Annotated in this window: 26 protein-coding genes and 1 CRISPR repeat array; of the genes, 18 read left to right on the top strand and 8 right to left on the bottom strand. The window is 64.5% G+C overall.

The features are described 5' to 3' along the window. The first annotated feature begins 433 nt into the window (after positions 1 to 433). The 10 genes from G473_RS0123465 to G473_RS0123405 all read left to right on the top strand — a co-directional run bounded on the left by G473_RS0123465 (position 434) and on the right by G473_RS0123405 (position 14,380). On the top strand, positions 434 to 2,248 hold the full coding sequence (locus G473_RS0123465) for a CRISPR-associated endonuclease Cas4/Cas1 (RefSeq protein ID WP_084438597.1): 1,815 nt from the start codon (positions 434 to 436) through the stop codon (positions 2,246 to 2,248). A gap of 27 nt (positions 2,249 to 2,275) precedes the next feature. Further along, a complete protein-coding gene (gene cas2, locus G473_RS0123460) occupies positions 2,276 to 2,575 on the top strand; it encodes a CRISPR-associated endonuclease Cas2 (protein ID WP_029015107.1) in 300 nt (99 codons plus the stop codon). Positions 2,576 to 2,784: 209 nt separating this feature from the next. Next, positions 2,785 to 3,343: direct repeats of the CRISPR family, unit length 37 nt; unit sequence CCTTTCCCCGGCAGAAATGCCGGGGCCTCATTGAAGC. 353 nt (positions 3,344 to 3,696) lie between these two features. After that, complete coding sequence (locus G473_RS28585) at positions 3,697 to 4,665, top strand: AAA family ATPase (RefSeq protein ID WP_035709226.1); 969 nt, start codon at positions 3,697 to 3,699, stop codon at positions 4,663 to 4,665. Beyond that, positions 4,646 to 5,500 carry a ParB/RepB/Spo0J family partition protein gene (locus G473_RS28580; RefSeq protein WP_051330654.1) on the top strand — a complete coding sequence of 285 codons (855 nt, stop codon included), beginning with the start codon at positions 4,646 to 4,648 and terminating at the stop codon, positions 5,498 to 5,500. Before G473_RS28585 ends, G473_RS28580 begins: the two co-directional genes overlap by 20 nt. Positions 5,501 to 6,396: 896 nt before the next feature. Continuing rightward, positions 6,397 to 6,486: a K(+)-transporting ATPase subunit F gene (gene kdpF / locus G473_RS30080; RefSeq protein WP_084438593.1), complete on the top strand. Its 90-nt coding sequence runs from the start codon at positions 6,397 to 6,399 to the stop codon at positions 6,484 to 6,486. Positions 6,487 to 6,490: 4 nt separating this feature from the next. Then, complete coding sequence (kdpA, locus tag G473_RS0123425; RefSeq protein ID WP_029015105.1) at positions 6,491 to 8,230, top strand: potassium-transporting ATPase subunit KdpA; 1,740 nt, start codon at positions 6,491 to 6,493, stop codon at positions 8,228 to 8,230. Then, complete coding sequence (gene kdpB, locus G473_RS0123420; RefSeq protein ID WP_245580335.1) at positions 8,230 to 10,275, top strand: potassium-transporting ATPase subunit KdpB; 2,046 nt, start codon at positions 8,230 to 8,232, stop codon at positions 10,273 to 10,275. Before kdpA ends, kdpB begins: the two co-directional genes overlap by 1 nt. A 112-nt stretch (positions 10,276 to 10,387) precedes the next feature. Then, positions 10,388 to 10,972 carry a potassium-transporting ATPase subunit KdpC gene (kdpC, locus tag G473_RS0123415; protein ID WP_029015103.1) on the top strand — a complete coding sequence of 195 codons (585 nt, stop codon included), beginning with the start codon at positions 10,388 to 10,390 and terminating at the stop codon, positions 10,970 to 10,972. 12 nt (positions 10,973 to 10,984) lie between these two features. Continuing rightward, entirely contained in the window at positions 10,985 to 13,690 is a 2,706-nt protein-coding gene (locus G473_RS0123410) for a DUF4118 domain-containing protein (protein ID WP_029015102.1), read from the top strand. A 6-nt stretch (positions 13,691 to 13,696) separates the two neighbouring features. After that, positions 13,697 to 14,380, top strand: coding sequence for a response regulator (locus G473_RS0123405; protein ID WP_029015101.1), 684 nt, complete (start codon positions 13,697 to 13,699; stop codon positions 14,378 to 14,380). A gap of 109 nt (positions 14,381 to 14,489) precedes the next feature. On the opposite strand, the gene G473_RS0123400 is transcribed toward G473_RS0123405, so the two are convergent. The 3 genes from G473_RS0123400 to G473_RS0123390 form a co-directional block, all read right to left on the bottom strand. Continuing rightward, positions 14,490 to 16,853, bottom strand: coding sequence for a TonB-dependent receptor (locus tag G473_RS0123400; RefSeq protein WP_154667554.1), 2,364 nt, complete (start codon positions 16,851 to 16,853; stop codon positions 14,490 to 14,492). A 12-nt stretch (positions 16,854 to 16,865) separates the two neighbouring features. Then, entirely contained in the window at positions 16,866 to 17,852 is a 987-nt protein-coding gene (locus tag G473_RS0123395; RefSeq protein ID WP_051330653.1) for a FecR family protein, read from the bottom strand. A 79-nt stretch (positions 17,853 to 17,931) separates the two neighbouring features. After that, positions 17,932 to 18,525 carry an RNA polymerase sigma factor gene (locus G473_RS0123390; RefSeq protein ID WP_051330652.1) on the bottom strand — a complete coding sequence of 198 codons (594 nt, stop codon included), beginning with the start codon at positions 18,523 to 18,525 and terminating at the stop codon, positions 17,932 to 17,934. A gap of 142 nt (positions 18,526 to 18,667) precedes the next feature. Between G473_RS0123390 and G473_RS28575 the strand changes: the two genes are divergently transcribed. From G473_RS28575 to G473_RS0123345, 8 genes are all read left to right on the top strand, one after another. Further along, positions 18,668 to 19,393: a thermostable hemolysin gene (locus G473_RS28575; protein ID WP_051330651.1), complete on the top strand. Its 726-nt coding sequence runs from the start codon at positions 18,668 to 18,670 to the stop codon at positions 19,391 to 19,393. After that, on the top strand, positions 19,390 to 21,519 hold the full coding sequence (locus G473_RS28570) for an AMP-binding protein (RefSeq protein ID WP_051330650.1): 2,130 nt from the start codon (positions 19,390 to 19,392) through the stop codon (positions 21,517 to 21,519). The genes G473_RS28575 and G473_RS28570 overlap by 4 nt, the downstream gene beginning before the upstream one ends. Beyond that, complete coding sequence (locus tag G473_RS28565; RefSeq protein WP_084438589.1) at positions 21,509 to 22,333, top strand: SDR family NAD(P)-dependent oxidoreductase; 825 nt, start codon at positions 21,509 to 21,511, stop codon at positions 22,331 to 22,333. The genes G473_RS28570 and G473_RS28565 overlap by 11 nt, the downstream gene beginning before the upstream one ends. Beyond that, on the top strand, positions 22,323 to 22,988 hold the full coding sequence (locus G473_RS0123370; RefSeq protein WP_035709222.1) for a tetratricopeptide repeat protein: 666 nt from the start codon (positions 22,323 to 22,325) through the stop codon (positions 22,986 to 22,988). The genes G473_RS28565 and G473_RS0123370 overlap by 11 nt, the downstream gene beginning before the upstream one ends. A gap of 509 nt (positions 22,989 to 23,497) precedes the next feature. Next, positions 23,498 to 24,676, top strand: a complete 1,179-nt coding sequence (locus G473_RS0123365) for a glycosyltransferase family 4 protein (protein ID WP_154667552.1) — start codon at positions 23,498 to 23,500, stop codon at positions 24,674 to 24,676. Positions 24,677 to 24,745: 69 nt separating this feature from the next. After that, positions 24,746 to 27,217: a hypothetical protein gene (locus tag G473_RS0123360; protein ID WP_154667551.1), complete on the top strand. Its 2,472-nt coding sequence runs from the start codon at positions 24,746 to 24,748 to the stop codon at positions 27,215 to 27,217. An 869-nt stretch (positions 27,218 to 28,086) separates the two neighbouring features. Further along, positions 28,087 to 29,145 carry a replication initiation protein gene (locus tag G473_RS30685; RefSeq protein WP_029015094.1) on the top strand — a complete coding sequence of 353 codons (1,059 nt, stop codon included), beginning with the start codon at positions 28,087 to 28,089 and terminating at the stop codon, positions 29,143 to 29,145. A gap of 173 nt (positions 29,146 to 29,318) precedes the next feature. Next, positions 29,319 to 30,047: a hypothetical protein gene (locus G473_RS0123345; RefSeq protein ID WP_084438583.1), complete on the top strand. Its 729-nt coding sequence runs from the start codon at positions 29,319 to 29,321 to the stop codon at positions 30,045 to 30,047. A gap of 82 nt (positions 30,048 to 30,129) precedes the next feature. On the opposite strand, the gene G473_RS0123340 is transcribed toward G473_RS0123345, so the two are convergent. The 5 genes from G473_RS0123340 to G473_RS0123320 all read right to left on the bottom strand — a co-directional run. Continuing rightward, positions 30,130 to 32,310 (bottom strand): site-2 protease family protein, encoded by a 2,181-nt coding sequence (locus G473_RS0123340; RefSeq protein ID WP_051330649.1) that lies wholly within the window; start codon positions 32,308 to 32,310, stop codon positions 30,130 to 30,132. A gap of 4 nt (positions 32,311 to 32,314) precedes the next feature. Beyond that, positions 32,315 to 33,676, bottom strand: a complete 1,362-nt coding sequence (locus G473_RS0123335; RefSeq protein WP_051330648.1) for an efflux RND transporter periplasmic adaptor subunit — start codon at positions 33,674 to 33,676, stop codon at positions 32,315 to 32,317. Next, complete coding sequence (locus tag G473_RS28560; RefSeq protein ID WP_245580314.1) at positions 33,666 to 34,463, bottom strand: efflux RND transporter periplasmic adaptor subunit; 798 nt, start codon at positions 34,461 to 34,463, stop codon at positions 33,666 to 33,668. The genes G473_RS0123335 and G473_RS28560 overlap by 11 nt, the downstream gene beginning before the upstream one ends. A 132-nt stretch (positions 34,464 to 34,595) precedes the next feature. Next, positions 34,596 to 36,170, bottom strand: a complete 1,575-nt coding sequence (locus G473_RS28555) for a TolC family protein (RefSeq protein ID WP_084438581.1) — start codon at positions 36,168 to 36,170, stop codon at positions 34,596 to 34,598. A gap of 56 nt (positions 36,171 to 36,226) precedes the next feature. Beyond that, positions 36,227 to 41,156 (bottom strand): beta strand repeat-containing protein (locus G473_RS0123320; RefSeq protein WP_029015090.1); only part of this gene is annotated, 4,930 nt, incomplete at its 5' end.

Below are 41,156 nucleotides of genomic sequence, written 5' to 3'. Positions count from 1 at the left end.
GTCCCCGACTCTGGCTTTCCCCGGCTGAAATGCCGGGGCCTCATTGAAGCTGGCCTGGGGAGAGGATGGGTGGGTGCCCGCCTACAAGAGGCGCTTTCCCCGGCTGAAATGCCGGGGCCTCATTGAAGCGTACGGCCCTCCTATTGCCGGACAAGGCTGGATTTTCATCTTTCCCCGGCTGAAATGCCGGGGCCTCATTGAAGCATATGCATCGAATTTGTTTAATTTTGTCAGATATACCCCTTTCCCCGGCTGAAATGCCGGGACCTCATTGAAGCCGGTTGATCTGGCGGCGCATCGCTACCCTAACCAGCCGGGTTTCCGGTTCTACCGACACGCCAACCCCGCCTCGCCCTCTCCACATCTGATTAAGCGTGAATTCCGCCAGGGCTGTGCTACCATAACCCTGCACAACCATTGCGTGGTGATGCCCATGGTGGATGATCCTGCACCGGATGAAACCGGACCAGAACCAGCCCCCTCCCCCGCATATCCGCGCGCGGTGCAATTGTCGCTGGCCCTGCCGGCCCCGGCGGTGGGGATTGATGATGTGCTGGTACCGGCGCGGATGATCAATGAATGGGTTTATTGTCCGCGTCTGGCCTATCTGGAATGGGTGGAAGGGGAATGGGCCGATAGTGGCGATACAGAGGAAGGACGGCGGGTGCATGCCCGTGTGGATGCCGCCCGCCCTGCCCTGCCCCCACCGGAGGACGTGACGGAGGAGAGCCACCCTTTCACCACGCGGTCGGTGGAGCTTTCGTCCGACCGGCTGGGGCTGGTGGCCAAGCTGGACCTGCTGGAAGGGGATGACGGCATCGTCTCCCCCATCGACTACAAAAAGGGCAAACGCCCGCATGTGGAAGCCGGGGCGTATGATCCCGAACGCGTGCAGCTTTGCGCCCAGGCCCTGATCCTGGAGGATAATGGCTATCGCGTTGGTGACGGGTTCCTGTGGTTTGCCGGTAGCCGGGAACGGGTGCCGGTGCGGTTTGATGATGAATTGCGGGCACAGACGGCAGCGGCGGCGGCATCACTGCGGCTGGCGGCCTCTACCCGGCGCATCCCGCCACCGCTGGAAAATTCCAAAAAATGCAACCGCTGTTCCCTGCTGCCCATCTGTCTGCCGGACGAGGTGAACCTGTTCCGCACCGGTTCGGTGCCGCGCACGCCGCCGCCCTCGGTTGATGGTGCATTACCGCTTTATGTGCAGCAGCCGGGGGCCCGCATCGGCAAGGAAGGTGAGGTGCTGGTGATCAAGGCCCCTGTGGCCCGCCCCACCGACAAGGAGCGCGATGAGGGGTTTCGCGACAAGGAAGAAGAGGTGCGGGTGGCGATTGGCGAAGTATCGGAACTGGTGCTGGCCGGCCCCGTCAACCTGACCACCCCGGCCCTGCATGCGCTGATGAAGGCAGAGGTGCCGGTGGCGTGGATGAGCAGCGGTTTCTGGTACATGGGCACCACGGGCGGGCACGGGCCGCGCAGCGCCGGGGCCCGCATGGCGCAATACCGGCTGCATGATGACGATGCCCGCCGTCTGGCCTTTGCCCGCACCCTGGTGGATGCCAAGCTGAAAAACCAGCGCACCCTGTTGCGCCGCAACTGGCGCGGCGGGGAGGCGGAGCGGGAACCCGTGCTGGAACGGCTGCGCCATCTGTCGACCAAGCTGCCGCAGGTGCGCGACATGGCCGAATTGCTGGGGACGGAGGGTGAAGGGGCGGCAATCTATTTCCGCGCCTGGCCGAAACTCTTGAACGAGAAAGCGGCAGCCCTGCCGGAATTCGGGTTTGACCGGCGGTCACGCCGCCCGCCGGCGGACCCGGTGAATGCCTGCCTGTCGCTCTGCTATGCCCTGTTGACGCGCGCGGTTTCTACGGCGTTGGAGGTGGCGGGGCTGGACCCCTGGGTGGGGTTTTACCATACTGAACGACCGGGCCGCCCCTCCCTGGCGCTGGACATGATGGAACCGCTGCGCCCCATCCTGGCCGACAGTGCGGTTTTGAGCGTGCTGAACCAGGGGGAACTGGGGGGCCGTGATTTCATCACCATCGGCCCCGGTTGCAACCTGACGCCCGACGGTCGCCGCACCCTGATCCGCGCGTTTGAACGGCGCTTGGACCAGGAGGCAACCCACCCCGCCTTTGGCTATCAGGTTTCCATGCGCCGTATGCTGCATGTGCAGGCCCGCTTGCTGGCCCGGCATCTGCGCGGCGAGGTGCCGGCCTATCCGCATTACGTGCCCCGCTGATCCCCGGCCAGAGGGAGGGTTGCCACGATGGCCCGCCATAATGAACGGCTCTACATCGTCACCTATGACATTGCCGATCAAAAGCGCTGGCGGCAGGTGTTCAAAGTGATGGAGGCCTATGGCGACTGGCTGCAACTATCCGTCTTTCAATGCCGCCTGACCGCCCGCCGCCGCGCGGCGCTGGCCATGCGGCTTGACCGGGAGATCAAGCCATCGGAAGATCACGTCCTGATCCTCGATATCGGCCCCGCCGACAATGTGGATCTGGCTGTCGAAAGCCTGGGCAAAAGCTTCAAGGCAATCGAACGGCAAGCCAGGGTGATTTAACGGGTTCTGCCGGTCGCTGGCGCGAGCGGCTCAGTACCCGCCAAAACCCGGGACCCGCTCGCAAGCGCCCAAGTGATTGGGATTGCTATGGCTCTTGGACATGGTACATGTTTTTGACACCCCGTTGGGCACGCCAAAACCCCTGCCCTCAGGACCGGCTCGCAAATCCGGCAATTTCTTGTTATCCTGCAAGCGGTTCCAAGGGGGGCCCTTTCCCCGGCAGAAATGCCGGGGCCTCATTGAAGCGAACACAAAAGTGCCCCTCCGATAGTGTACGGATTTGCTTTCCCCGGCAGAAATGCCGGGGCCTCATTGAAGCGTAGTTGCCGTTCGGGTTGACAATCTCGAACATATACCTTTCCCCGGCAGAAATGCCGGGGCCTCATTGAAGCACGCAGTAACGATCTCGTATCTGACTGACGAGTGAGCCCTTTCCCCGGCAGAAATGCCGGGGCCTCATTGAAGCCGCAGGCGATAGATGGCCGATGATGCTGCCGCCAGCCCGGCCTTTCCCCGGCAGAAATGCCGGGGCCTCATTGAAGCGACGTCGAATTCTGGCTGAAGGCGAAATAGGCCAGCGCCCTTTCCCCGGCAGAAATGCCGGGGCCTCATTGAAGCCAGCCCTCTGGTTATACCAGCAAGGGTTTTCCCCGCCGTCTTTCCCCGGCTGAAATGCCGGGGCCTCATTGAAGCTTCGGCGGCGGCGACGTATTTTGCGATTACGTCGTTGTCCTTTCCCCGGCTGAAACGCCGGGGCCTCATTGAAGCCAGCCCTCCCCGCTGGCTTCCCCACATGATCAGGCCATTTTTCCACCGGGCGCACGAACGGGCCATTTCATCTGCGCCGGCCACCAGCCCCCAAAGCAGGCTGCAGTGCGATGCCGGTCTCCAGCAGGCTGGCGAGTTCGTGCATCAACGACAACCGACCCACCGCCATCCGCACAGGCGGGCGGAACAGGCCGCGCCGCCTTTCCGCCGTTGATGCACCGCTGTGCAACGTTGCACACCCCGCCCCCGGCCCTTCCCATCCTGAAAAGTTGACATTCCGCCGTCAACCTGATTGACAACCCCCTGCCCCTGCCCCCACTTTGCATCCGGTTGCTCCGGTTAAGGGTTGGGTGATGGCGGGAGATACATTGAAAGCGTTCCGCAAACGCAAAGGGCTGACGCAGGAAGGCTGCGCCCGTCACCTGAACGAGGCGTTGGGCCGGTCCTATGACAAGGCGCGGATCAGCCGGTGGGAAAGCGGCAAGGAGGCGGTCCCCGATGCCGTGCTGCGCCTGATTGGTGGCGGCGGGCAGCCGGGGCGGGCCCGGATCATCGCCTGTTCCAACCAGAAAGGCGGCGTGGGTAAATCCGCAACCGCCGTCAATCTGGCCGCCAGCTTCGCCCGGCTGGGCTTTCGGGTATTGCTGGTTGACGCCGACCCCCAGGCCAGTGCCACGGCCATGGTGGGCTGTGACATCATCGAACTGGAAGAACGCAGCGCCACGCTGCATGCTGTCCTGGTTGATGACCGGCCCGTGCGCGATACGGTCATCCGGCTGCGCACATTTGATATATTGCCTTCCGGGCTGGCGCTGGCGGAATTTGACAGTGCGGCGGGGCTGGTCGGGCGGGAAACCCGGCTGAAGGCAGCCCTGGCGGAACTGCTGGGCGATTATGATTTCATCCTGATCGACACGCCGCCCAATCTCGGCTCCATGACCATCAACGCGCTGAATGCGGCTGACCATGTGCTGATCCCGGTGGCAACCCGGCCGGTGGATTTGCTGGGCATCCCCCTGCTGCTGAAAACCATTGGCCGTGTGCGCCGCTTCACCAATCATGAATTGACGGTGCTGGGTGTGCTGCCAACCATGTTTGCCGAACGGCAGACCGTTGACCGCGAGGTCCTTTCCGACCTGCGCACCCGCTTTACTGGCGATAGCGACCTTGGCCGCGTGTTCGAGCCCATCCGCATGAGTACGGGCATCAATCAGGCCGCTTACAATAATGTCATCGCTGTTGAGGCCCTGCCTGCGGATCACCCGGTACAGGCCTATTTCCATCTGGCTAAGGAGATTGCCGGTGAAGCTGCAGAAGGGTAAGTCGGCCTTCGGCCGGGCCATGGATGATGTCGCCGCGCGCGGCGACGGCTCCCTCATCTCCCGCGATTTCCCCCGTTTGATCGAGGTGGAGCGGGCGCGGGTCCATCCCCGCGCCGATCAGCCGCGCCGGCATTTTGACGAGGACGGGCTGCGCCAGTTGGCCGACAGTATCGAGCGCCAGGGGCTGTTGCAGCCCATCCTGGTTCGCCCGATGGCGGATGCCCGCGGGGAGTATGAGATTGTCGCCGGCGAGCGGCGATGGCGCGCGCTTGGCCTGCTGGAGCGGCCGACGCTGCATGCCATCCTGACCAGCGGCAATGCCGAAGAAATTGCCCTGGTGGAAAACCTGCAGCGTGTTGATCTGTCACCGCTGGAGGAGGCGAGGGGCATCCAGGCCCTGATGGAAAGCCACGCCTACACACAGGAAGCCGCCGCCGGGGCGCTGGGGTGGAGCCGGACGCAGGTCAACCGTGTATTGAAGCTGCTGTCCCTGCCAGAAGCCGTTCTGGCCGAATGTGCAACGTTGCACCTTTCCCGCAACGCGATGGTTGAGCTGGCCCTGGCCGATGACGGGGCGGAACGCGCACGGCTGTTGGACATGCTGCGCCAGGGCGCCTCGGTCAAGGCCCTGCGCGAAGCGCGGGCGCAGAAGGGTGAAGGGCAGGGGAAGGATAATCCCGCCCCCCAGCAGAAGGCCCCCCCGCTGCATCGCGCAATGACCCAGCTTGAGGGCGGGCTGAAGCTTCTGGCCAAAAGCGCCGCCCCCCTGAATGACAGCCAGCGCCGCACCTTGGCTGATCTTCGCGACAGGATCGACCACCTGCTGCGCGGTTAGGGAAGGGAAGGGAAGGGGGGGCAGCGTCGAGGTGGACCGGGATGCCCCCCTTTGGAATGTCACTCTGCCGACCTGAAGAGGCGGCACAGTGCCCATTTTACGGCATCGCTACCCATTGTTGGCGCGACGCTTCCTGACAATCACGGCCCCCGAGATCGACGCCAGGACGAAGCCCAGCGCTTGTGGAAGCAACATGAACGGGCCGATCTCAAAGAGCGTGTATCTGGACCTGAGGAGCGCAAACGTAATCGCAACCGCCACAAGGGCGAATATAAATGCTGCCACGGTTTTATGCCTGATATATCTCGCAAAAAGGAAAGACAGGACGCAGGTCACTGCGATCGGCATCAGGATTACGAAAACAACCATATAAGCACCTGATTCTAGCACCATCGACCCGAAATGGCAGCCAGGATATTTCCTGAATTTATAATATAAGCTCTTAAAATGAGCAAACAAGTGAATATTAACGACAAAAACGAAAATAAAAGAAGATTTTTCTCCTCATATTTCGATAAATTCCCCCACCTCACCGCTGTTACGGTTTCCAATTTATTCAGTTTTCCTACCGCTTTCCGTAAAGGATGGCGTGAGTGTTTCATCAACACTCAACACCGACCGGTATTTCTTTCAGTATATTGCATGATGCGATCCTGGACATTCTCGCTGTCCATGGTCGCCGTATGGGGGAAGGGGGGTCTTTATGGCTTCTTTATACCGCCCCGTTGAAACCCGTCTCGATCCCTTAGGCCAAGTCGGCGCACGCTGATCCCTGGAACATCCGCATTCAGGGGGAACCCATGCTCGACCTCGTCTTCCTGGCCGCCATCCTGGCGGCCTTCGCCCTTTTCACCGGCCTGACCCATGGCTGTGAGCGGCTTTGAAGGGGACACATCATGGCTTTCGATCTGATCGCCGGCGGCCTGGTGGCTGCCGGCCTGCTGGCCTATCTGGTCTATGCGCTGCTGCGCCCGGAGGCGTTCTGACATCATGACCGCCGATGGCATCTTACAAATCCTGTTCACGCTCGCCCTGCTGGCCCTGCTGACGCCGCTGTTCGGCGGCTATATGGCCCGCGTGTTTGCGGGGGAACGCACCTGGCTCAGCCCGCTGGTCGGCCCTGTCGAACGCGGGCTTTACCGTCTGGCCGGCATCGATCCGGCCAAGGAACAGCACTGGACAAGCTATACGCTGGCCCTGTTGGCCTTCAACCTGCTGGGACTGCTGCTGCTTTATGCCGTGCTGCGGTTGCAGGGCTGGCTGCCGCTGAATCCGGCCGGGCTGGGGGCGGTCAGCCCCGATCTGGCCTTCAACACGGCCATCAGCTTTACCAGCAACACCAACTGGCAGGCCTATGGCGGGGAGAGCACGCTCTCCTATTTCTCCCAGATGGTGGGGCTGACGGTACAGAATTTCGTTTCCGCCGCCACCGGCTTTGCCGTGGCGGTGGCGCTGATCCGCGGCTTTGCCCGCCGGTCGGGCCGCACTGTGGGTAATTTCTGGGCCGATCTGGTGCGGGCAACGCTGTATGTGCTGCTGCCGCTGGCCTTTGTCTCTGCCATCTTCCTGGTCTGGCAGGGGGTGCCGCAGAATTTCGGGGCCTATGTCAGCGCCAATACGCTGGAAGGCGCCCAGCAGATATTGGCACAGGGGCCGGTGGCCAGCCAGATTGCCATCAAGCAGCTGGGCTCCAATGGCGGCGGCTTCTTCAACGTCAATTCCGCCCATCCGTATGAGAATACGACGGCCCTGTCGAACCTGATACAGACGCTCTATCTGCTGCTGCTGGCCTCCGCCCTGGTCTACAGCTTCGGGCGCATGGTCAAGGATACGCGCCAGGGCTGGGCGCTGTGGGCCGCCATGTCCATCATGCTGGTCACCGGTATCGGCGTCACCTATTGGGCCGAGGCGCAGGGCAACCCCGCCATCGCCGCCCTGGGCGTCAATGATACGGCCAGCGAGAGCAACAGCGGCGGCAATATGGAAGGCAAGGAGGTGCGTTTCGGCACCGCCCTGTCATCGCTGTGGGCTGTCAGCACCACGGCTGCCTCCAACGGCTCCGTCAATGCCATGCATGACAGTTTCACCCCCATCGGCGGTCTGGTGCCGATGGCCAATATCATGCTGGGCGAGGTGATCTTCGGCGGGGTGGGGGCCGGGCTTTACGGGATGCTGGTCTTTGTCATCCTGGCCGTCTTCATCGCCGGGCTGATGGTGGGCCGCACGCCGGAATATCTGGGCAAGAAGATCGAGGCCAAGGAGATCAAGCTGGCCCTGCTGGCCGTGCTGGTCTACCCCGTCTGTATCCTGGGCGGGGCGGCGCTGACGGCCGTGATCCCGTCGGCGCTCGCCAGCGTCGCCAATGCCGGGCCGCACGGGCTGTCGGAAATCCTCTATGCCTATGCGTCGGGCACCGGCAATAACGGCTCGGCCTTTGCCGGTTTCAACGCCAACACGCTTTATCACAACAGTATGATCGGGCTAGCCATGCTGCTGGGCCGCTTTGCCGTGATCGTGCCGACGCTGGCCATTGCCGGGTCGCTGGTCACCAAGAAGACCCTGCCGGCCAGCGCCGGCACCTTCCCCACCCATGGCGGCCTGTTCATCGGCCTGCTGATCGCCACCATCGTCATTGTCGGCGGTCTCACCTTCTTCCCGGCGCTGGCGCTCGGGCCCATTGCCGAGCATCTCAGCCTGCAAGCCGGCACCCTGTTTGGAGCCATCCCATGATGAATTCCAGCAATGCCACCTTGCTGGACGGCCGCATCGCCGCCCAGGCCGTGGGCGTGGCTTTCCGCAAACTGGACCCGCGCCTGCTGTTCCGCAACCCGGTGATGTTCGTCACCGCCATTGTCGCCCTGCTGACCAGCCTGATCTTCGTCCGCGATCTGGTCCAGGGGGCAGACGTGCTGCTGACCGGGCAGATTGCCGCCTGGCTGTGGTTCACCGTGCTGTTCGCCAATTTCGCCGAAGCGGTGGCGGAGGGGCGCGGCAAGGCCCAGGCAGCCAGCCTGCGCCGCACCCGCACGGAAACCATGGCCCGCAAGCTGGCCAGCATCGAGGCCACCGCTTGCGAGAGCGTGGCCGCCGCCAGCCTTCGGGCCGGCGATCTGGTGCTGGTGGAAGCCGGCGACACCATCCCCGGCGACGGGGAGGTGGTGGACGGCATCGCCACCGTCAATGAAAGTGCCATTACCGGTGAATCCGCCCCGGTGATCCGGGAAAGCGGCGGCGACCGTTCCGCCGTCACCGGCGGCACCCTGGTGGTGTCTGACCGCATCGTGGTGCGCATCACCGCCAATCCGGGTGAAAGCTTCCTGGACCGCATGATTGCCCTGGTGGAAGGGGCCAAGCGCCAGAAGACGCCCAACGAGATTGCCCTGACCATCCTGCTGGTCGGCATGACCATCATCTTCCTGCTGGTCACGGTCACCTTGCAGGGTTTTGCCCTCTATACCGGCTTTCTGATCCCGGTGGTGTTTCTGGTCGCCCTGCTGGTCACCCTGATCCCCACCACCATTGGCGGGTTGCTGTCCGCCATTGGCATTGCCGGCATGGACCGGCTGGTGAAATTCAATGTCATCGCCAAATCCGGCCGCGCGGTGGAGGCAGCGGGCGATATTGATGTGCTGCTGCTGGACAAGACCGGCACCATCACGCTGGGCAACCGGCAGGCGGCGGAATTCCTGCCCCTGACCGGGGTGCAGGAACATGAGCTGGCGGAAGCAGCCTTGCTCTCCTCCCTGGCGGATGAAACGCCGGAGGGCCGTTCCATCGTGGCGCTGGCACGTCAGCGGGCGGGCATCGCCCTGCCGGCCGACCGGTCGGGCATGGTGTTTGTTGCCTTCACCGCACAAACCAGGATGAGCGGGGTTGATCTGGGCGACCGGCGCATCCGCAAGGGGGCCGTCGACCGGATGCGCGCCTGGATGGAGGAACAGGCCAGCATCGGCCCGGCGCAAGGCCGCGAGCTGACCGGGCTGGTGGAGCGGGTGGCCCGGTCCGGCGGCACACCGCTGGTGGTGGCCGATGGCCGCCGGCTGCTGGGGGTGATCTACCTGAAGGATATCGTCAAGCCCGGCATCCGGGAGCGGTTCGCCACCCTGCGCCAGATGGGCATCCGCACGGTGATGATCACCGGCGACAATCCGCTGACCGCCGCCGCCATTGCCGCCGAAGCCGGGGTTGATGATTTCCTGGCAGAAGCAACGCCGGAACTGAAGCTGGAACGCATCCGCCAGTATCAGGCGGAAGGGCGGCTGGTCGCCATGTGCGGCGATGGGTCCAACGATGCCCCGGCCTTGGCCCAAGCCGATGTGGGCGTGGCGATGAATACCGGCACCCAGGCGGCGCGTGAGGCCGGCAATATGGTCGATCTGGACAGCGACCCGACCAAGCTGATCGAAATCGTCATGATCGGCAAACAATTGCTGATGAGCCGGGGGGCGCTGACCACCTTCTCCATCGCCAATGATGTGGCGAAATATTTCGCCATCATCCCGGCCTTGTTCGTCGCAGCCTATCCGCCCTTGCAGGCGCTCAACATCATGGCGCTGCACAGCCCGGCCAGCGCCATCCTGTCGGCCATCATCTTCAATGCCCTGGTCATCATCTTCCTGATCCCGCTGGCATTGAAAGGGGTGCGCTATCGCCCGGCCCCTGCCGCCAGCCTGCTGGCCCGCAATCTGCTGCTCTATGGGCTGGGCGGTCTGGTGGTGCCCTTCCTGGGCATCAAGCTGATCGATCTGGCCGTGACAGCACTGGGGCTGGTGTAGGGGGCGGTCGCGTCTTCCGTCTTTCGCACCCTTTTACCGTCACCCCGGCGAAGGCCGGGGTGACGGTAAACCACGAAGAAGAACAAAGAGCCCTCTCAGGAGAAACCCAATCATGCTTTCCCATTTCCGCCCCGCCGCCACCTTGTTGCTGGGCCTGACCGTTCTGACCGGGATTGCCTATCCGCTTTCCGTCACCGGCATCGCCCAGCTGGCCTTCCCCGATCAGGCGGAAGGCAGCCTGATCCGCCGGCCCGATGGCAGCGTGCTGGGCTCCAGCCTGGTCGGCCAAAGCTTCACCCGGCCGGATTATTTCTGGTCGCGCCCGTCGGCCGCCGGCAAGGGCTATGATGCGGCCAGTTCCGGCGGCACCAATCTCGGCCCCTCCAGTGCAGCCCTGGTCGATCAGGTATCCAAGCGGGTGGCAGCCCTGAAGGCGGCCAACCCGGACGCGGTGGGCCCGGTGCCGGTCGATCTGGTGACCAGCAGCGCCAGCGGGCTGGACCCGCATATTTCCCCCGCCGCCGCCCTGTGGCAGGCGCCGCGCGTGGCGGCGGCGCGCGGCCTGTCGCTGGCGCAGGTGCAGGCGCTGATCACCGGCGCCACGCAGGGCCGCACCCTGGGCTTTCTGGGCGAACCGGCGGTCAATGTGCTAAAGCTCAACCTTGCGCTTGATGCCGTGAAGATGGCAGGCGGCTGATTTTCTCCCGTGATGACCATGGCCCCTGTCGACGCTGACCGCCCCAATCCCGACGCCCTGCTGGAGCAGGCCAACCGCGAGAAGCGGGGACGCCTGAAAATATTCCTCGGTGCCGCCCCCGGCGTGGGCAAGACCTATGCCATGCTGGAGGCGGCGCAGGCGGTGCGGCGCGATGGCGGCGATGTGGTGATCGGCATTGTCGAGACCCATGGAAGGGCCGAAACCGAAAAGCTGGTGGCCGGGCTGGAGCTGCTGCCCCGGGCCCGGCTGGATTATCGCGGTCGAAGCTTCAATGAGATGGACCTGGATGCCATCCTGATCCGCCGGCCGGCCCTGGTGCTGGTGGATGAGCTGGCCCACACCAACATTCCCGGCAGCCGGCATCTGCGCCGCTGGCAGGATGTGGAAGAGCTGCTGGCGGCCGGCATCGATGTCTGGTCGACCCTGAATATCCAGCATCTGGAAAGCCTGAACGATATTGTCGAGCGCATCGCCGGCATCAAGGTGCGCGAGACCCTGCCGGACAGCGTGCTGCGCGCGGCGGACGAGATCGAAATGGTCGATCTGCCGCCGCCGGAGCTGCGCCAGCGGCTGGCCGAGGGCAAGGTTTATGTGCCGGCCCAGGCGCAACGGGCGGCGGAGAAATTCTTCTCCATCGGCAATCTGACGGCCCTGCGCGAAATGGCCCTGCGTCAGGCGGCGGAACGGGTGGATGCCCAGATGCTGTCTTACATGCGCAGCCATGGCATTGCCGGGCCCTGGCCGACGCGGGACCGGATTTTGGTGGCCATCCCCGCCGCCCCGCTGGCCCTGCGGCTGGTGCGGGCGGCCAAGCGCATGGCCGAACGCCGCCAGATGCCCTGGACGGTGGCCCATGTCGAAACCCATCGCCATGCCAACCTGTCCGATGCCGACAAGGCCCATGTCACCCAGGCGTTCCGGCTGGCGCAGCAATTGGGCGGGGAGGTGGCGGCCCTGACCGGGGACGATATTACCGGCGAACTGCTGGGCTGGGCGCGCGCCCATAATGTCAGCCAGATCGTGCTGGGCCGCACCGGCCGCACCCGCCGGCTGTTCGGCCGCTCCCTGACGGCGGACCTGCTGAAGCGGGCGGCCGATCATGACATCCTGCTGGTGGGCGGGGTGGAGGAGGAGGTGCGGCCCGGCGGGCAGCCCCAGCGCCCGCCGCCCTCCCCGCCACTCTGGTCCGGGTGGAAAGCCTATCTCTGGTCGGCCCTGGCGGTGGGGGTGGCCAGCCTGATTTCATGGGGGGTTTATACGGTTCTGCCCGTGGCCAATGTCAGCCTGGTCTATCTGCTGGCCGTGCTGCTGATCGCCACCCGCTTTGGGCTGGTTCCGTCCGTCGTTACCGCACTGGTCGCCTTCTTTGCCTTCAATTACCTGTTCACTGAGCCGCGCTATACATTCTCGGTCAGTGATTCCGACGATCTGCTGACCATCGGCTTTTTTCTGGTCGCCGCCATCTTCACCGGTCAGCTGGCCTCCCGCCTGCGCCGGCAAATCGAAGTGACCCGCACCAGCCAGCGCCGCACTGCCAACCTGTATGATTTCTCCCGTAAGGTCTCCTCTGCTGCCAGCGAGGATGATGTGCTGTGGGCCGTGGTTCACCATGTTGCCGCCACCTTGAAGGCCAAGGTGCTGATCCTGCTGCCCGACGGGGCGGAGCTGACGATCCGCGCTGGCTATCCGCCGGAAGATACGCTGGACCAGCGGGCCGCCGCCGCTGCCCAATGGGCCTGGGGCAATGGCCAGCGGGCCGGGCGCGGATCGCAGACCCTGCCGGCATCGGACTGGCTGTTCCTGCCGCTGCGCACCCAGCGCGGCACCGTGGGCGTGATGGGCGTGCAGATGGAGGGGGCCGAGGGCTATCTGTCTGCCGAACAGGAACGGCTGCTGGACACGCTCAGCGATCAGGCGGCCCTGGCGCTGGAGCGCACCCAGCTGGTGCAGGATATCGAGGCGGCCCAGGTGGCACAGGAGAAGGAACAGTTGCGCGCCGCCCTGCTCTCCTCCCTCTCCCATGATCTGCGCACGCCGCTGGTGTCCATCCTGGGCGCTGCCACCAGCCTGATCAGCTATGAAGATGCGCTGGACCGGGCGGCCCGGCGCGAACTGGCCCAGACCATTCAGGAGGAGGCCGAGCGCCTGAACCGCTTCGTGCAGAACCTGCTGGACATGACGCGGCTGGGCAGCGGCGGGCTGAAACCCAAGACCGACTGGGCCGATCTGGCTGATATTATCGGCCGTGCCCTGGCCCGGGCACGGCCTTTGCTGAAGGGGCATCGGGTCAAGGTGGACCTTGCCTCCGACCTGCCCTTGCTGCAGCTGGACCCGGTGCTGATGGAACAGGTGTTCTTCAACCTGCTGGACAATGCCGCCAAATATAGTCCCGCCGGCACCGCCATCACCGTCTGGGCCCGGCGCCAGGGGGTGCAGGTGACGGCGGAAATCTGCGACCAGGGGCCGGGCATCCCGCCGGCGGATCAGGAACGGGTGTTCGACATGTTCTATCGCGTGCAGCAGGGCGACAAGCAGACGGCCGGCACCGGCCTGGGCCTGGCCATCGCCAAGGGGCTGGTGGAGGCGCATGGCGGCAGCATCGGCGTGATGTCCGGCATCCATGGCGTTGGCGCCTCGCTGGTGGTACGGCTACCGATCCCGGAGGGGCCGCCCGCGGCCGCCCCGGAAACGGAGTGATGCCGGATGAGCCGTATTCTTGTCGTCGATGATGAAGCGCCGATCCGGCGCTTTCTGCGTATCAGCCTGGGCGCCAACGGCCATCAGGTGGCGGAGGCGGAGAACGGGGCCGAAGCCCTGGCCCTGGTGCGGGCCGATCCGCCCGATCTGGTGATCCTGGATCTGGGCCTGCCCGATATGGACGGGCAGGAAGTGGTCAGCGCCATCCGGGAAATCAGCCCGGTGCCGATCCTCATCCTCTCTGTCCGCGCCGGAGAAGCCGACAAGGTGGAGGCCCTGGACCGGGGGGCGGAGGATTATGTCGCCAAGCCCTTCGGCATTGCCGAACTGATGGCCCGCGTCCGCGTCGCCCTGCGCCGCGCGCCCCTGGCGGCAACCAGCAGCATCATTCAAGCCGGCCCCGTCAGCATTGATCCCGATCGCCGCATCGTCACCCGCGACGGGGCCGAACTGCGCCTGTCACGCCGGGAACAGGATCTGTTGTTCACCCTGGCCCGGCAGGCCGACCATGTGCTGACCCACCGGCATATCCTGCGCGAAGTCTGGGGCCCGGCGCATGTGGAGGATACGGCCTATCTGCGCGTCTATATCGGCCAGCTGCGCCACAAGCTGGAGGAAAACCCGGCCGAACCGGTGCTGATCGTCACCGAGCCGGGTGTTGGCTATCGGCTGCGCACGGATGCGGGGTGAAAGGGGAGGGCAGAATGAAGCGCCCCTTACCACGCTCACCCTTCTTCACGCCTCGCTGGCCCCCACACCCGTTGAGAGGGTGATCGGTTACGATCACCGGGACATGGTATTAAGGTTCCCAGCCGATGCTGAGCCTGAATGTTCTGGGGCGCAGCGGGGTTGTTTGCGGGACCGTGGCCAGGGTGAAGGGGTTGCCATAGGCGAACTGGTTGGCATCGCTGTCCAGCAGGTTATCCACGGCGACGCCCACGGACCAGCCACCGCGCCAATCCAGCCGCATTCTTCCACCCAGCAGATTGACAGGGCCCTGGCGGATGGCATCGCTGAAGGTCAGATGGGTGGACCCGGTATAGGTATAGTCCAGGGCAGCCAGAAGCTGAGCATCCTCACCCACCGGTCCTTTCCAGGAAAGGCTGGCACTGCCACTGAGGCGGGCGGCACCGGGCAGCCCGCCTTCCACCCGACCGGCGAAAGCGGGGGCGACGCGCGTCAGTTCCGGGTCGTTCAGAATCAATGTCGCATCCAGCCGCCAGGGCCCCAGATACAGGCGGGGCGCAACTTCGATCCCGGTATTGCTTCCATCCCCGGCATTGGTGGTGACGGTCAACCCATCGGCTTGTAATTGATCAGTCTGGATGTTGCGCCAGCGCGCGTGGAAAATGGCGGCATCCAGGGTCAGGCGCCCCTGCCAAAGGGACAGTTTGGTCCCAAGTTCATAATTCCAAAGCTCATCCGTATTGAAGCGCGCAGTCCGATAATCATCCCCGGTTGGCGCCGCTGCCTCCTCGATATTAAGGCCGCCAGGGCGATAGCCTTCGGCCATCTGGGCATAAAAACGGATATTGTCTGCGGCGTGCCAGGTCAGGGCCAGCTTAGGCGTGTAATCCGTCTCCTTGGCATATCCCTCCGCTTCGGCCACCGAGGTGGCGGGGGCAAGGGCGGCAGCCTCCACCTCCTGCGCCACATGGAACAGGCGGCCACCGGCCGTCAGGGTCCAGTCGGGGAAAAACCGCCAGGAAGCCTCCCCGAACAAGGCTGCTTCCTTTACGGTATCATCGCGGTCGCGGCGCCAGAGGGCCGCGCCGGGGGCTGCTACGTTTGACAGGCGGCGGCTGGATTGCGCCGTCTGGCGGGAGAGGTGAAGTCCGGCCAGCCAATGGATGGCATCCTCTTCCCCGCTGTCACTGGTCAGCCTGGTTTCATGGGTCCAGAGCCGGGACAATTGCGCCTCATGAAACAAGGCGGGCTGTGCCGGCAGCCCGGCCAGGGCCGGCACAGCCGTGCTGGCATCATAAAAACTGTCAATTTCGTGCCGGACAAAGGCGGTGGTGCTGTGCAGCCGGGCGAAGGGCAGGCTGCCGGTCAGGGTCAGATGCGCCTCATCAAAATCATTGTCATGCGGTTCAGCCAACTGTGCGGCGCGGGTGCAGCAGCCGCGCCGCCCCTGGATATAATGGCTGTCATCGGTGTCGATCAGTTGATAGGTGCCGCCCAGTTCCAGCCGCCAATCCTCTGCCGGGATCAGGGCGAACAGGGCACGGCCACCCTGCATATCCGTACGGTCAATATTATGCCGGCCGACCGTATCGATTACCCCACCTTCCCGTTCCGCATAAAGCGCCAGCCGCATGCCCAGCCGGTCGGCCAGTAGCGGCTGGTTCAACACCGCTTCCACCCCGCCGCCGGGGGCGCCGCTGCGGGTCAGGCTGCCATAAAGCCGGGCTTGCGCGGATCGTTCCGACAGGTCGGGGGCCGCTGGCACAATGCGCAGGATGCCGCCGATGGCGCCGCCGCCATACAGCGTGCCCTGGGGGCCGCGCAGCACTTCCACCCTGTCTAGATCAATCAGGTGCAGATGCGGGTCGGGCGCATTGTAATTGACCTTGGCATTATCCAGGTAGAGCCCCACCGTCGCCTGGGTCTGGCCGGTGAAGGCGCTGTCCGACAGGCCGCGGATCGCCAGCTTGTTGCGCCCCGGCCCCAGATGCGTGCTGCCCACCCCGCCCAGCAGGGGCAGGGCGGCATCCGGGTCAGCGGTGCCAAGCCGGGCCAGGTCGGCTGCTGTGAGCCAGCCCACAGAAACGGGCAGGCTGGCCGGATCGGCCCCGCGCTTGGTCGCCGTGACGATGATGGGCTCCATTGGCACCACCGCCGGGCGGGCGGCGGCGGGCCGCACCTGCGGGGGGGCCAAGGCTTCCAGGCGATAGGCACCGGGGCCAACCTTGCGAAAGCCCAGCCCGGTCCCGGCCAGCAGCCGGGTCAGCGCCTGTTCCGCGCTCAAAGCGCCGCTGGCGCCAGGGCTGTGCCGCCCCGCCAGCGGCTGATCCCCGCCGATGGAAATGCCTGTCTGCTGTGACAGGGCGGCCAGCGCGCCGCCCAAGGGACCGGCCGGAACGGCAATCCCCCCCTCCGCCGCCAGGGCCGGCGGGACGGTCAGCAGCAGGGCAAGGGCGCAAACCGGCAGAAGACGCAAAGCGGGCAACCGTCAGGGACGTTTGGAGAGCACGAAACTATCACCCTGGCGCACCACCGCAATGGGCAGCAGCCCCTGCAAGGTTTCCAGCAGCTTCTCCTGATCCTGATCCAGCCGCAGCACACCGGAGAAATGCAGCGTCGCCGCCGCGCCCTCTGCCCGCATGGGCAGAGGGTAATGGCGGGACAGTTCGGCCAGTACCTGCGGCAGCGGCGCATTGTCAAAGGACAGCCGGCCTTGCGCCCAGGCGGTGGCGGCCTGCGCATCCACGGCGGTGACGGGGCCGGGGGGCTGGCCTTGCGCCGCGCTGATCTGCTGCCCCGGCACCAGACGAACCTTGGCCCCGCCCGCCGGATCGCCGACATCCACCAGCCCGCGCGTGACGGTGACCGTTACTGAGCGGTCCAGGTGGCGGACATTGAAGGCCGTGCCCACCACGGTCACCAGCCGGTCACCCGCCGCCACGGTGAAGGGCCGGGCGGCATCCTTGGCCACGTCAAACAGCGCCTCCCCCTGTTCCAGCACGACGGCGCGGTGGTCGGCGGACAGGGCAACGCTCAACCGGGTGCCGCTGTTCAGGGTGATGCTGGACCCGTCGGCCAGTGTCACCATGCGGCGCTGGCCTTGCCCGGTTTCAAACAGTTCCGGCAGCGGGGTTGGCGTGTGGCGACCGGTCAGCGTCAGGGCCAAAGCGGCAGCAGCGGCCGCCGCACCACCCAGAAACCAGCGGCGCGAGCGGTTGGCCGGGGCGGCGGGCCCCGCCTTGCGCCGGCTGGCCAGATCGATGATGGCGGCCTGCGGCTCCGCCGGCAGTGCCGCCAGCTGCCGCCACAGGCTTTCCACCTGATCATAGGCGCGGCGGTGGCTGGGGTCAGCCTCCAGCCATTCGGTGAAGGCCAGCCACACCGCCTGATCGGCATCGCCCTGCAAGCGGGCGTGCCAGTCCGCCGCCTGTTCCAGGCGGGGATCAAGGGGCGTATCGGTCGGGCGGTTCACCATGGGGCAGCTTCTGGTTTGGGCTTTGTCCTGTTGACGTCACGGAAGGGGCGGTACCCCAGCCGTCTGGATGAAATATTTTTCATTCAAGCCGGCGGCCCAGCCGTTTCAACAGGTTCTTCATCGCCGCCGCCATGTGTTTTTCCACCGCACTGCGCGAAATGCCCAGCGTGGCGGCGACCTCCGCATGGGGGCGGCCCTGCAGCTTGTGCATTTCAAACACACGCTTGCCCTGCGGCGGCAGCGCGTCGATGGCATCGCGCAGCAGGCGCAGTTCCTGCCGGCCGGATGCCACCTGTTCCGCCGTCGGTGCCTCGGCAATCGGTTCGGGCCCATCGACCAGGGCGTTGGCGGACAGCCATTCCCCATCGCGGGCGGCGGCGCGCGATCCGCTGCGCTGCCGGTCAAAGGCCAGATTAAGCGCCATGCGGTTCAGGAAAGCCGGAATATTCTCCACCGTCTCCCCCCCACCGGGCAGGGAAGCCAGCCTTTCATACATTTCCTGCACAATGTCTTCCGCCTCCGCCGCACGACCCGTGCGCGCCGTCAGCAGCCGCAGCAGAAAGGCGCGGTGCTCCAGATAAGCGGCAATCAGGGGCGGGGACGGGGAAATGGCGTCAACCTGAAAAGGGCGAAGATCGCCTTCCGATATAGCCCCCAGGCGGCGCCCGATCAATGCGGCAGGTCATATCCGACACAGGGCGAAAAATTTTTCAAATCCCACCTGCGGTTCGCTGCGGGCGGTGCCGTCATCCCCTTGAAGGCCGGTTGATCCGGCCAACCCAACCGGCGGAGCGACGCCTGTGATTGAGATGTTGATGCGCGATGAGGGTGGGGTGCGCGGCCACCTGCGGTTCGATGCCGAACGGCTGGGCAGCCTGACCCGCTGCCGCCCGGCGGTCGTGGCCATCACCCACCATTTCGCCCCGGAACGGCGGCGGGTGGAGGCGATGATCCGCCATACCTACGCGCAGACCTATGGCGGTGACATTGCCGTCACCCACCCGATGCTGATGAGCCTGCGCGACGCCGATGACCGGATACTGGCCGGGGTCGGCTTTCGCCCGGCCAGCACCGGACCGCTGTTCCTGGAAACCTATCTGGACCATCCGGTGGAAACGCTGATCCCCGGTGGGCCGGACCGGTCGGCCCCAGACCGGTCGTCTATTGTGGAGATCGGCAATCTGGCGGCGGCGGAACCCGGTGCCTCCTATCTGCTGTTCCTGGCGCTGGCCGCCTATCTGCACGGGCAGGGCTTTGAAAAGGCGGTGGTCACCGCCACCCGCCCCTTACGCCGGCTGTTCCGCCATATCGGTTTTGATGCGCTGGAACTGGGCCGCGCCACACCGGACCGGGTCGGCCCGGCCGCCGCTGCCTGGGGCAGCTATTACGCCAATGATCCGCGCGTCGTCTGCGGCAATGTCGCCTTTGGTGCCGATTGCCTGGACCGCTTCCTGGCCGGCGATGCGCGCGAGGCGCTGCCGGCCCGCCCCACCTTTCCCCGTCTGCATCCCGCCGTCCCGGCGACCGAGGTGACCGCATGAGCCGCGTTCTTTCCGCCCTCCGGACCCATGCCCCGGATCGGCCCGCCATCAATGACTGGACCTATGGGGCACTGGCCGGGGTCGTGGACCAGTTGGTCACCGATCTCAGCGGCATCATCGGTGATGGGCGCCAGCCTGTGGCGGTGGAGGCCGGTAATGCTGCCGCCTGGGCCGTGCTGGACCTGGCCCTGCTGCAACGGGGCGTCCCATCCCTGCCGCTGCCAGGCTTTTTCACCGCAGACCAGCGCCGCCATGCCCTGGGCGATGCCGGGGCCGGCTGGCTGGTGACGGACAAGGCGGCGCCGGGTGCGACCGCCCTGGCTGTGGGCGAGGAGATGCTCTATCTTCAGCGCCTGAACCATGCGCCGGTCACCCTGCCGGCAGGCACGGCCAAGATCACCTATACCTCGGGCACGACGGGGGCGCCCAAGGGTGTCTGCCTGTCCGCCACCGGGCTGGAACAGGTCGCCGCCTCCCTGGTGCAGGCGATCGGGGCGGATTATGCCGGCCGGCATGTCGCCATCCTGCCTTTGCCGGTGCTGCTGGAAAATGTGGCGGGGCTGTACAGCACGCTGCTGGCCGGGGGCCATTATCTGGCCGCGTCCCCCGCCACGCTGGGGCTGGAACAGCCGTTCCAACCGGATTTCACCCGGCTGCTGGCGGCCCTGTCCAGCCTGCGGGCCAACAGTATCATCCTGGTGCCGGAACTGCTGCGCGGTCTGATGGCGGCCATGGCGCAGGACGGGCGCCTCCTGCCCGATCTGCGGCTGGTGGCCGTGGGCGGGGCGCGGGTGGCCCCCTCCCTGCTGGCCCAGGCCGGCATGTTGGGCCTGCCTGTCTATCAGGGTTATGGCCTGTCGGAATGCGGGTCGGTGGTGGCGCTGAATACGCCTGCCGCCAACCGGGTGGGCAGCGTCGGCTGCGTGCTGCCGCATCTGAAGCTGGAGATTGACCCGGCCACGGGGGAGGTCAGCCTCAACAACCATGCATTTCTGGGCTATGTCGGCGGTGAAGCGGCGCCGGCCCGCATCGCCACCGCCGATCTGGGCAGCCTGGATGGCGACGGTTTCCTGTCCATCCAGGGCCGGTCGCGCAATGTCATCATCAATGGTTTCGGCCGCAATATCGCCCCGGAATGGGTGGAATCCGAACTGACTGCCCAGCCGGAAATCCTGCAGGCGGTGCTGTTCGGCGACGGGCGGGCGGACCTGACCGCCCTGATCGTGCCCAGCCGGTTCGGCCAGGATGCGGCAGCATTGTCCCTGGCCGTGGCGCGGGCCAACGGGGCCTTGCCGCCCTATGCCCGCGTCGCCCGCTGGCACGTGGTGCCCGCCTTCACGCCCCTGAACGGTCTACTGACCCCCAATGGCCGGCCACGCCGCGATGCCATCGCGGCCGCCCATGCCGCCCTGCTTTCCCCGGATGAGGATGAAACCCCCATGCCCCAACCCTTCTTTGACCGTCTGGTGACGGAGACGGAGCCGGCGCGTCTGGCCCTGCTTTCCGTGCCGCAGATACAAGATGGCCTGACCGGGCGGATCAGCCTGGACACCTATATCGCCTATCTGACAGAGGCCTATCACCATGTGAAGCATACGGTGCCGCTGATGCGCACCGCCCGCGCCGCCCTGCGCCCTGACCAAGCCTGGCTGATCCCCGCCCTTGATGAATATATCGAGGAGGAGGAAGGGCACGAGGAATGGATCCTCAACGATATCCGCCATGCCGGCGGTGATGCGGAGGCGGTGCGCCACGGCACGCCGCGCGCCGCCACCCAGGCCATGGTGGACGCAGCCTATCGCTTCATCCGGGAAGAGAATGCCGCCGGCTTCTTCGGCATGGTCTATGTGCTGGAAGGCACCAGCACGGCTATCGCCACCCATGGCGCGGAAGCGGTGCGCACATCCCTGAACCTGCCGAAAAGCTGCTTCACCTACCTGACCAGCCATGGGTCGCTGGATATCCAGCATATGGAATTTTTCCGCACCCTGATGAACCAGGTGGCGGACCCGGCGGACCAGCAGGCGATCACTGCCATGGCGAACCGGATTTTCGGCCTGTTCGCCGACCTGTTCCGCGCCATCCCCCACAGCCGCCAGCCGGATGAGGTGCGCCATGTCGCATGATCATAGTTTGGAAGGCCGCACCATTCTGGTGACCGGTGGGGCCGGTGGCATCGGCTCGCCCCTGGTCAGCCTGCTGCGCAATCGCGGGGCCCTGGTCACCACGTTGGGGCGGGGGGCGATGCCGGGCCGGCATATCCGCGCCGACCTGTCGACAGAGGCCGGCATCATGGAAGCGGCCGAACAGGCGCGGCAATTGGCCCCGCAGATGCTGTTCAACATTGCGGGCCGGCAATATTTCGGCCCCCTGGAAGGGCAGCGCCAGACCGATCTGCTGGGCGATTATCTGGTCAATCTGGTAGCGCCGGTGACCCTGACCCAGGCGGTGCTGCCCGCGATGAAGCAGCGGGGGCGGGGCCATATCATCAATGTCGGCTCCGTCTTCGGCGCCATCAACTTCGCGCATTTTGCCGGATATTCCAGCGCCAAGGCCGGCCTGAAAGGTTTCAGCCAGGCTTTGCGGCGGGAGGTGCGGGGAACGGGCATCACCGTGTGCCATATTGCGCCCCGTGCCGTGCGCACCGGTTTTAACGGGCCGCTGGTCCAGCGTTTCGCGGCGCTGACCGGCATGGCGCAGGACGATCCTGTCTATGTCGCTCACCGTGTCATCGCGGCGATGCAGACCGGTAAGGCTGAAACCGTGATCGGCTGGCCGGAAGCCTTTTTCACCCGCCTGAATGCCCTGTTTCCCGGCCTTGTTGGCCGGGCGCTGGCCGCCAACGACGCCAAGGCCGCCAGCCTGTTCACCCAAGCGGCACCCCCTGCCGCCACACCCACCACAATCATGCCGATCCGGGAGGAAACCCATGCGCGTTGAGAAGAAATTTTTCCTGGCCGCCCTGTCGCTGCTGCTGGCCGGACCGGCCTTGGCATCCGCCGATCCCGTCATGGATGCGAAGATTGCCGACCTGCAGGCGGGCTGGGCGCATGTGAAATACGAAGTAAAGGGCGAAGACGCGCAAATGGCGGGTATGGAAGGCCTGGTCACCGAAGCCAAGGCCGTCACCGCCGCCTATCCCGGCAAGGCCGAACCGCTGATCTGGGAGGCGATCATCCTGTCCTCGGAAGCGGGGATAAAAGGCGGCATGGGCGCCCTGTCCCTGGTGAAGGAAGCAAAGGCCAAGCTGGAAACCGCGGAGAAGATCGACCCGACCGCGCTGGATGGATCGGTCAATACATCGCTGGGCAGCCTCTATTATCAGGTACCGGGCTTCCCCATCGGCTTTGGCAGTGACAAGAAGGCCAAAGCCTATCTTGAAAAGGCCCTGGCCCAGAATCCGGACGGGATCGACCCCAATTACTTCTATGGCGATTTCCTGTTTCAGCAGGGGGAATATGCCAAGGCCCGCGATGTACTGAACCACGCACTGGCCGCCGCCCCCCGTCCGGGCCGGGAGGTGGCAGATGCCGGCCGGCGGGCGGAAATCAACAGCGTCATGGCCCAACTCGAGACCAAGATGGCCCGACGCTGAGCGGGGACAGCGGGGGTTTATGCAGGAAGACCTGTCATCTGATCACGCAGATTTCACCCGCGCCTAAGAGCTCGTCCGGAAAGTTTCACGCTATCTCAAGGTCTTACACGTCTTATCTTTAAACGCAACCGTCACCCCGGCGAAGGCCGGGGTCCAGGGGCCACAGGCGCTTTGCTCTACGAACTGGACCCCGGCCTTCGCCGGGGTGACGGGATTACAACATTAACATGTTGAGAAAGAACGAAAATTTCACAGACAGACACTCAGCGATCATCGCCTGCCAATGAGAGCCACCATGCCAGTATCGCCACCCCAGACGATACCGGCATGGTGAAAATGCCACCGCAGCAAGCGGCGAGGAATGTTCGCTTCGACCTTGGAACAGACAGTGATATCCTGACCAGCATCGGCAAACAGGCGATGGGCGGATACGGTTTAGGGGCGGATACGGTTTATTCTCTATAAAATAGAAATATTATTTTCATTTATAAATATATGGATGGCATATTTTGCACAATCGAGACAATGATTTAAAAAATCAAAATGCAGAAGAAAATAATAAAAAATCGTTTGTTATACTTGTCGGGCCACGCACACCCCCGGTTACCGGTCTGGCAATGGTTTCAGAATGGCTGATTGCGAAGATAAATCGCAAAAACATCGACGTCTGCATATCGGATATAACCGTTAAACCCACAAAAATCAGAATATTATATATCCTTAAAAGGATATATTCTCATTTGAGATCGGCCATAAAATTAGTCCAAAACGCCACAAAACCAAATAAAAACCTGCTGATCCATGTTAATGGTGATTTTGGTATTATATTTTCAGCGGGAATAAGCCTTGTCGGCAGGGTTCTTTCCTATCAATTATTTCTTTATCACCATAGCAGCCGCTATGTCCGTGGTCCGTCCTTTCTTGCCAGGATGCTGATGGCCATTTCGGGAAAGCAGGCGTGGCATCTGCTCGCCGCCGATAGCATGGCCCAGGATATGGCCCGGCGCTACGAGAACGCCCGCCATTTTCTGGTGATTGATAATAGTGCCTTTGTTGCGCCCACAGCGGCACAGCCTCGGATGCTGCGCCAGCCCCCGACGCTTGGTTTCTTGAGTAATCTTGCCGTCGGCAAGGGGGTGGATACCACCCTGGATTTGTTGCGCGCCTTGCACCGGCGTGCCCCCGGGCCGTGGCGGCTTGTCATGGCGGGACGGACCCTGGACGCCCAGACCGACGCACTGGTCAAGGCGGCCGCGGTGGAATTCGGCTCGGCCCTGGATCTGCGCGGCCCGGTCTGGGCGGATCAAAAGGACGCCTTTTTCCAGGATATCGATATCCTGATCTTTCCTACCAGCTACAAGCATGAAACCCAGTCTCTGGTGGTTCCAGAAGCATTGTCTCATGCCATCCCCGTCCTTGCTTATGATCATGCTTATGTCGGCACCTTGCTGGCCAGCGGGGGAGGGCGGGTCTTTCCCCCTGGGGAGGAATTCCTGCACGGCGCTGTCGAGCAGATCATCGCCTGGTCGGCCGATCCGGATAGCTATGGGGACGCATCATCGCGGGCCCTCGCTCATTTCCTGGCGGCCCATGCCGAAGGCCAGCGGCAAGTCCTGGCCCTGGAACAAAGGTTGGGAGAAACCCGTCAAGCCCCGGTGCCAGAAGGGGAAAATGGCAAAAGGGGATGAAAACGGATTGAGATGAAGTCATCTCCATCCTGCGCGGCATAGTTAGTTTTATAAGGTCAGGGAAGAGGCGTGGATATGGATCGGCGGGGGTTCATCGCCAGCCTGCTAGGTTGGGTGTTCGGAAACATACAAGGCGCCGTGGCAGCGCCAGCGGCGGCAGCCTTGACAGAGGGCACGGCAGCCCCCGGTGCCGGTCCCAACGCCCCCCCGCCCGACCGACTTGCTGCGGGAAACTATCGTGCGCGGGGGGCCGGCACCCTGCCACGTCCCGTCATGGACAGGCTCCAGACCCTGCCCCTGCAGCCCCAGGATTTCGGCCCCGTGGACATTACGGGGCGGACAGGCTGCGCGGATCGGGTGGAGGCCGCGTTGAACAGCGGGCAGCCGGTGGAACTGCCTGCGGGGATCTATCTGATCGAGCGCCCCCTGCGCCTGTCCGTATCCTCCTTCTCCCTGCGGGGAGCCCGTGACGAGCGGGGAACCAACGCCATGGGTCTGGCGGGGCCCGGCTATCACGCCGTGCGCCTGCTTTACCGTCCCGCCGACCCGTCGATGGCCATGATCTCCATCCACCGGGAAAAGGCCAATGGGGCGGCCATCGGCCCTTTCCTGCTGGAGGATATCGCCCTTGATGCCGGTCGGGCGAACGGGATCGAAATCGGGCGGCGGTCACTCGACACGCAGATGGTGGACGGGGCCGGGCAAGCCTACATTTTCCGCCCGGTGATAAGAGGATGCGCCTTCATCGGCGCCCGCGCGACGGGTGAGAGTACGCAGGCGGGACGGCTGGAAAGGTCGGGTCAGGTTCTGCTCTCCCTGACAAAGGCGTTCGAGGCCGTGGTGGAGGATTGCAGCTTTTATGGCGGCGATATCCAGATTGACTGTTTTGCCTGCGATGTCCCCACCATCAGCCGGGTGCGCTCCCAGGGGGCGAACCTGCCGCTTCGGCTGGAAGGGGCGGGAAGCTTCACCGTGCAGGCGCGGGTGGACGGGTTCCAGTGTGAGGGCTGGGCCCTGGCCGCCATCCAGGTAAGCGGCGCCATGGCGGCCCGCATTACCGCCATACGGCTGGAGATGAATAATGGCGCGCCCTTCGGTGAAGGGCGCTTGCCGCTGCCCGGGACCGTCGCGGTAAAAGCGGATAGCGGCATCCTCACCTTCAGCCAGTCCATGGAAGGCGTTCTGTTCGCCGGGCTCAGCGTGCTGGAGCTGACGGATGGCAACCATACCGACCATGTGCTGGTTCAGGCTGTGGATGGCCGTACGGTGACCGTGATAACCGCCGATCTGTTCCGTTTCACCTGGTCATCACCAGAGGCCAGGGCTGTCCGCATCCATGGTTATGGCATCCTGAATACGGGGCGCGAGGTCACCCTTGACGGTATCAGCCCCGGCGCCGCCCATGATTGCCCCTGGCTTGTCTGGGTTGCGGGGGGCGAGATGGCGGTTTCCAATTGTCTGGCCGTACCCGGTTCCTATGGCGATATCCACGCGATGGTCATCGGCAACCGGCACGGCGACCAGGGCAAGGAGTTACAGCGCCGGGCCGTGTTCTCCGGCGTGTCGCCCCTGTTGCTGCCGGACCCGCATCATCCGCTGGTGCATGCGGTGGGGGCAACGGAGGGGCATGATGATAATGCCCGCGCGCCCGTGACTGCATCTTATGATGAAGGTGCGGTTGCCCGCTGGTGGCTGACACCCCGCAACAGCATTACCGGTGTGGACCATGCCAGCCGGATCATCTTTCACCGGATCGTCGTCAATGGACAGGCTTGGTATGCCTACAATATCCCCGCAGGCGACAGCGTCAGGCTCCCCGCCCGCGGATTGCCCCGCGATGCCGCGCGCCGGTACCGGATGCTGGTGAAATGCCGGGCGCAGGGGCAAACGGCGCAGGTTTCCCTTGCTGCCGTCTCTCACAGCGCGCGCGTCGGGCTGGGGGATCGCTCGGTTGGTTCGGCAATCACGGTGCTGACCTATCTGTTCCAGGCGCCCGCATCCTGGTCCAGCGCTGGCAGCGGGGTCAACGCAGTGCTGGTCGGGGCCAGCGGCGGGGCGCTTGATCTGATCGGTGTGGAAATCATTGATGAAACCGACCTGCGGATGGCCGATCCGGCAGAAGACCCGACCTCCGGCCGGGCAAGCCGCCGGCTGGAGGTTGAACCGGGCATGGCTGCGGAAATGTTCCAAATCCCCGTCCCGGCCACCGGCGCGGCCGGGATCGCCAGGATTGATTTGACCGCAACGCCCAAGGAAAACAGCGCCGGCCCCATCGCCTGCCACAGCTATGAACTGGCATTCGGGAGCAGGGCCGGCCTTCCCGTCGTGCTGGGGCTGCGGTCCATGCGGGAAAGTGCCTATGGCCTGGATGCTAAATCGCCGGAGATGGATATCCTGCTGGAGGCGCAGCCGGGACCGGATGCGATCACCCTGCGCGTGACCGTCCGGTTCCGGGCAGGCCAAAATGATAGCCGGATGCTGACCCTGTCGGGAGAGGTGCAGATCATCGGAGGCGGCGCCACCATGATCATCACGCCTTAAAACCAATCTCCGTAAATATGTCCTGTCAGAATTTTACGGACATCGGCGGCCCATGCCGGCGCGCTGGTTGGCCCCCCTTACTTTCCTGTACCGCCCGCCCCTCTTGCCTTGATAGCCGCCCTGATATAGGATCAAATTCCTTTAATGGTGAGGCGATGATGGCAACAATCCCAAACCCTGCGCAACACCTGATGAAATCTGTTGCGTATTGTTGCGCAAAGCCGGAGTCGCCCCCTGGCGAAAACTCCGATAACCCTTCCCCTGGCAAAATCTCCGAATATGAAAACCCCTGTCCGAAACTCCGAATCGGGCGGGTGGAAACAATTGAAAAATATGGGTTTTTTCGAGGGCTGGCCAAAACTCCGAAAGAGATTCCGCTCCTGAAAGCTGCGCTGACCGTCAATGAGCGGGAGGAGGGCAGTTTTACCCCCACCAAACGGCTTAATCCTGGCAAAATCTCCGAATGGCGAGACTATAGCCTGTTCCGATTCGTGTCGACCGGGCGGCGGCGGGGTGGGGTTTTGCCCCATACAGACCTGATTTCGCCTGAAAACCCTGGCAAAATCTCCGAATGCAGGCCGCGGACACCAGCAAAATTATGCCCGCTCAACCCTGGCAAAATCTCCGAAACCATTGATTTACCGCCCTTTCCTGAGATTCCTAAGATTCCTTATATGATTCCTAGGGCCGGAATCCATCAATCAGCTCAAAGGCTTGGCCAGCATCATCGGGAGGTTTCGCCAGCCCTTTCCGGAGGTTTTGCCAGGGGGGAAGGGGAGGTTTCGCCAGACCCGAACCGGAGTTTTGGCCAGGGGAGGCGGGTTTCATTCGGAGTTGCCTACCCCCCGGCTCCGACCTACAATTCTCCCATGGCGCCCAAACTCCCCACCAGTGCCGCCACGGCCCGCAAAACCCCGCTCACCCTGGTGAAAGCCACGGGTGCGGTGGAGATCAAGGCCGATGCTGATCTGACGCTGGCTGACCGCCGGCTGTTCAACCATTTGCTGGCTCATGCCTATGAGAGTTTGGGCAAGGTGGAAAGCCATGCGATTGAGCTGGCCTCCATCCGCCGGTTCGCAGCGGAGGTGCGCGACGGCACCGCCGATGTCAATAATACCCGTCTGAAGGCCAGTATTGAAACCCTGCAGAAGGTGCTGTGCCAGTTCAACTATCTGCGCTCCGACGGCACGCCGGGCTGGGAGAGCGCGCAGTTGCTGGGCCCCTGCCGGATTGAAGGCGGGGTCTTGACCTACACCTTCCATAGCTGGGTGTCTGAGCGGCTGAAAGAGCCGGCGCTTTACTCCTACCTTTCGCTGCGGATCATTTATGAGTTTGAAAGCAAATATGCGCTGACCCTGTATGAGGTCCTGAAGCGCTATGCCGACCGCAATGCGGCCGAACCCTACTGGCAAACCAAGGTGGAGGAACTGCGCGCCATCCTGGGCTGTGTGGACAAGCTTAAGGACTGGAAGGATCTGCGCAAATATGCGCTCGATCCCGCCTTGTCGGAAATTGCGCGGCTGGGGGAATTTGAGGCCACCCTGCATGAAATCCGCCAGGGCGGCGGGCGGGGCGGGGGCCGGGTGGTCGGCTGCGTCTTCCGCATCCAGCGCAAATCCAAGCAGGAGGCGGAACAGGCAGTGCGGGAGATCGCCAAACCCAAGGCGCAGCGCCGGGGGGAGCGGGCTGCCGCGAAGGAGGAGGGGCTGTTTGCCGCCAAGGCCGATGCTGCCCTGCGCTTCCTGGAAGGGGCGGAGGTGGCCAAGCGCATGGAATGGGCAAAGCGGGCAGAGGAGCTGGGCATGACCCTGCCACCGGCTGCCACGGCCAAGGATAATCTGCGCAAATGGGTGCCGGCTTTGGCTGAGGTGATCGTGGATGCCGAACATCTGCGCGTGCGCGGTGCGCTGGGTACGGCCAAGGAGTGACAGGCGGCAGCCCATGCCGCCGCAGCCTTTAATCCCGAACGGTCGAGATTAAAGGCTGCGGTTATAAGTTTCGCTAAGCACGATGGTTTTAAGGACAGACGCCAAGGCAAACTTATCCTCCTCGTCACTGTCCGCGATGGGGGAGGGCGCCATCGCTCGAGGAAGAAGAAACCATGTCAGCCCATCGAGCCCACTCCTTTCGCCGGCTGCAAGACGTACCGATGGTGCTGGAGCCGTTTCCCCATATCATTGTGAATGATTTCCTGCCGGCGGATCTTTATGCCAGTGCCTGCGCGCAATGGCCGGACCATGATGACTTTGGCATTCTTCAGCCCGATGATCTGCCTGCCCGCTATCAGGCGCCCCTGACGGAACGCTGGTTGCGCCAGTGCGATCCGGAGCGGGCTGCGGTCTGGCGGGATGTACGCAACTGCCTGTTCAATCCTGATATTATCGACCTGATGGCGGATCGTTTCCCCCAGGTCGCGGCAAAACGCGGCTGGGTGGATGCGCCGCCGCAGTTGAATGCGCGCATCATCCAGGACCATACCGGTCATGCGATGTTGCCTCATACAGATATTGAGGCGACGCTGTTTTCCATGCTGCTTTATATGCCGCCGCCTGATTGGGTGCCCGATCCGGCAGCCCCGCCTTTAGGCACGGCGCTTTACCGTCCCCGCGATCCGGAATTCCGGGGCCGGGGCTTTGATCGCTATCCACGGGCGGATTTTGATCTGGTTTCCCATGCCCCGTATCAACCCAATCATCTGCTGGTCTACGCACCCTCCGACCGGTCTTTCCATGGGGTGGAACCCGTGACCGGGCCTTGTGAGCGGCGGCTGCTGATTTTCTTCGCCGTTGTGGAAACCCGGCCCCCGTCACGGCGGAACCGGGATTCCTAGAGCGGAACCTCTTTGGAGCGTGAATCCGCTCGCTGACCAAGGACTTAAAGCCGGGTGCGTTTCCGGTTAAACGCACCCGGCTCTAAAACCCGGTCTCGCGGATCAGGACGGAGGCGGCATTGCGCCAGAACCGGCCCAACAGGCTGCGCCCTTCCCCTTCCACCCGTGCCACACCCCGTATCTGGTGGGCGGGGCCGGGCAACAGCGGCGCGGTCGGGCGCAGGGTCACCCGATAGACGGCTTCTACCGGCGTCAAGCCGCCCCGCTGCGGACTGCTTGCTGCGGGCTGTGTGGTCTGTGTATCCACGGCGATGGGGCCGCCATGCTGGGATGCCAGCGCCGGGATATCCAGGCTGCCGGCGCTGACCCGGTCCAGGGCGGTGACGGTGGCGGCAATCCGGCGGCCCAGCGGGTCATCAGGGTGGAAAAGCGCTGCGGCGCCGGGTTGCAGCCGTTCCAGGTCCCGTTCCGCGACATAGCCGACCAGTTCCCCGCCGCCGGTGCCGACAATCTGCGCCAGGGCCAGGGTGGGGCCTACCCAGCGGCCGGGGCGCAGCGCATCGCTCATATCCACCACGGTTCCGTCAAAGGGGGCCCGGACCTCCAACTGCGCCATGCTTTCCAGCATGCCCCGCCGTTCGGCCAGGCCGGCGGCCAGATCCTCTTCCATCACCCGTACCCGGTCCAGCGACTCCCGCGCTGCCGTCAGCCGGTCGATCTGTGCCTGGACCAGGGCGATGCGCAGATCGGCCTGCTGCAGCCGGTTTTCCAGTTCCGGTGATTGCAGGCGTAACAGCAGGTCGCCCTTTGCCACTGTCTGGCCGGGCTTTACCCCCACCTCCACGATGCGGGCGGGCACCGGGGCATAAAGGTTGGTGAAATCGGCCACCCGCCAGATGGCCGGCACCGACACCGTACCGGTCAGCGGCACCAGCGCCAGGATCAGCAGCAGGGTCAGCCCTGCGCCGGTGGCGATCAGGTTGCGGTTCACGCGCATCTCTGTCCGCCGGTCCCACCATTCCCGCATTTCATTCGCCAGGGGTCGCAACACGAACCATCCGATTTCCACCGCGAAAAGCAGGATGCCCACCACCTTGATGAAGAAATGGTAGACCAGCAGGGCGATACCGATGAACAGCAGCAGCCGGTAAACCCAGGTGCCATAGGCATAGGCCAGCAGCAGCCGGTGCATCCAGGGATCAAACCGTTCCGGCGGCTCCTCCTTCAGCCCGAAAAGCCATTCCCGCATCTGCCAGCGCCCCAGGGCAAAGCCCCGGTCCTGCAGGTTGGGCATGTCCAGCGCGTCGGCCAGCAGATAATAGCCGTCAAAGCGCATGAAGGGGCTGAGATTGATCGTCAGGGTCATGACCCAACTGACGGTGGCCAGGAAGAAGGCGGCGCTGCGCAGCGGCCCATCGGGCAGGAAGCTCCAGGCCAGCGTCGCCAGGGCGGCCAGCATCAGTTCCGTGCCCATCCCGGCGGCGGCAATTGCCAGCCGCGCCCGGCGCGACACCAGACGCCAGGCATCACTGGTATCAGTGTAGAGCACGGGCCAGAGCACCAGGAACGCCACCCCCATGGTGGGCACGCGGCACCCATAGCGTTTGGCGGTATAGGCGTGTCCCAGCTCGTGCAATGTCTTGGTCACGATCAGGGTCAGACCATAGAAAGCCATGCCTTCCAGGCTGAAAAAATGCATGAAGGTGTGCAGGAAACTGTCCCATTGCCGCACGGCCAGCCCCAGCCCGACCAGGGCGGACAGGATCACGATGATGAACCATGTCCGGCTGTAGAGCGGTTCCATGAACCGGGCGGTGGCATCCAGGAACCGGTCGGGACGCACCAGCGGCAGGCGGAAGAACAGGTAATTATGCATCAGCCATTTCCACCAGGATGTCTGGCGGGCGGCGGCCTGCTTTTGCAGGTAATCGATGTCGAAGGTCTGGATCAGGTTGTTGGATGCCAGGAATTTGTAAAAATCCAGCACATCTTCGCTGTCCGGGTCCAGCACGGTTTCGGCGCACACGGCGGTGGCAATGGCCTGGGGCGTACCCAGATGCCACCGGGCCACCACCTCGAACGCGGCATGGCCGATGCGGAAATAGCGGTTGCGCACGGGATCATGGATCGTCCAGCAGGGCGACCCATCATGCGCCGGCGGGGCCGGCAGAAGCTGAAGATCGTTGCGCAGCGGCGGCAGCGGCATGGTGGCCGGGTCCGGCCGCCGGGCGATGTGGGGAAGGGCGATGGCCGGCGCGGTCATCGCCTTACAGCCCCACGGCCTGGCGTATTGCCGCCAGGGGCCGGCGGAACAGGTAGAAGGCCAAAGGCACCCGGTCGCCCTGGATACGCGCGGTTCCCCGCATACCGATGCGCGGCATGGGCTGGTCGGGGTCCAGTTCGGCCCGCACGCGATAGGCCAGCACGCCGCCCGGCGTCAGGCCGGGTTCATAGCTGGCATGGACGATATGGCCCCGCACCGGGTTCAACGGATCGACATTCAGGAACAGGCTGACGGCTGCCCCCTTTTCCAGCACCAGGGCATCGCTGACCGGCACCTGCACATCAATTTCCGCCTGATCGGCATCGGCAAGCGTCATGATGCGTTCACCCACCGTCACCGGCCGGCCCAGCCAGTCATTGGTGTTGGTGAAAACGGCGATGCCGGCCCGTTCCGCCTTCACGGTCACCCGGTCCATCAGGTCGGCGGCATAATCCAGCTCGGCCTTGCGCAGCTCCACCTGCGCCTTCAACTGCGCCACCCGCGCCTTGCTCTGCGGGTCGCCGAACGCCCCCTGGGAAGCTGTCAGCCATTCCGCCTCGGCAGAGGTCAGGGATTTGCGGGCCACTTCCAGCCGGCTTTTCAGGACCATATCCTCAAAGCTGAACAGGGGCTGGCCCTCGGTCACGGCATCATTGGGCTGAACGTGGAAGCGGCGGATCACCCCTTCCAGGGGGGCCGCCACAATCAAAGGATCGCGGGGGGAGATTTCCCCCGGCGCCAGGGTGGATTGGCGTACCGGAACGACCAGAATGGCCAGGATGGCGGCGCCGATCATCAGCATACGCCGGCTGTTCAGCACCCAGCGGCCTGTTTGCCGCTTGGTACGGTTCATTGCCCACCAGGCATGACCATAGGCGCCGGCAAGATTGGCCAGCAGGGTCAGTTCCCCTTCGTTCCAGGGCTGCTCGCGGGTCAACCACAGGCCGGCCGTTACCACCCCGTCGGGGCCGTGCAGGGGCAGCCACAGCGTATGGCCGGCCCCCCATTGGCCCCAGTCTGCCATCAGGGCAGCCGGCATTTCCTGCGCCGTCACATTGTGCGGGCGTTTGGCCTCCGGGCCTGTCGCAATGGCAGTGGCTGCCGCTTCCAGCCAGCGGGACATGGGGGCATCGCGTTCCGGCACGGCAATATTGGCCGCGGCTTCCATCCGGGCCTTGCCCCCGGCATCCAGCACCATCAGGAAGGCCTGTTGATAGGCGACCAGCCGCCGGGTGTGGTTGACCATCAAAAAGCGCAGCGCTTTTTCATCCGGCGCCTGCCGTGCATCCTGCTGCAGGTTCAACAGCAGGATCAGGCCGTTCATCGGCTGGCTTGTGGGGCGGGCGGCGCCGGCATCATCGGGCATTGTTGGCCCCCTGTCCGCCTGGTGCGGCGAACCGGGCGGTACCGCTCATCCCGGCGACAAGATCATGGGCGCGTTCCTTGGCTGGCAGCAAACGCCCGGTCACTTTGACCGACTGACTGATCGGATCGACCCTGGCGCCGACCAGCGTGACATCGCCGGGCAAGGTTTCCCCCGTCTCGTCAATGCGCAGGTCGAAACGCTGGCCGGGCTTCAGCCAGACCAGCCAGGCAGAGGGAACGATCAGTTCAACCCGCAGATCCTTGTCAGATAATATTTCCAGCAGGGGCACGCCGAGGCCCACTGATTCATGTTCCCGGATGCGTTTTTCCACCGCGCGCCCATCGAACGGGGCCTTGATGTCACACCGTCTCACCTCGACCTCCGCCCGGCGCAGTTCCGCCCTGGCGGCCTCGGCCTTCACCTCGGCCATTTCCAGATCATAGGCACCGATGGATTTAAGCTGTTCCAGTTGTTTGTTCTGGCGCACCGTGACATCTGCGGCCCGCAGGTTGGCCTTGGCGCTGTCCAGGGCCGCCTGATAGAGGCTGCAATCAAAGGAGATCAGCGTCTGGCCAGCCTTGAAGCTCTGTCCCGGCTCCACCGTGATACGGCTGATCCGGCCAGCGATCTCACTGGATAGAAGGGCATGCTGGTGCGCCTCGATCAGGGCGCGAACGCCGCCATCAACTGCTGGCGGCCCCCCCGTCTGTCCTTGTGCGCCCAGGGCAAACATCCCGGTTGCGATGCTGGCAAAGCAGGCGAAGCGGGCGAACCGGAGGAGGGACATGCTTAACATTTCTCTATGAAAGACGCGCACACGTGAACAGATCATTGATAACGCCGCCCCGATCACCCGTAAAACCGTAAAGGGCGGAGCGCTGGCCCCACCCTTCAGGCTCTCGGAATGCTGACCGGCTGATCAGGAGCCGCTGGCGGCAGCCTGTGTCACATCACTCAGCTTCGCGGCGGCACCGGCCCGGGCCTGCCACGCATTCAACCCGGATGCGACGGCCTGGCTGAGGCTGGGCAGGTCCTGCGATGTCACCGTTTCCGGCAGCGGGTCCACGCCGGCAGACACCATCACACGGGCATAGGCGTTCTGCAGGTCGGCATAAACAAGGTCGCGGCGCAGGTCGGACACCAGGGCCGACACTTCGGCCTGGATCACTTCCATCTCGCCCTGCTGGCCGGCGGTGCCGCTATTCACATATTGCTCGCGGATACGCTGCTCAATGCCGGCCTGGTCGACATTCAAGGCATATTCAGCCGACAATTCACGGAACTGGACCATGGAGACACGGACCTGGCTCAACACCGCGATGCTCAGCGCCTGCCGGCGGATGGCCACCAGTTCTTCCTGCGCCTTCGTGTAATCGCGCGTTTCCCCGATGGAGGCGAGGGAGAGCAGGTTCCAGGAGACGCGGGCGCCATAATCGGCCCAACGCTGGTTAAGCTGGAAGCTGTTGCTGTCATAATGCAGACCGGCATTCAGGTCGATGCCGGGCAGCAGCTTCAGCAGTGCGCGCTTGGTTTCATCCGCCGTGATGCGGGAATTATAGCTTTCTTCCAGCAATTCCGGGCGGTTCATCAGGGCGTAGGTTTCCAGCGCCTCGACATTGGTCTCAATGGTGGGAATGTCCGTCGGCGCCCCGTCCGCCGGGATGGCCAGCGTGAAATCCTGGCCGGGCGGCAGGCCCATCAGGGCCCCCAACTGCGACTTGGCGGCCACCAGCTCCCGCCGCAGGGTCTGCAGCTGGCGCAGCGTATCCACCAGGGAGCGCTGATAGGACAGTGTCTGCAGCGGTGCCTGGACGCGCTGTTCTTCCATGGCGGTGGCGTTGCGGCGGGCATCGCTGATCCGCTGTTCCAGCGGCGCCAGCCGTGTCAGCATCCGTTCGGCGGCGACAGCGCGCCAATAGGCGGTGCGCACATCCTGCAGGATACCCTGGACGACGCGGCGCCGGCGTTCCTCCGCGATCAGGACCAGATTGGCGTTCTGGTGGGCGCGAATATAGCTGACGCCGAAATCCAGGATGTTCCAGGTAAAGCCCAGATCGGCAGTCCGGCGATGACGGTCGGTGGCCGTGGTGCTTTCACCCGTGCGGCGGCCGGTCGCCAGATTGAGGCTTTCCGATCCGGCCTCGTTGCTGCGCCCGGTATAGCCGGCGCCCGCGACAAGGCGGGGCAGCATGTCGAAATGCGACAGGTCAAGCTGGCGGGTGGCGACAGCCGTTTCCATCAGCTTGACGCGTTCGTCCAGATTGTATTTCAGCGCCCGGGCCATGGCATCATGCATGGTGATGGCGGCGCTGATCGGTTCCTGCGGGGCCATCACCACAGCCAGATCCGCGCGGATGCGCGTCAATGTTTCGTCCTGGGTCAGCGGCGTGGGCTTGACGGAGCAGCCGCTGGCCAGCAACGCCGCCGTTATCAGGGCGATGGATACACGGATCGGGCGGGTTCCCAACCGGGGGGAGATGACTGAGCTGTTCATTTGCTTCTTGGTTCCGTTCGGCAGAATGGGAAAGGCAGGTCGAGGCGGCGACTGGATCACGCCGCTTCTTCCCCCGGTACGACATGGTTGAGCAAAGCGGCCAGCAACGCCGCGCTTTCGGCATCTGTGGCCTGATGGATCTGGGCGACCTGTCGGCTGAACGTGGGCTGGCCGGCCGGCGGCATATCCTGTGCCTGTTGGACAGGCAGGGCCGGGGGGCTGTCCAGGGGGCCGGCATCGGCCTGGTTCGGGCCGCCAGTCCGGGTGCCGGGGGCAGTGCCGTTCGGTACCCGGGGCCCTTCTGTCCCTGGTGTGCCGCCCAACCCTGTGCCCGTCGGCCCGCTCCCCAGACCACCGGTAAAGCCGCCGCCCAGGCCGCCGCTTCCACCCAGGCCGCCGCCAAGACCGCCACCCAGGCCAAAACCGCCCAGGGTGCCGCCAAAAAGTCCCCCATTCAGGCCACCGCCGCCAAGGCTGCTGGTGCCCCCGCCAGCGGTGGTCAGGGCGGTGACCGATCCACCGACCGAGGAAGCGGAAGACTGGCCCACGCCAACACTGGCCAGGGTGACGGTCCGGCCGGCATCGGTGCTGCTGGAGCTGCTATCGACGCTGGAGAGGGTGATGGCCCGCCCGGCATCGGTGCTGCTGGTCCCGCTCCCGACGCTGGAAAGCGTCACCGTCCGGCCAGCATCGGTGCTGTCCTGAACCGGTCCCAGGGTAGGCCCGCTGACCACGGACGTCCCTGGTATCGGCGCAACAGCGGTGCCGGTGGTCGGGGTGGAAACAACCGTGGTGGTATTGCCGCCGCCATTATCGCCATTATTGACGATGGGGGCTGGCGCCGGCGGCGGCGGGGCCACGGAGAAGCCGGTGGTCGCCGCGGTGCCAATATTGCCCGCCGCATCGGTGGCGCGCGCACCAAACACATAGCTGCCGGTGGCCAGGTCGTTCGCCAATGTCAGGCGCCAGGCCCCTGTTGCATCGGCCCGTGCGGTGCCCACTGTGGCCCCGTTCTGGGTCACGGTTACCAGGCTGCCCGCCTCTGCCGTGCCGGCGAGGACCGGCGTGCTGCTGCCGGCGGAGACGACGGCGATTGTGGGGGCGGCGGGGGCCGTCGTGTCCACGGTCAGGTTCGTCGCGACGGACAGGCCGCTATCATTGCCAGCCACATCGGTGGCGCCGACACGGATGCTGTGCACACCATCCGTCAGGGCCGCGGGCATGGTGAAGCTCCAGGCCCCATTGGTCCCGGCGGTGGTGGTGCCCAGAACCGTACCGTCCACCACGATGCGGACACTTGTCCCCGGCTCCGCCACGCCGGCGACCGTGGGCCGCGTAGTGGGGGAGATGGTTTCGCCCGACGGGCCGGTTGCTGTGGCGCTGGTAATGGTTGGGGCGATCGGCTGCGTGGGGGCGGCGGTATCGATCACCACAGCCAGCGCCTCGGAAGCGGGACTGCTGAGGCCGAACTGGTTTGTAGCCGTGGCGGTGATCGTCCGGCTGCCATCTGCCAGGGCGTTGGCGAAGGTAAAGGACCAGCCCCCCTGTGCATTGGCGGTGGTGGAGCCGACGGCCGTCCCATCCACCATCACGGTGACCGTGCTGCCCGCAGCGGCCGTTCCGGTGATTGTGGGGCGATTATTGCCGGTGAGGTTGTCGCTGGCGGAAAGACCCGTATCCGACCCCGGCGCCAGGGCAATGCCCGCAGGCCGGGCGGGAGCCGCCGACTGGACGATCACGCCCGTTGTATCGGCCACCCCTTTCAGGGCGACATCCAGCGTGGCGCCAGCCCGGTCGGTGACCGCGGCCCCGTTCAGCGCCAGCCCGGTGACGGCGACACCCGCAGGTGCATTGTCACCCGCGACCACCACATAATCAAAGCGCAACTGCGTATCCGTGCTGCCCGCGCGGTTGAACACGGCCTCCCGCGTGGTGCCGCCCACATTCAGCAGCAAGCCCGGCAGCCCACCGGCAACCGTCACCGCCTCGCTGGCATTGACAAAGAAGCTGACGGTCTGACCCGGCAGATAGGTGCCATTGGCCGGGCCAGTGACGGTTGCCACGCTGGGCGGCGTGGTATCCAGAACGATATCATGTGCTGCCCCCAGCGATCCGGCAGCGCCGGGATTGGGCAGGGCAAGGGCGGCGCTGTTGTTACCCTGGTCGCGGATCGTGCCCGTCAGGGCGCTGTTGCTGGCAATGTCCAGGTCGGCAACATTGTCGCCCGCCTGCACGACATAGGTGAAGGTCAGGGTGTTGGTCCCCGACCCGCTGCTATAGGTGGCGGCGCGTCCGGTATTCAGCGTCAGCGTCGGCACGCCATCCACCGTCACCACCTCGCTCATCCGCACGTCGATGGTGATGGTGCTGCCGGCCCGATACGCCCCGTTGGGGGTGCGGGTGGTCAGGCTGGTTACGGTGGGGGCGATGCCATCCACCTTCACACCACTCATGTCTGCCACATTGGCCAATGCCAGCGTGGCATTGGTGCCGGACGCCGATTGGATGGTGCCCCCGTTCAGGGACAGGCTGGCGGCCGGGCGGATGCCCGTCGGGTCTGATGCGCCGGGGGTGACAACATAACGGAAGGTCAGTTCCGTCCCGCCCGAGCCAGTGACATAGCTGGCCATGACCGTGGTGCCGTCATCCAGGGTGATGGGCAGTTGCGGCGTGCCATTCACGGTCACCGCCTTGTCAAAGGTGACCTTCACATCCACGGGGGCGCCAACGCCGGCCGTTCCCGCCGGTGCCGTCACGGCGGTGATGACAGGCGGAACCTGGCTGACCGTCAGGCTGCGGCTGCTTTCCGCCCTGACACCGGATGCAGACGCCACCGCCACCTGCACATTGGTGGTTCCATCGGGCAGGGATGCCAGATCGGTTGCGGGAATGGCCACGGACCAGCGGTTATTCGTCACCAGAGCATTATAGGTCTTGCCGCCCAATGTGACCGTGACCGTGCCGCCATCGGCCACGCCGGTGGTGGTGCCGGCCACCGTTTGCCCGGCGGCCCCTTCCGTGCCGTTCAGCACATCATCGCCTGCGACGGGGGTGATGCTGATGGTCGGCACAGTGCGGTCGAAGGTGACGGTCAAGCCGGTGGAGGGGGCGCTTTCATCACCCCCGCTCAACTGACGAACGGTCAGGACGGTTTCCCCGGTCAGGGCACTGACATCCACATCGGTGAAGCTGTAATTCCCGTTGGCATCCGTTGCCTGCGTGGCCAGCAGCGTGGTGCCGGCATAAAGCCGTACGGTGCTATTCGCATTCGCCCCGTTGCCATTAAGCGTGATCCGGTTGGCGCTGGTCAGGTTGTCACTGTTGCTTACGCCCGTGTCGGACGATGCGGCCAGATCAGGGGCGCCAGGGGCGCGGGGCAGAATGGTCAGCGCGGCCGTGTCCGTGGCAACGGAGACGGCGTTATTGGCGCCGGTTGCCACCTTGGTCCCGGCGGTCCCGCTGCTCTGGTCCCAGGCGCGGAAGGTGATGGCATCAGCCATTGTCAGCGCGCTGGTGCCCGACGGCTGATAGAAGATCCGGTCGGTGGAGCGAAGCAGCAGCGCATTGCCGCTGTCATCCACCGCGCCCACCGCCTGCCAGGTCGTGCCGTCATCCAGGCTGTAATACCAGGTTCCCCCTTCGGTCTGGTTGGTACCAACCAGGGCGATGCCGGTCAGCGCGCCGGTATCTACATCCGTGACATTGCGCCCCAGTTCGACCAGATCAGACACAAGGCTGCCCACGGCCCCGTTGGGGGCGCCGGTTTCCTGCGGGATCGACGGCAGGGTTACAACCGTATCGGTCAGAACCGGCGCGTCATTGACGCCGCTGATGGTGATGTAAATGGCCTTGCTGTCACTTTGTCTGCCGTCAGTGACGAAAAGGGGGAAAGTGATGGCGACGCCGTTGGTCATCGCCTTGATGACGCTGGTATTGGGAGCATACAGGTAGGCGCCGGTGCTGCTGTTCAGATACATCGTGCCATAGTTCCCAACCATGGCGTGATCATAGGTGATGCCGCCATCCGTGAAATTGGCGCTGGTGCCCCCTGCAAAGCTGAAGGTGAGCGCGTCCAGATCGGCATCCGATACGACAAAGCTGCCGGTCTGGTACGGGAAACTGGTATTGCCGACCGTGTCAGTCACAGTGATCATTGGCGGAGTTGCCAAAACCGGCGTGGTGTTGCCAACAAGGGTATAGGTGCTTGTGCCGCTCTGCGTGCCGCCCTGCCCATCATTGGCGGTGACGACGACACGCAGATATTTATGCGCGTCCGCCGCGGTCAGGGTGTAGTTGGCGCTGGTGGCGCCGGTGATGGCGGTCAGGTTGGTGCCGTTATTATTGTCGGCGCGATACCATTGATAGGTGAAGGACCGGCCATCGCCGTCCGCATCGCTCCAGGTGCCGTTGGTGGTGGAGAGCGCGTTGCCGACGGTGGCGGTGCCGCTGATGCTGGGCACAACGCTATTGACCGGGGCGCTGTTGGTGATGGCGGTATAGGCGGAGGTGGCGTCCTGGGTGCCGCCCTTGCCATCACTGGCGGTGACGACGACGCGCAGGAACTTATGCGCGTCCGATGTGGTCAGGGTGTAGTTGGCGCTGGTGGCGCCGGTGATGGCGGTCAGGTTGGTGCCGTTATTATCGTCGGCCCGATACCATTGATAGGTGAAAGACCGTCCGTCACCGTCGGCATCGGTCCAGGTGCCGTTGGTGGTGGAGAGCGCGTTGCCGACGGTTGCGGTGCCACTGATGCTGGGGACGACGCTGTTGACCGGCGCGCTGTTGGTGATGGCGGTATAGGCGGAGGTGGCGGTCTGCGTGCCGCCCTTGCCGTCACTGGCGGTGACGACGACGCGCAAGTATTTATGCGCATCGGACGTGGTCAGTGTGTAGTTGGCGCTGGTGGCGCCGGTGATGGCGGCCAGATTGGTGCCGGCATTATCGTCGGCGCGATACCATTGATAGGTGAAGGACCGTCCGTCACCG

Origin of the sequence: Niveispirillum irakense DSM 11586 (assembly GCF_000429645.1) — a bacterium.
Taxonomy (GTDB): Bacteria; Pseudomonadota; Alphaproteobacteria; order Azospirillales; family Azospirillaceae; genus Niveispirillum; species Niveispirillum irakense.
Note: the sequence above shows the minus strand (reverse complement) of the source record. Positions and strands in the feature narration are given on the sequence as shown.

What these genes read in the sequence shown, in the direction of transcription:
- G473_RS0123465 (WP_084438597.1), top strand. Translation starts at nt 434, where the DNA reads ATGGTGGATGATCCTGCACCGGATGAAACCGGACCAGAACCAGCCCCC.
- cas2 (WP_029015107.1), top strand. Translation starts at nt 2,276, where the DNA reads ATGGCCCGCCATAATGAACGGCTCTACATCGTCACCTATGACATTGCC.
- G473_RS28585 (WP_035709226.1), top strand. Translation starts at nt 3,697, where the DNA reads ATGGCGGGAGATACATTGAAAGCGTTCCGCAAACGCAAAGGGCTGACG.
- kdpF (WP_084438593.1), top strand. Translation starts at nt 6,397, where the DNA reads ATGGCTTTCGATCTGATCGCCGGCGGCCTGGTGGCTGCCGGCCTGCTG.
- kdpA (WP_029015105.1), top strand. Translation starts at nt 6,491, where the DNA reads ATGACCGCCGATGGCATCTTACAAATCCTGTTCACGCTCGCCCTGCTG.
- kdpB (WP_245580335.1), top strand. Translation starts at nt 8,230, where the DNA reads ATGAATTCCAGCAATGCCACCTTGCTGGACGGCCGCATCGCCGCCCAG.
- kdpC (WP_029015103.1), top strand. Translation starts at nt 10,388, where the DNA reads ATGCTTTCCCATTTCCGCCCCGCCGCCACCTTGTTGCTGGGCCTGACC.
- G473_RS0123410 (WP_029015102.1), top strand. Translation starts at nt 10,985, where the DNA reads ATGACCATGGCCCCTGTCGACGCTGACCGCCCCAATCCCGACGCCCTG.
- G473_RS0123405 (WP_029015101.1), top strand. Translation starts at nt 13,697, where the DNA reads ATGAGCCGTATTCTTGTCGTCGATGATGAAGCGCCGATCCGGCGCTTT.
- G473_RS0123395 (WP_051330653.1), bottom strand. Translation starts at nt 17,852, where the DNA reads ATGGTGAACCGCCCGACCGATACGCCCCTTGATCCCCGCCTGGAACAG.
- G473_RS28575 (WP_051330651.1), top strand. Translation starts at nt 18,668, where the DNA reads ATGCGCGATGAGGGTGGGGTGCGCGGCCACCTGCGGTTCGATGCCGAA.
- G473_RS28570 (WP_051330650.1), top strand. Translation starts at nt 19,390, where the DNA reads ATGAGCCGCGTTCTTTCCGCCCTCCGGACCCATGCCCCGGATCGGCCC.
- G473_RS28565 (WP_084438589.1), top strand. Translation starts at nt 21,509, where the DNA reads ATGTCGCATGATCATAGTTTGGAAGGCCGCACCATTCTGGTGACCGGT.
- G473_RS0123370 (WP_035709222.1), top strand. Translation starts at nt 22,323, where the DNA reads ATGCGCGTTGAGAAGAAATTTTTCCTGGCCGCCCTGTCGCTGCTGCTG.
- G473_RS30685 (WP_029015094.1), top strand. Translation starts at nt 28,087, where the DNA reads ATGGCGCCCAAACTCCCCACCAGTGCCGCCACGGCCCGCAAAACCCCG.
- G473_RS0123345 (WP_084438583.1), top strand. Translation starts at nt 29,319, where the DNA reads ATGTCAGCCCATCGAGCCCACTCCTTTCGCCGGCTGCAAGACGTACCG.
- G473_RS0123340 (WP_051330649.1), bottom strand. Translation starts at nt 32,310, where the DNA reads ATGACCGCGCCGGCCATCGCCCTTCCCCACATCGCCCGGCGGCCGGAC.
- G473_RS0123335 (WP_051330648.1), bottom strand. Translation starts at nt 33,676, where the DNA reads ATGCCCGATGATGCCGGCGCCGCCCGCCCCACAAGCCAGCCGATGAAC.
- G473_RS28560 (WP_245580314.1), bottom strand. Translation starts at nt 34,463, where the DNA reads ATGTCCCTCCTCCGGTTCGCCCGCTTCGCCTGCTTTGCCAGCATCGCA.
- G473_RS28555 (WP_084438581.1), bottom strand. Translation starts at nt 36,170, where the DNA reads ATGAACAGCTCAGTCATCTCCCCCCGGTTGGGAACCCGCCCGATCCGT.